The sequence below is a fragment of the Delftia sp. DS1230 genome, assembly GCF_040112715.1.
Lineage (GTDB): Bacteria > Pseudomonadota > Gammaproteobacteria > Burkholderiales > Burkholderiaceae_C > Comamonas > Comamonas tsuruhatensis.
Genome location: NZ_CP157763.1, coordinates 5011901 through 5066288 on the forward strand (window position 1 = coordinate 5011901; position 54388 = coordinate 5066288).

A 54388-nucleotide genomic window follows, 5' to 3' on the forward strand; every position below is an offset into this window, starting at 1 on the left:
TGATCTCGGTCAACGGCTCGGCCGCGCGCCGTGCTGCCGTGGGTGATCTGCTGATCATTGCGTCCTTTGCCCAGGTGCATGAGACCGACGTGGCCACGCACCAGCCGCAGCTGGTCTTCGTGGACGATGCCAACCGCCAGGTCGAACTGCGCCACCACGTTCCCACGCAGCAGCTGTGAGCTGCGCTGCGGTGTGACAATCGCGCGATGACTCAATCGCTTGCCGCCCGCAGCCTTGCGGCTGTGTGGCACCCCTGCACCCAGATGAAGCGGCACGAGGCCGCGCCCCCCATCGCCATCGCGCGCGCACAGGGGCCCTGGCTCCACGACACCGAAGGGCGCCGCTACCTGGATGGCGTCAGCTCCTGGTGGGTCAACCTCTTCGGCCACAGCCATCCGCACATCCAGGCCGCGCTCACCGACCAGCTCGCCAGGCTGGACCATGTGATGCTGGCCGGCTTCACGCACGCACCCGTGGTGGAGCTGTCCGAACGGCTGGCCACGCTCACCGGCCTGGGCCATGCCTTCTACGGCAGCGACGGCGCATCGGCCACCGAGATCGCCCTCAAGATGAGCGCCCATTACTGGCGCAACCTGGGCCGCCCCGCCAAGAGCCGCTTTGCCGGCCTGGCCGGCGGCTACCACGGCGAAACCGTGGGCGCGCTGGCCGTGACCGACATTCCCCTCTTCCGCGAAGCCTATGCGCCCCTGGTGCGCCTGGCCGACACCGTGCCCAGCCCCGATGCACGTGGCGCGCAAGGCGGCGAAAGCCCGGTCGATGTGGCACGGCGCGCCGCCGAAGGCCTGCGCCAGTGGCTGGAGCAGCACCACGAGACGACGGCCGCCCTCATCGTCGAGCCGCTGGTGCAGTGCGCGGCCGGCATGGCCATGCACGACCCCGAATACCTGCGCCTGGCGCGCGCCCTGTGCGACCGCTACGAGGTGCACCTGGTGGTGGACGAGATCGCCGTGGGCTTCGGCCGCACGGGCAGCATGTTCGCCCACCAGCAGGCCGGCATCCGGCCGGACTTCATCTGCCTGTCCAAGGGCCTGACGGGCGGTACGCTGGCCCTGTCGGCCGTGCTGACCACCGAGGCCGTCTACGCCGCCTTCTACGACGATTCCGTGGCGCGTGGCTTCCTGCACTCGCACTCGTACACCGGCAACCCGCTGGCCTGCCGTGCGGCCCTGGCCACGCTGGAGCTGTTCGAGCAGACCGATGCCATCAACGCCAACCTCGCGCTGGCGCAAAGGCTGGACGGCGCCTTCGCCCCTTTGAACCAGCACGCCCGCGTGCGCCACGCACGGCGCCAGGGAATGATCTGGGCCTGGGATGTGCAGACCTCGCTGCCCGATTTCTCGCGCCGCTACAGCGCAGCCGCGCTGGAGCGCGGGCTGCTGCTGCGCCCTATCAGCAACACCCTCTACGCCATGCCTCCCTATTTGCTGGACGAAGAAGCCGTGCAGCACCTGACCGCCAGCGCGCTGGCCGCCCTTGAAGACACCCTGGCCCAGGAGAACCATTCGTGAACGCCCACCGCACCATTGGCTGCTTTGTCACCGGCACCGACACGGGCGTGGGCAAGACCCTGGCCTCCTGCGGGCTGCTGCATGCGCTGGCCCGCCACCATGCCCGCGTGGTGGGCATGAAGGCCGTGGCCGCAGGCGCCGAGCCCGACGGCCAGGGCGGCTGGGCCAACGAGGACACGCTGGCGCTGCGCGCCGCCTCCACCCTGGCCGTGCCACCCGAACTCGACAACCCCGTGCTGCTGCCCGATCCCATGTCGCCGCACATCGCCGCGCAGCGCGCGGGCCGCTCCATAGAGATCGCACACATCGTGGACAGCTACCGGCGCCTGGCCGAACAGGCCGACGCCGTGGTGGTGGAAGGCGCGGGCGGCTTTCTCGTGCCGCTGTCCGACCAGCTCTCGGGCGCCGACCTGGCCTGCGCGCTGGACCTGCCCGTGGTCATGGTCGTGGGCCTGCGGCTGGGCTGCCTGAACCACGCCGCCCTCACGGCCGAGGCCATCCGCGCACGCGGCCTGCGCCTGGCCGGCTGGATTGCCAGCCGCGTGGACCCCGCCATGCTGGTGCCCGAGGAAAACATGGCCTGGCTGCGCCAGCACCTGGACCGGCAACTGCAGGCGCCGCTGCTGGCCGACATCCCCTTCCAGCAGCACCCCGACCCGCGCGCCACCACCTATACCCTGCCGGAGCAATGGCAATGAGCGGCTCCTGGCTGGACGACATCCCCGCGCGCATCGCCGAGCTCGACGCGGCCCACCTGCGCCGCCGCCGCCGCGCCACGGCGCCGCTGCAGGGCGCCGCCAGCGGCGCCCACATGGAGGTGGACGGCCACCCCATGCTGGCCTTTTGCAGCAACGACTACCTGGGCCTGGCCGGCCACCCCACCCTGGTGCGCGCCGCCTGCGCGGGCGCCCAGGCCTTTGGCGTGGGCTCGGGCGGCTCGCCCCTGGTCAGCGGCCACAGCACGGCCAACGCCGCGCTGGAGGAACAGCTGGCGCACTTCGTGCAGCTGCCGCGCGCGCTCTACTTCTATGCGGGCTACGCCACCAATGCCGGCATCGTGCCGGCCCTGGTGGGCGCGGGCGATGCCCTGTTCTCCGATGCGCTCAATCACGCCTGCCTGATCGACGGCGCACGCCTGTCGCGCGCCCAGGTCCACCGCTATGCCCATGCCGACCTGACCGATCTGGCCGCGCAACTGGCCGCCAGCACGGCCCGGCGCAAGCTGGTCATCAGCGATGCCGTGTTCAGCATGGACGGCAACGTGGCCGACATCCGCGGCCTGCTGGCGCTGTGCGAGCAGTACGACGCGCTGCTGCTGCTCGACGACGCGCATGGCTTCGGCGTGCTCGGCCCACAAGGCCGGGGCAGCCTGGCCGAGGCGGGACTGACGGGCGCAAACGCCTCGCCGCGCGTGCTCTACATGGCCACCCTGGGCAAGGCCGCTGGCGTGGCCGGTGCCTTTGTCGCGGGCAGCGACATGCTGGTCGAGTGGCTGCTGCAAAAGACGCGCAGCTACATCTTCGCCACGGCCGCGCCGCCCATGCTGGCCAGCGCGCTGCAGGCCAGCGTGGCCCTGATCGAGGCCGAGGACGAACGCCGCGAGGCCCTGGCCGAACGCATTGCCGAGCTGCGCGCCGGCCTCACGCCGCTGCTGGCGCGCACGGGCTGGCAGCTGCTGCCTTCGCGCACCGCCGTGCAGGCCCTGGTCATAGGCTCCAACGCCACGGCCCTGGCCGTGATGGAGGGCCTGCGCGAGCGCGGCCTGTGGGTGCCCGCCATCCGCCCACCCACCGTGCCCGAAGGCACGGCGCGGCTGCGCATCGCGCTGTCGGCCTCCCACACGCGCATCGACGTGCAGCTGCTGCTGACGGCGCTGGACGAGGTCTCGCGCCTGGCCCCACCCCTGCCCTGAATCCCTCTTCACCACCGGAACGGAGACATCCATGCCCCATCTCTACGTCGAATACACCGACAACCTCGCCGGCCTGCCCGGCCAGCAACTGCTGACCGAACTCAACGCCTTCGTCTGCGGCCACCCCAGCATCCTGGACGAGGCCGACGTCAAGGCCCGCCTGCTGCCGGTCAGCCAGTTCGAGATCGGCTCGGCACCGGCCAACCGCGGCTTCGTCCACGTGCAGCTGCGCCTGCTGGCGGGCCGTACCGACACGGCCAAGAAGGAACTGTCCGAAGGCATTGCCGCGGTGCTGCGCCGCCTCACGCCCCAGCCGGCCGGCATGATGGTCCAGCTCAGCGTGGAAATCGCCGACATGGACAAGCCCAGCTACTACAAGGGTCGCCTGTAAGGCAGGCGCCGGGCCTTGTCCGCCGTGAGCACCCGCGCACGCTGCGCGCAATGCCTGCGCCCTGAGCGCACCTGCCTGTGCCCCCTGGTGCAGCCGGTGCCGCATGCGGTGCAGCTGCTGGTGCTCCAGCATCCCGAGGAAGAACTGCAGGCCAAGGGCACGGGCCGGCTGCTGCACCTGTGCCTGCCCGCCAGCCGCCTGGCGGTGGGCGAGGCCTTCGAGCCAGCGCAGTTGCAGGCACTGCTGCACGCGCCCTGGCAGGCCGGCGACGCCCCGCGGCAGGCCGTACTGCTCTATCCGGAAACACCGCACGGCGACCAGTTGGGCCTGGCCAGGCAAGCGCCCTGGCCGCAGCCCGCGCCATGCCCCGAGGACCTGCGCCTGGTGGTGCTGGACGCCACCTGGCGCAAGAGCCGCAAGATGCTCTACCTCAACCCCGGCCTGCAGGCCCTGCCGCGCCTGGCACTGCAGGGCGACCTGCCCGCCTCGCGCTACGGCGCCCTGCGCAAGGCCCATGCGCCGGACCAGCTGTCCACGCTGGAGGCAGCGGCCTGCGCGCTGCAACGGCTGGCGCCTGCCGGCCCGTCGCTGCAGCCGCTGCGCGATGCGTTCGAGGGGCTGCTGTCCCTGCATGCCCTGCACAGGCCCGAATGAAAAAACGCCTCGGGGAGCGAGGCGTTTTTCATGGCGGCCGGCCGTGCTTCAGTTTTCCGGCGTGATCCTGGCGAACTTGACCAGTTCGGCGTACTTGCCCATGTCGGTACGGATGATCTGGGCCAGGTTTTCGTCGCCCGTGGGGGCAATGATGCCCGCCCCTTCCAGGCGCGCGCGCATCGCCGGATCGGCCAGGCCCGCCTTCAAGGCCTTCTGCAGGCTGGCCACCACCTCGGCAGGCAGGTCCTTGGGTCCCGCCAGCCCGAACCAGCCGCTCAGCGCATAGCCCTTGAGCGCTGCGTTCTCGCCCAGCGCGGGCACGTCCTTCATCATGGCGATGCGGTGCGCCGTGGTCACGCCCAGGGCCTTGATCTTGCCGCTCTGGATGAACGGAGCCGCCACCGAGGGAGAGACGATGGCGAAATCCAGGTTGCCGCCGGCCAGGTCGCTGGTCATCGCGGCCGATCCCTTGTAGGGCACATGGACGATGTCCACCCCGGCAATCTTCTTGATCAGCTCGCCCGAGAAATGCGGCGTGGACCCGATGCCCGGGCTGCCGTAGCTGTACTTGCCGGGATGGGCCTTGGCCAGGGCGATGAACTCGTCGATGGTCCTGGCCGGCATCTTGGTGCCGGCCACCCACAGGTTGGGCAGCACGCCGGTCAGCGCGATGCCGGTCAGGTCCGTGGCCGGGTCGTACTTCTGCGCGGCGTTGACGAACTTCGTGCCCGCCAATTCGTTGCTGGAGCCTGCGAGCAGGGTATAGCCGTCGGCCTTGGCACCGACCACGCGCTGCGCGGCCACCACGCCGGCGGCACCGGGCACGTTGTCGACCACGACGGTCGCATTGAGGTGCTTGGCCAGGATGTCACCCACCACGCGCCCCACCAGGTCGACCGAGCCGCCTGCCGCGTAGCCGACGACGACGCGAATGGGCTTGTTGGGATAGGTGGTCTGGGCGCACAGCGGGCCCGCCGCCAGGACAGCCGCGGCGCTGATCAGCGCGCGGCGGGAAATACGGAATTCATGCATGGATCGATCTCAGGGGAGACAGGCATCAGCCAACAATCAAAATGATATTGCTCAACAATATTCACCGATTGTCTGACATTGCCTTGTGGAATCCATCCCTGAAAACCATGAGTTCCGCCCGTGGCCCTAGCCTGCTATTCAGCGCAGAACCGCCGGCAGCCAGCCGCGCAGGCTGTTGACGAAGGCCCAGCCCTGCACGCGCGGCAGATCGTCCAGCCGCACCGGGTGCTCCACCACGCGGCCCTCGTCCAGCGCCACAGCGCGGCCCACGCCGGGCAGCAGGCCGCTGGACAGCGGCGGGGTCACCCAGCGGCCCGCCAGCAGCACGGCGATGTTGCCGCGCGTGCCCTCGGTGATCTCGCCGTCCTCGTTGTGGAGCACGGTGTCGAACACCGAGGCATCGGTGGGCTGCAGGCTGTCGTAGTGCGCGCGGCGCGAGGTCTTGAAACGCACCCAGTCGCCATGCGCCACCGCATTGGCGATGGGCCGGTCGGCCAGCGCCAGCCGAACAGGCGTGGCGGAAGGCGGCAGCGGCGCCGCCTGGGTCTGTATGCGCCCCGTGGCATCCAGCGCCAGGCGCACGCGCCAGTGGCCGCTGGCGTGCGCCTGGCGCAGCTGCTGCAATGCCTGCTCCAGCACGGCATCCGTGCAGGGCCGGCCGAAATGCCGCGCCGCGTCCTGCATGCGCGTCACATGGCGCTGCAGGTGGATGAAACCGCCATCCCGCAGGGCCAGGGTTTCCAGAATGTCGAAATCCAAGTCCGTATCCGCCATGGCTGCACGCCCTTTCACACCTTGTCCAGAAAAGCCCTCTTGTGGCGCCATTCCTGCCATTCGGCAGGCGCCTCGGCGCCCGAGGTGATGCCGCTGCCGATGCCGCAGCGCAGTTCCGCACCACGCGCCACCACCGTGCGTATGGGCACATTGAAGGTGGCGTGCACGCGCCCCGCTGCGATGCCGGGCCGCACCACGCCCACGGCGCCGCAGTACACGCCGCGCGGACCCGATTCCAGTTCGTGGATGAGCCGCATGGCCTGGCGCTTGGGCGCACCCGTGATGGAGCCGCAGGGAAACAGTGCCGCAAACACGTCCGCCAGGCCCGTGCCGGGCCGCGTGCGCGCCTGCACGTCGGACGTCATCTGCCACACGGTGGGCAGGGGTTCGGCATGGAACAGGCGCGGCACCTGGACGCTGAAAGGCTCGGCAATGCGCGAGACATCGTTGCGCAGCAGGTCCACGATCATCACGTTCTCGGCCCGCTCCTTGGGCGAGGAACGCATGGCCTGGACATTCGCCTCGTCCTGTGCAGGCGTGGCGCCACGGGGCGCCGTGCCCTTCATGGGGCGCGTGAGGATGCGCTCGCCATCCCAGTCGAAGAACAGCTCGGGCGAGACGGACAGCACCTGCTCGTCGCCGCTGTCCATGCAGGCCACGTAGCCGCCGGGCTGGGCGCGTCGCAGCGCGGCGAACAGCGATGGGATGTCGCCCAGCAGCCGGCCCATGAACTGGGCCGTGTAATTGATCTGATAGCAGTCACCGGCCGCAATCGCCTCGTGGATGCGCGCAATGGCGGCATCGAAATCGGCTCGCTCCAGGCCGGGCTGCCATTGCACCTGAGATTGCACCTGAGGGCCGATCTCGACCGCGTCCGCGTCTTCAGGCCAGGGCCGGGGGCCGTCGAAGACGGCAAACCAGGCCAGCGGCTCGCCTGGCGGCGTGGCATGCAAGGCGCCCGCGTAGGCCGCGTCAAACGCCGCCGCCGCCTCGTAGCGCACCCAGCCCAGGCACCACAGGCCGGCCTGGGCAGCCTGCTGCACGGCGTCAAGCACACCGCGCACCTGCTCGGGCGCATGGGCTGCCAGGCTGCGCAGCGGCGGTCCGAAGCCATGGCGCAGCCGGGCGGCCGAACCGTCATGGGGGTTGGGAAAATCGATCAGAAAATTCACAAAACGGCCGTCAACGCATGCTGTACTTGCATCAGCAGCTTCGCTATCGATAGCAGCCACTGACACGGGGCCGCCCAGTGTAGAGCGAGGGAAACAAAAAAGCGCCCCGAAGGGCGCCAAACCAAGCGTCCCGAAAGGACGCTTTCCACCAACAGGCCCGGCACCATGCCGGACCCATATCCATTCACATCACTTCTGGGTGACAGTGTGCTGGCCTTCCAGGCGGGCCACGGCCTCGCGGTAGGCAGGGCCGCTGCGCAGTTGCTGGTAGCGGGCCAGGCCGCGCTGGTATTCGGCCGAGTTGTAGCCGATTTCGCGGTCAGCCGAGGGCGAGGGCAGGTAGGTCATGCCTGCCTGGTGCCACATCTCGAGGTCGGCCAGCACTTCGGCGCGGCTCAGGCCTGCGGTGGCGGAGGACGAGGGGGAAACGGCTTCTTGGGCCATTGCAGTGCCGGCAAGGCCCAGGGTCAGGGCGGCCAGTGCAGCGGAGAGGGTACGCATGTCAGATCCTTTCAAAAGGCCGCTCGGCATTCATTTCCTCACGGCATGGACGTACTATGCGGCGCTGCAGCATTCTTCGTCTGTGCGTTTTCTCACGTGTTTTGGCATCCGGCCCGGGCGGCCCGCTGCCTTTTCACCCGTGCTCCCCTCGACAGAAGGCCGATTCACGCGTTCTAGAAACAGTGTTTTTCGCGGCTTGAAACAGCCGCGGCAGACAAGGCTCAGCGCGCTTCCTCGAGCAGCACGCGCAGGCCTTCGACATGGCAGATGCGCAGGTTGCGGCCTTCGCGCCGCAGCAGGCCCAGGCGCACCAGGCGCGACATCTCGCGCGCCACTTCCTCGCGGCTGGAGCCCAGCATCAGCGCCAGATCGGTCTGCCGGGGTGCGGGCGCCAGCAGGGCCTGCCCCTGATCGATGCCCGCGCGCTCGGCACGTTCCAGCAACTGGGTATGCAGGCGGCTGCGCACCGACAGCGTTCCCAGGTCCACCATGCGGCGCGCCAGCGCCACGGCCAGGTCGCTGAGCCGGCCGATGAAGGCGCGCAGGACCTGGGGCTCGTTCATGAGCAGGGCTTCCACATCCTCATGGGCCAGCGAGGCAATCAGGCTGGGGACGCCTGCCTCCACCACCAGGGGCATGGCCGTGCAGCCCGCCTGCTGCTGCGGCAGACCGCCGAAGAACACGCCCTGGGCAATCTCGCCCAGCGTGAGCCCGCGCCCGTTGGGGGCATAGCTGCTGACGCGCAAGCCGCCCTGCACGAGCATGTAGAGACGCTGATCGGTGTACGCGCCCTCCAGCGTCTGGTGCAGCGCCAGATGCTGCCAGCGGCATTGCGCGGCCAGTTCGGCCAGGCGCTCGTCGGACAGGCTTTGCAGCACATGGACCTGGCGCAGGCCCTGCCAGGCCACGGCGGGAAGAAGCGGAGATGTCTGTAAGGAACCGGACATGGTGCAACACCGTTGAAGCGCATCCGCAGGGCCTGTGCGGGCCCTGTCGTCCGTCGCGGGAAGTACAGCATAGCGGGATCGCATAGACTCGTCGCGCGCCGGGAATCGCACTGTCCGGCTCCCCGGATGGCCGCACCGCGCAGCACAGAAAAAAGGGAGGGCTTCATGGAATCGAGCATCGAATCGGCACGACCACCCGCGCGCCTGCAGGCCACCGTGGCGGCCTGGGCGCAATCCGTCGAACAGGCGATCGCCAGCCAGCAATGGCATGGCGCGTGGCGTGCACTCATAGACGCCGCCCTGCCGGCCGAAACCGCCGTGCAGCAGAGCCTGCTGACTGCGCTGGACGCCTGGGATGGCCTTGCGGCCGATTCCGGTGCAGAGCCCCGCCGCGCGCTGGTGCAGCAGGCCTTCGATGCCCTGCATGCCGCCCATGCCCCGGGCCAGGCGCTGCAGGCCGACTCCGCACATCCCCGCGCGCACCGCGCGTACCGTGTACAGGGTCGGCAACTGGTCAAGCGCTACCGGCGCGGCGGCTTTGCGCTGGGGCCGGTGGATGTGGCCGTGGAGCCCGGCACCATCCTGGGACTGGTGGGCGAGAACGGCAACGGCAAGACCACATTGCTGCGCCTGCTGGCCGCCGATCTGGCGCCCGACGCAGGGCATCTGGACTTGGGCGTTCCCGCCACCGATGCCTACCTGCTGCGCACCCAGCTCGCCTATATCCCCCAGCGCCCGGCCGTCTGGGGCGGGCGCCTGATGGACCATCTGCAATTCGCCGCGCGCAGCCATGGCGCCGTGGGCCAACGCAACATCTGCCTGGTACAGCTGGTCATCGCGCAGCTGGGGCTGCGCGCCTTCCGGGGCCACCAGTGGAAACAGCTGTCCTCGGGCTACAAGATGCGCTTCGAGCTGGCGCGCGCCCTGCTCTGCCGGCCGCGCGTGCTGCTGCTGGACGAGCCGCTGGCCAATCTGGACATCAACGCCCAGCAGACCCTGCTGACCGATCTGCAGTCGCTGGCGCGCTCGCCCTGGCAACCCATGGCCCTGGTGCTGAGTTCACAGCAGCTGTACGAGGTGGAAAAGGTAGCCGACCAGGTGCTGTTCCTGGAGCAAGGCCAGCCGCGCAGCGTCCAGCAGAGCTTTGCCGCCATGCAAGGCTGCGCCATCGAGTTCGAGACCGGCTGGGCCATGGCGCAACTGAAACCCTGGCTGGACCGGCTGCCATCCCATACGCACCAGCTCAGCGGCCAGACCCACATCGTGAGCTTTCACGTGCCCTTCACGGCAGCGCAGTTCCTGGCGCAGGCCGTGCAGGCAGAGATGCCCGTGCGCTATTTCCGCGACATCACCGCATCCACCCGCCGCCTGTTCGTGAGGGACTGAGCCATGCCACGTTTTTCCGATATGACGAACCGCTGGGACCAATGGGTGCTGATGCGCTGCCCCCTGCTGTGGCAGTTGCGGCTGCACTGGTATCTGCCGCTGGCGCTGCTGTGGTGCGTGCTGGTGCTGGGCATCTGGATGCAATGGATGGCCGAACCCGCGCGCTGGATGGGCTCCCTGCCCGGCGTTGCGTCCACGGCACAGCAAACGCCCGAGCAATTGGCACTGGACATCGGCTCCGTCGTGGCCTGGATCGTGGCGATCGGCCTGGCGCTGTGGTGGTTGCTGCGCGTGCGCATCCACAACCGCTGGCGCGAACACGCCCCCGTGGGCCGCTGGGGCCTGTGGTGGGAGTACCTGTGGGGAGCCTTGTTCCTATCGCTATTGTTCGCGCCTGCGATCGCCTTTTCGCCCATCTATGAAATACGGATTCAGCGCCAATGGTCGGACACGGATGTCAATGCACAGATCCAGACTGTCGAGCAAGTCGCCGCCCTGGAGGCGCTTGCCGCGCCACGCCAGGCGGCCATGCTCGTGGAATGGATACGTGTGCTGCGCGAGGAAGAGGTCGATCCGGCGAAGTACCCGAGCATCCAGGCCCTGGTCTGGTTGATGCGCGGAGACCAGGGCGCGATTGCCGCGACGCTGGAGCGCTACGGCCAGCCATTGCAGGCCAGAGGCTATGTGCGCCAGTCTGCCAGCTCCGCCCGGGACCAGGCGGAGCACCTGCTGGCCAGCTACCGCAGCGCGCTGCAATCCCCCCTGGCCCAGGAATGGCGCGCCTACCTGGCAGCGAACCCGCAACCAGAGACTGGCGAGAAGGTATCCAGAGCGCAGAACTCCAACTGCAAACCAGCCCTGGGTCGCAGCAGGCCTTTGGATCTGGAGCCGGATCCGCGCAAATGCTTCGGTACCTATCTGGCCCAGAGCAACCGTGAGTGGCTCATGCTGCTGGAGATGTTCGACAGCCGGTGGAGCCCGCTGCAGCATGTGCAATGGAAGCACGCGCGCTACGGCCTCGCCCTGCCGGCCTACCAGGAAAGCCATCTGCGGCGCGCTGACAGGTCCCGCGACGACGAATGGCCAAGGATGTCCCAGTTGCTTGCGGCCGCCAGCGCTGGCTTTTTCCTCGCCTTGGCCCTGGTGCTGGTGCGCCTGATGCCTGCCATGCAGCTGGTGGCCTGGGGCGCATGCCTGCTCCTGACCTTGCTTGGCAGCGTGCTGGCCGGGATGCTGGGAATCACCAACCTCTATGTGCTGGGGCTGTTTCCAGCCGCGCTGATATCGGTCGCCTGGCTGCGCATCCGTGTGCTCAAGCGCCCCTGGGCAGGCGCGGTGCTGCTGGCCCTGGGCATGTCGCTGGCCCTGATATGGCTCGCCGCCGCCTGGTCCAAGTGGTCCGCACTGCTGTTGCCCCAACCCGCCGGCAGCGCAGGCCTTTGGACGGATACCCAGCACTGGCTGGACCTGCTGATGGGCGCGCCTGCCGTGGCAGCCAGCACGGCCATGCTCGTGGCTCTGCTGTCTCCGCTGTGGCGCCGATGGCGTGGCCTGCCCGAAAGGTGACGGAAAGCAAAGGACAGCTCAGGGACAGGTGCCCCCCGCGCGCATCGCATAGACTCGCGGCAATTCCATCCCCCTCCGAGCGCCCCATGACCCAAGCACCCGTCACCGCCGGCACGCCCTACGGCACCATCCCTCCCGCCTCGCCGCTGCCCCAGCGCCGCCCCGTGAGCCTTCCGCGCCTGGCGCAGATGCGCGAGGCCGGCGAGAAGATCACCATGGTCACCGCCTACGACGCCACCTTCGCGGCCGTGGCCGATGCGGCCGGCGTGGAGTGCATTTTGGTGGGCGATTCGCTGGGCATGGTCTGCCAGGGCCTGCACAGCACCGTGGGCGTGTCGCTGCAGGACATGTGCTACCACACGGCCAGCGTGGCGCGCGGCCTGCACCGCGTGCAGGGCACGGCCTGGCTGATCGCCGACATGCCCTATGGCAGCTATGCAGAAAGCCGCGAGCAGGCCATGCGCAGCGCCTGCGAGCTGATGCAGGCCGGCGCCCATATGGTCAAGCTCGAAGGCGGCGGCTGGACCGCGCCCACCGTGCAATTCCTGGTCGAGCGCGGCGTGCCCGTCTGCGCCCACCTGGGCCTGACGCCGCAGACCGTGCATGCGCTGGGCGGCTACCGCGTCCAGGGCAAGAGCGACGAGGGAGCGGCCACGCTGCGCCGCCATGCGCTGGAACTGCAGGATGCAGGCGCCTCCATGCTGGTGCTGGAGATGGTGCCGGCACAGCTGTCGCGCGAACTCACGGCCGAGCTGCCGCACTGCCACACCATCGGCATCGGCGCGGGCAGCGGCACGGCCGGACAGGTCCTGGTGCTGCACGACATGCTGGGCGTGAACCTGGGCAAGATGGCCCGCTTCGTGCACAACTTCATGGCCGATGCGGGCAGCGTCAAGGGCGCCTTCGAGGCCTATGTGCATGCCGTGAAGAACGGCAGCTTCCCCGACGACAGCAAGCACGCCTGGTAGTCCGGCAGGCTGCACGGTCCGTTTTTCCGCTTCCCGCTTCCCGTTCCCCCGCTTTCCCGCTTCCCCGCTTCCCCGCTTCCCCATGCAAATCGTCCACTCCATCGCCGACCTGCGCGCCATCCTGGCCAGCAAGGGCCGCCCTGCCTTCGTGCCCACCATGGGCAACCTGCACGATGGCCACCTGTCCCTGGTGCGCGCCGCGCGCCAGCACGGCGACATCGTCGTGGCCAGCATCTTCGTGAACCGCCTGCAGTTCCTGCCGCACGAGGATTTCGACAGCTATCCGCGCACCTGGGCGCAGGACTGCGCCAAGCTGGAGAGCGAAGGCTGCGACCTGCTGTTCGCCCCGCGCGAAGCCGATCTCTACCCCGAGCCGCAGACCTTCAAGATCCAGCCCGACGCGCAGCTGGCCGACATCCTCGAAGGCCATTTCCGCCCCGGCTTCTTCACGGGCGTGTGCACCGTGGTGATGAAGCTGTTCTCGGCCGTGTTCTTCGCCAGCGGCGGCGGCACGGCCGTGTTCGGCAAGAAGGACTACCAGCAGCTGCTGGTGATCCGCCGCATGGTCGAGCAGTTCGCCCTGCCCGTGAACATCGTGGCCGGCGACACGGCGCGCGCCGACGACGGCCTGGCGCTGAGTTCGCGCAACGGCTACCTGAGCCCCGATGAACGCCAGCAGGCCATGGCGCTGTCGCAGGCACTCAAGCAACTGGCCGACGCCACGCGCGCAGGCCAGGCGCCGCTGGCCGAACTGGAGGCATGGGCCATGCAGTCCCTGGCCGCACAGGGCTGGGAGCCCGATTACCTGACCGTGCGCCTGCGCCGTGACCTGCAGCCGCCGGCCGAGGGCGCGCAACTGGCCGGTGCACCACTGGTGGCCCTGGGCGCCGCGCGCCTGGGCAAGACGCGCCTGATCGACAACCTGGAATTCTGATTCAGCGCAAAACCCTGGCGGCCATGGCAGTCCAAGCTGGATGCCATGGCCAGGAAATTCCCCATCCACCCCGCCCATCCCGAGCGCACCTGCTGGGGTTGCGACCGCTACTGCGCCCGCGACGAGCTGGCCTGCGGCAATGGATCGGACCGCACACAGCACCCGGTGGAAATCTTTGGCGACGACTGGATGGAGTGGGGCCTGCCGCCCGAGCCGGCGGCAGACAACGCAGCCAGCCTGAAGGACGCGGCGCGCTGAAGTCGCCCACCCCACTTCAAGCGACCGCGGCCACCTCGGCGGCGAGCGCGTCCACCAGCCACTGCACCTCGGCCACGGCCGGCCGGTGCAGCGGCAGCAGCGCATGGACCTGGAAGGGAATGGAAAACGCCAGCGGACGCACCACCAGCTGCGGCCCGGCGCAGACTTGCGCCGTCAGCGGATTGACGATGGCCACGCCCAGGCCATGCTGGACCATGGCGCAGACCGCCACGGCGCTGTGGGTTTCCAGGTGCAGCTGGCGCTGCACGCCGGCCTGCTCGAACACGGCATCGATCTGCTGGCGATAGGGGTCGTCTCGCGCCAGGCTGATGAAGCCCTCCCCCGCAAAGTCGCCCGCCTCCAGCACCGGGCGGGCCGCCAGCGCATGCCCTGCGGGCAGCACGGCCACCTCGTCCATGGCGGGCAAAGCCAGAGCACGCGTGCCGGGCGGCGCCTCGGCCAGTTCGGCCAGGCCCAGGTCGTAGCGCTGGGCGGCCATCCACTCCTGCAGCAGCGGCGCCTCCTGCGTGGCCACGCTGACGGCCACGGGGCCATGCTCCGCATGCAGCCGCGCCAGCGCTGCGGGCAGCAGCGCATGGCTGAGCGCGGGCAGGCACAGCACGTTGATGCGCGCCTGGTGCGGACGCCCCAGGGCCAGCGCATGTTCCACCACCCGGTCCAGCCCCTGCCAGCTGCGCTGCACCTCGGCCCACAGCGACAGGGCGCGTGCCGTGGGCCGCAGCCGGCCCTGGGCGCGCTCGAACAGCGCATAGCCCAGCAGGCTTTCCAGGCGCGCCAGTTCGCGGCTGACGGTGGGCTGGGAGCTGTACAGCATCTGCGCCGCCGCCGTGGCGCTGCCGCTGAGCATGAGCGCGCGAAACACCTCCAGGTGGCGGTGGGAGATGCGGGGTTCGGGGGACGTGTGCGGCAGCTCGGGGTCTTGCATGACCAAAGCATATCCAAATCAAATGGACACCATAAGAACAAGCATTGGACTGAATGACTCCCATCCGCCATGATGCGCGGCAGTTCCCCTGAAAGAGACACCATGTCCAATCCCTTCTCGCCCGCCCAGCTCTGGGCTCTGGCCGACCAGCACGGCACGCCGCTGTGGGTCTATGACGCCGCCACCATCCGCGCGCGCATCGCCCAGCTCAAGGCCTTCGACACCATCCGCTTTGCGCAGAAGGCCTGCTCCAACATCCACATCCTGCGGCTGATGCGCGAGCAGGGCGTGAAGGTGGATGCGGTCTCGCGCGGCGAAATCCTGCGCGCGCTGGCCGCCGGCTACGCGGCCGGCCATGGCGACGACCTGCACAGCGACATCGTGTTCACCGCCGACGTGATGGACGAGGCCACGCTGGCCTGCGTGGCCGAGCACAAGGTGCCCGTGAACGCCGGCTCCATCGACATGCTGCACCAGCTGGCCCAGGCCTCGCCCGGCCATCCCGTGTGGCTGCGCATCAACCCCGGCTTCGGCCACGGCCACAGCAACAAGACCAACACGGGCGGCGAGCACAGCAAGCACGGCATCTGGCACAGCGACCTGCTGGCGGCGCTGCAGGCCATCCGCGACGGCGGCCTGAAGCTGGCCGGCCTGCACATGCACATCGGCTCGGGCGTGGACTACGGCCATCTGCAGCAGGTCTGCGGCGCCATGGTCGAGCTGGTGCGCGCCACCCGCCAGGCCGGCCATGACCTGCAGGCCATCTCGGCCGGCGGCGGCCTGTCCATTCCCTACCGCGATGGCGACGCCACCATCGACACCGCCCACTACCACGGCCTGTGGGATGCGGCACGCAAGGACGCCGAGGCCATCGTGGGCCACGCGCTGGGCCTGGAGATCGAGCCGGGCCGCTTCCTGGTGGCCGAATCGGGCGTGCTGCTGGGCCAGGTGCGCGCCACCAAGAACGCGGGCAGCAACCATTTCGTGCTGGTCGATACGGGCTTCAACGAACTGATGCGCCCTTCCATGTACGGCAGCTGGCACGGCATGGAAGTGCTGCGCCGCGACGGCCAGGCCATGCCCCTGCGCGATGCCGTGGTCGCCGGCCCGCTGTGCGAATCGGGCGACGTGTTCACCCAGGGCGACGGCGGCGTGGTGCTGCCGCGCGCGCTGGCAGGCGCCTCGGTGGGCGACCTGCTGGTCATCCATGACACGGGCGCCTATGGCAGCTCCATGTCCAGCAACTACAACACGCGCCCGCTGGCCGCCGAGGTGCTGGTCGATGGCGACAGCACCCGCCTCATTCGCCGCCGCCAGACGGTGGAGGAACTGCTGGGTCTGGAGCTGGGCCTGTAACTGGGCCTGTAACTGGGCATGTAGCGCGCCAGGCGCCAGGATTTCTGACGCAAAAAAGCCCCGGGGCCTTCCAGCTCCGGGGCTTTTTCATCGCCGGGCCGCCCCAAGATGAAAAGCGGCCCCCTCGGGGGGCAGTGGACCTTGCGCAGCAAGGGGAGCGTGTGGGCCATTTTTCATGGACACCGAAGAATCACTCGCCGCGTGGATCGCGCGCCATCAGGTGCTGCACGGCCTCGGCGGCCTGCAGCCGGCCGTCCAGCAGCTCGACCACGGTTTCGGTGATCGGCATCTCCACATTCAACAGCCGCGCGCGCGCCAGCACGGTGCGTGCGCTGTACACGCCCTCGGCCACATGGCCCAGCGAGGCCACGGCCTGCTCCAGCGTGCGGCCCTGGGCCAGCAGCAGGCCCACCTTGCGATTGCGCGACAGGTCGCCCGTGGCCGTCAGCACCAGATCGCCCAGGCCGGACAGGCCCATGAAGGTCTCCACCCGTGCGCCCAGGGCCAGGCCCAGTCGCGTCATCTCGGCCAGGCCGCGCGTGATCAGCGCGGCGCGGGCGTTCAGGCCCAGCTGCAGGCCGTCGCACAGGCCGGTGGCAATGGCCAGCACGTTCTTCACGGCACCGCCCACTTCCACGCCCACGATGTCGGCGTTGGCGTAGACGCGCATGGCATCGCCATGGAAGGCCGCGACCAGAGCGTCATTGACCTCGGCATGCCGGCTGGCCGCCACCAGGGCCGTGGGCTGGTGGCGCGCCACCTCGGCCGCGAAGCTGGGGCCGCTGAGCACGCCGCACAGCAGATCGGGCGCCACCTCGGCGCAGACCTCGTGCGCCATCAGTCCATGGGCGGCGGCCGACGCGCCTGCGGGCACGGCCTCGAAGCCCTTGCACAGCCACACCACGGGCGCCCGCACATTGCGCAGGCGGCCCAGCCATTCGCGCAAGGCCGCCATGGGCGTGCCGATCACGATCAGGTCTGCCGCAGCCAGATGGCCGTCGATCTCGCCATGCACCACCTGCAGCGCGGCAGGCAGCGCCACGCCCGGCAGGTAGCGCGCGTTCTCGCCGCTGTCCCGCATGGCCTGCGCCTGGGCAGCGTCGCGCGCCCACAGCGTCACGACACGTCCGTCATCGCGCGAGGCCGCGCTCATTGCCAGCGCCGTGCCCCAGGCGCCTGCACCAATCACCACAATGTTCATATCTGCCCGACGTTGAAGAAGCGACGTTGATGAAAAAAAGAGGCCCTCGGGCCTCTTTTCTTGTACCACAGCGATGCGACGCGCCTGGGCGCAAGTCTCATCGGCCGGGATGGGACCGGCTTACTGCGGCAGCGAGTTGCCGTCCGCCTGGGCGGCTGCCTGCTGCTGCTCGTACATGGCCTGGAAGTTGATTTCGGCCAGGTGCACGGGCGGGAAGCCGGCGCGTGTGACCACGTCGGCCACGTTGCCGCGCAGGTAGGGATAGATGATCTGGGGGCAGGCAATGCCGATCACGCCACCCATCTGGTCTTCGGGCACGTTGCGGATCTCGAAGATGCCGGCCTGCTTGGCCTCGACCAGGAACACGGTCTTGTCCTGGATCTTGGTCTGCACGGTGGCCGTCACGGCCACTTCGTAGATGCCTTCGGCCACGGGAGTCGCCTCGACGCCGAGCTGGATGTCCACGCTGGGCTGCTCCTGCTCCAGCAGGATGGCGGGCGAATTGGGCTGCTCCAGCGACAGGTCCTTGAGGTAGACGCGCTGGATCTGGAAGACGGGAGTGTCCTGTTCGGCCATGGAATCAGTCTTTCTGGGCAAAAAACCCTGGCACGGCGGCCAGGGCATCAAAAAAATCACCAACAAAATGCCCGCTGCCAATAGGTTGCGCAGCGGGCACCTGGGCCTGCATTATGCAGTGCCCGTGTTTCAGCTTTGCAGCATGGGCACCAGGCCACCGTCGGCGTCCAGCGCCATCAGGTCGTCGCAGCCGCCCACATGGTGGTCGCCGATGAAGATCTGGGGCACCGTACGGCGGCCCGTGCTCTGCATCATCACGTCACGCGCGGCAGGGTCGGTATCGATGCGGATCTCTTCGATCTGCTCCACGCCCTTGGACTTGAGGATCTGCTTGGCCCGAATGCAATAGGGGCAGACAGCGGTGGTGTACATCTTCACGGCTTGCATATGCGACTTTCTTCGAGTGGGCGGCTTGCCGGCTGCAGGCGCCGGGGACGCGGCGCAGCGGCTTCCATCGTGATCAACTGGAGGCGCTTCAGGCCTTTTCAACCGGCATGCCGGCATCGCGCCAGGCCTTCAGGCCACCGGCCAGGGCCTGGGCCTTTTCGTAGCCCAGCTTCTTCGCAATGCCTTCGGCACGCGAGGCGCGGTTGCCCTTGGTGCAGATCAGCACCAGCGGCAGGGCCTTGTTCTTCACGGTGGCAGGCAGCTTTTCCTCGAACTGGCCCAGCGGCACATTCTTGGCGCCATTGGCATGGGCGGCCGCGTACTCCTCGGGCTCGGAGACATCGATGACCACGGCCTTTTGGCGGTTGATCAGTTGCACGGCCTGCGCCGCCGTCAGCGAGCCGCCGCCTGCGCCGCGCACCAGGGGCAGCAGCAGCATCACGCCGGAAGCCAGCGCGATCAGGATCAAATACCAGTTATCGATGATGAATTTCACGTCATTCCTTGGGTTGGCAAACCTGTCAATTCTAGAATGCTGGCTTTTGCCCCCGCGACAGCCCAGCTTTGTCGCATCGAGAGACTTAGAAAGCCGCCATGTACAAGCTCGTGCTGATCCGCCACGGTGAATCCACCTGGAACCTCGAAAACCGCTTCACCGGCTGGACCGATGTGGACCTGACCGCCACCGGCGTCGAACAGGCCAAGAACGCCGGCCGCCTGCTCAAGGCCGAGGGCTATGACTTCGACCTGGCCTACACCAGCGTGCTCAAGCGCGCCACGCGCACGCTGTGGCACACGCTGGACGAAATGGACCGCACCTGGCTGCCCGTGCAGCACAGCTGGCGCCTGAACGAGCGCCACTACGGCGGCCTGCAGGGCCTGAACAAGGCGGACATGGCCAAGCAATACGGCGACGCCCAGGTGCTGGTCTGGCGCCGCAGCTACGACACGCCCCCGCCGGCCCTGGAGCCCCAGGACCCGCGCAGCGAGCGCAGCGACGTGCGCTACGCCCAGCTGGACCCCAGCCAGGTGCCGCTGACCGAATGCCTGAAGGACACGGTCGCCCGCGTTCTGCCGTTCTGGAACGAGTCCATCGCGCCCGCCATCCTGTCCGGCAAGCGCGTCGTGGTTGCCGCGCATGGCAACTCCATCCGCGCGCTGATCAAGTACCTGGACGGCATCTCGGATGACGCCATCGTCGGCGTCAACGTGCCCAATGGCATTCCGCTGGTCTATGAGCTGGATGCCGATCTCAAGCCCATTCGCCACTACTACCTGGGCGATGCCGAGGCTGCCGCCAAGGCGGCTGCCGCCGTGGCCGCACAGGGCAAGGCTTGAGCCTGACCCGCCTGAGGTGAGCGCCTGCTACGGAAATTGCGCTTGCTGCGCCGTTTTTAGGGAACCAGGCGGGCGCTTGCCTTTCCAAGCGGGTGTATATTGACGCGGTTAAAGGGGTGATATGGGCCAGAAAATCAAAATTGCCGGCTGGGTTTCCGTAGGCGTAATCGCCGGAGCACTGACCACGGTTTCCTTGCAGACCGTGGCCCGCGGTGCCATGACCCCGCTGCCGCTGGAAGAGATCCAGCAGCTGTCCGCCGTCTTCGGCCTGATCAAGACCGACTATGTCGAGTCGGTCGACGACAAGAAGCTGATCACCGATGCCATCTCCGGCATGGTGTCCAGCCTCGATCCGCATTCGCAGTACTTCGACAAGAAGTCCTACAAGGAATTCCGCGAGGGCACCTCGGGCCGCTTCGTCGGCGTGGGCATCGAGATCACGCAGGAAGACGGCCTGATCAAGGTCGTCTCGCCCATCGAAGGCTCCCCCGCCTTCCGCGCGGGCCTGAAGACCGGCGACCTGATCACCAAGATCGACGACACGGCCGTCAAGGGCCTGTCGCTCAACGACGCCGTCAAGCGCATGCGCGGCGAGCCCAACACCAAGGTGCAGCTGACCATCCTGCGCAAGGATGAAAGCCGCAGCTTCCCCGTGACCATCACGCGCGAGGAAATCAAGACGCAATCCGTCAAGGGCAAGGTCATCGAGCCCGGCTACGGCTGGATCCGTCTGAGCCAGTTCCAGGAACGCACGGTGGACGACTTCGTGCGCAAGGTCGAAGAGCTGTACAAGCAGGAACCCAACATGAAGGGCCTGGTTCTGGACCTGCGCAACGACCCGGGCGGCCTGCTGGACGCGGCCGTCGCCATCTCGGCAGCCTTCCTGCCGCCCGATGTGACCGTGGTGTCCACCAACGGCCAGCTGGCAGAGAGCAAGGAAACCTACAAGGCCTCGCCCAGCTTCTATGCCCGCCGCGGCATGGGAGACCCGCTGCAGCGCCTGCCCGCCTCGCTCAAGAAGCTGCCGCTGGTGGTTCTGGTCAACGAAGGCTCGGCCTCGGCCAGCGAAATCGTGGCCGGCGCCCTGCAGGACCACAAGCGTGCGGTCATCATGGGCAGCCAGACCTTCGGCAAGGGCTCGGTGCAGACCGTTCGCCCGCTGGGTCCCGACACGGGCCTGAAGCTGACCACGGCCCGCTACTACACGCCCAGCGGCAAATCCATCCAGGCCAAGGGCATCGTTCCTGACGTGATGGTGGACGAGACCCCTGAAGGCGATCTGTTCGCTGCCCTGCGCATGCGCGAGGCCGACCTGGAAAAGCACCTGTCCAGCGGACAGGGCGCCGAAGTCAAGGACGAAGTGCGCGAGAAGGCCCGCGAGGAAGCCCGCAAGCGCCTGGAGGAAGAGGCCAAGAAGCCCCTGGCCGAGCGTCGCCTGCCCGAGTTCGGCACCGAAAAGGACTTCCAGCTGCAGCAGGCGCTCAACCGCCTCAAGGGCCAGCCCGTCATGGTCAGCAAGACCCTGACCGAGCGCGAGCCCGAAAAGAAGGAAAACTGAAGAGCGCGGACCGGGTCCGCGCTCCCACCAAGCCGGGCCCGCGCCCGGCTTTTTCACGTCTGGAGACGCGAATGAACGACGATCAACTGCTGCGCTACTCGCGCCACATCCTGCTGGACGAGATCGGCATCGAAGGCCAGGAGCGCATCCTGGCAGCGCATGTGCTCATCATCGGCGCAGGCGGCCTGGGCGCGCCTGCCTCGCTGTACCTGGGCTCGGCCGGCATCGGCCGCATCACCCTGGTGGACGACGATGCCGTGGACATGACCAACCTGCAGCGCCAGATTGCCCACACCACCGATCGCGTGGGCCAGCCCAAGGTGCAATCCATACGCACGGCCGTGCATGCCATCAACCCCGGCATCCGCATCGATTGCCGCCAGCAGCGCGCAGACGATGCCCTGCTCGACGACCTCGTGCCCCAAGCCACGGTGGTGCTGGACTGCACGGACAACTACCGCACGCGCCACATGATCAACGCGGCCTGCGTGCGGCACAAGGTGCCCCTGGTGGCGGGGGCGGCCATCCGCCTGGATGGCCAGCTCATGGTGATGGACCCACGCGACGAGAACTGCGCCTGCTATGCCTGCGTATTCCAGCCGGAGGCGCAGTTCGAGGAAGTGCAGTGCTCGACCATGGGCGTCTTCGCCCCCGTGGTCGGCGTCATGGGCACGCTGCAGGCGGCCGAAGCCCTCAAGCTGATCGCGGGTTTTGGCACGCCTGCAACAAACCGCCTGACCATGTTCGACAGCCGCAGCCTCGATTGGAGTAGCATGCAAACCACCCGTGTGCCGGACTGTCCCGTTTGCGGCAACAAGGCGTAGGAATCGGCTGACTTCCAGGCCGATCCCCCACTGGCACAATCGCCCGCTGTCGCGCAGGACAATGAAGGCCGGGTTCCGCCGGACTCCGATTGCCATCCGCGTCCCTATTGGATACAGCCGTGAAATTGCGCACCTATCTTGTTGAAGACAACCCTACGATCCGCGAGAACCTGATCGCCACGCTCGAGGAACTCGCCGATGTCGAGGCCGTGGGCATCGCCGAGACGGAAAGCGCGGGGACGGACTGGCTTCAGCAGAACCCCGACGCATGGGATCTGGCCATCGTCGACCTGTTCCTGCGCCAGGGCAGCGGCCTGGGTGTGCTCACCGCCTGCCGCGAGCGCCAGCCGCACCAGAAGATCGTGGTGCTCAGCAACTACGCCACCCCTGACATCCGCAGCCGCTGCGCCCAGCTCGGCGTGGATGCGGTCTTCGACAAGTCCAATGAGATCGATGCACTCATGGACTATTGCATGAATATCGACGCCGCATCGCTCAATCAACTCAAAACAGCCTGAACCCAAAACACGGCATTTTTACTCTCCATCAAAGAAAAAGGCTGCACGACTTGATAATCGTGCAGCCCGTATTTTCTATTGACTGGAAATCAGTCGATCAGCCGGTTTTTCAGCGCGTAATACGTGAGATCGCTGTTGGATGACAATCCCATTTTCTCCATAAGCCGCGTGCGATAGGTACTGACCGTCTTCACGCTCAGCGAGAGCGATTTCGCAATATCACCTGCCGTTTCGCCGCGCGCGAGTTTGAGGAAGACCTGGAACTCACGCTCGGACAGCTGTTCATGCGCTGGCGCGTCATCCTTGCGGTTGAGCTGCTGGGCCAGCAGGTCGGCCACGGCCGGCGTCAGGTAGCGGCGGCCCAGGGCCACGGTGCGGATCGCTTCGGCAATCTCCTGGGGATCGCATTCCTTGTTCAGGTAGCCGCTGGCGCCCTGCCGGATCAGGTTGATCGCGTAGTGCTCCTCGGGATATCCGCTCAGGATCAGGATGCCCATGTCCGGGGCCTTGGCCCGCAGCATGGCCAGCGCATCGATGCCGCTTTGCCCAGGCATGGACAGGTCCATCAGCAGCACGTCGATCTCGTGGGCTCGGACCAGGTCGATGGCCTCACGGCCATTGGCGGCCTCACCGACTACACGCAGGTCCACATGTTCCGAGAGAAACTGACGCAGACCCGAGCGCACAATTGCATGGTCGTCCACAATGCCGATTCTGATCATGAATACCTCTTTTTCGGGGGACCAGCAGGAACGCCGGTCGTGCAAACAATATATGGTAACGGCCGGGGCAGGAACTGCTCCGGCTGCCGATAACACGAATTATGCAGAATATCGGCGAAGATCTTGTAGGTGAGAGGATGCTTATGCGTTGGATAAATTTCCGAAGAATTGCGATCAGCCTGGCATTTGCCATCGTTGCGGCCGTGCTGCTTGTCAGCATTAACGAGGCCAGCTACAAGCGCTCGACCAAGGCGCTGGAGGCCATGACCCAGACCCAGGCGACCCGCTCGGAAATCAGCCAACTGCTGCGGTTGATGCTCGATGCCGAGACCGGCCTGCGCGGCTACCTGCTTACGGGGGAGGAGCGCTACCTGGAGCCCTACAGCAAGGCGATCACGGCCATCAACTACAACATGGACGAGTTGCGCCAGATCTTCATCTACGACCCCCAGGAACTGGCCATCTTCACGCCGCTGGCCCGCCAGGTCGAGCGCAAGATGAGCGAGATGGAGTTGAGCCTGCGCCTGTACCGCCAGGGCAACGAGGAAGCCTGGCGCTTCGTCATGTTCACGGACGTGGGCATGGAGAACATGGACGCCATCCGGGACTACACCGGCAAGCTGCTGTCAGGCATAGACGAGCGCTCGGCCAAGAACCTGCAGGATATCGAGCACACGCTGTCGCTGTCGCGCATAGGCATTGCCACGGTGACCGCGCTGGGCGTGCTGGGCTTTTTCATGTACCTGCGCCAGGCCCACGCGCTGCAGCAGGCCCATCAGCGCGAGCAGGAAATCCAGCGTGACGAGCGCAACCGCCTTGAAGCCCTGGTGCGCGAACGCACGGCCACGCTGACGGAGCTGGCCAACCACTTGCAGCAGGTGCGCGAGGATGAGCGCGGCCACCTGGCGCGCGAGCTGCACGATGAACTGGGCTCGCTGCTGACGGCGGCCAAGCTCGATGTGGCCCGGCTCAAATCCAAGATCGACCTCAGCGCCCCCGACGTGGGAGAGCGCGTCAGCCATCTGGTGGAGACGCTCAACAGCGGCATTGCCCTCAAGCGCCGCATCATCGAGGACCTGCGTCCTTCGTCACTGTCCAACCTGGGCCTGACCACGGCGCTGGAAATCCTGGCACGCGAATTCGGCGAACGCAGCGGCATCGAGGTCACAGCGAACCTGGAGCAGGTGGAGCTGCCGGAGTCGACCCAGCTCACGGTCTACCGCATCGTGCAGGAGTCGCTGACCAATATCGGCAAATACGCCAAGGCCAGCCACGTACTGGTCTCCGTGCACAACTACCCGACCTATGTGACAGTGCAGATCCAGGACGATGGCGAGGGCTTCGAGACCTCGGCCATGCGCCCCAACTCCCACGGGCTGGCCGGCATGCGCCATCGCGTGGAGGCGGCAGGCGGGCGGCTGACCGTCTCCTCCGAACTGGGCAAGGGCACGGCCATCTCCGCCGTCATTCCGCTGAGCCCGGCATCCGCCTGACCACGACGCATCGCCTGCACGCACAACCCCTGCCCGGCACCGCCCTGGCAGGGGTTTTTCTTGATGCGCACTGCGGGCCGGCGCTTTTCCTACACCCACCCCCTGCCTAACCCTGACGCCATGCCACGCCGGGGACCGTCAATCCGGCCTCGGGCGGCTCGGTACAGTCAATCGCATGGGAACAGCACTCGGCTCCTGACAGCCAGATGCCGTTTCTTGGCAACGAACAACCAAGGAGTTCTACATGCTGCACTACGCCATCGTGTTTTTCGTGATCGCTCTCGTCGCCGCCATCTTCGGCTTTGGCGGAATTGCGGCAGGTGCTGTAGGCATCGCCAAGATCCTGTTCTATATTTTCGTGATCATGGCTGTAGTCACCTTTGTGATGAGCCTGATCAAGAAGTAGCGGCGGCGCCGCCTTCAGCCACCTGCCAGCCCAAGCCCGCCTCCGGCGGGCAGCCAGCCCGGCAGCCCGACCGCCTTTCCCATTCATGCAAGTTTTGAGGAGATAGAACCAATGAGCCAAGCCGAGAAAGCCGTGAACAAAGCCGCCGATACCGCCAAGGACGTTGCCCAGGACGTAGCAGACACTGCCAAGGAAGCCGTCAACACCACGCGCCGCACTGCAGCAAATGCTCTGGACAAGGCCGAGGAAGGCGTGAAGTCCATCGAGCGTGAACTGAATCCCGTCATCGACGACCTCGCGGCACGTGCCCAGGAACTGGCCACGCGCGGAATCAACTTCTGCGCCGACAGCTCCGACCGCGCCCGCCGCCAGCTGCAATCTGCCACGGAAGCCACCACGCGCTACGTCATCGAGCAGCCTGGCCGCTCCATGCTGCTGGCAGCAGCCACGGGCGCAGCCCTGGCCACCGCGTTCTTCATGAGTTCCCGCTCGCGCAAGTGAGCTGCAGCCCAGCCCCCCGAGTTCCCTCGACTACCGTTTCCCTCAATTTCTTGTCCAAGAAAGAACTGACCATGCAAAAGTACACCCGTGCCATCGCTTTCGCTCTCGTCGCCGGCGCCACCGTGCTCGGCACCACCGCCTGCTCCGTGGCCCGCGACCAGCAGACCGTGGGTTCGTATGTGGATGACGCCGGCATCACCACTGCCGTGAAGGCCAAGATGGCAGAGGACAAGAGCGTCTCGGCCACCTCCATCAGCGTCGAGACCCTGAACGGCACGGTGCAACTGTCGGGCTTTGCCAAGTCGGAGTCGGAAAAGGCCCGCGCTGCCGAGATCGCACGCACCACCAAGAACGTGCGCGAAGTGCGCAACAGCATCGTGGTTCGCCCCTGATGCAGGCCCCCATGGGGCCATCGAAAGGCCGGTGTCATCCGGCCTTTTTTCATTGCAGGGCCACCCCGGTGAAAACCACCATTGGGGGAATCTGACCTTGCAGCGCCAGGGCGACATGGGAATCATTTTTCATGGCGCCAGGGCATACGGCGTAAAGTGACCGACATGCGAGTTTTCAACTGCGATGCCTGCGGCCACCCGGTTTTCTTCGACAGCGTTCAATGCGTGCACTGCGGCGCCACCCTGGCCTTCCTGCCAGAGCGACTGCATGTGGCCTGCCTGCGACCGGTTTCCGGCGCGCGGGACAGCGCGCTGTGGGAGAGCCTGTCCTCCCTGGGCGCAGGCAAGCCGCCAGGCCGCCTCTACAAGATGTGCAGCCACCGGGGACCTGTGGGCCAGTGCAACTTCGCCCTGCCCGCCGACGACCCCCACGCGCTGTGCGAATCCTGCCGCCAGACACGCTGGCTGCCCGATCTGTCAGACCCGGCCAATGCCTTGCGCTGGACCAAGATCGAGGCGGCCAAGCGCCAGCTGTTCTATACGCTGGCCCGCCTGGGCCTGGGCCCCAGGCCTGGAGAGGACGGGCCGCGCTTCGAACTGCTGGCCGACCTGCCCGGGCAGGCGCCGGTGATGACCGGCCATGCCAACGGCACCATCACGCTGAACGTGGTGGAGGCCGACGATGCCGAGCGTGCCCGGCGCCGCCAGGCGCTGCACGAGCCCTACCGGACGCTGGTGGGCCATCTGCGCCATGAATCCGGCCACTTCTTCTGGGACAGGCTGGTGGTGGGCGCGGGCCGTCTCGAGGAATTCCGCCGCCTGTTCGGCGACGAGCGCCAGGACTATGCCCAGGCCCTGCAGAACTACTACGCACGCAGCCCGCTGGATGGGCAGTGGCGCGACAACTTCGTCAGCGCCTATGCCACCTCCCACCCGTGGGAAGACTGGGCCGAAAGCTGGGCCCACTACCTTCACATGGTGGATCTGCTGGAGACTGCGGCCAGCTATGGCACCTGCATCACCTTGCCAGGAGGCGCAGGCACGGCGGCGGGCATGGGAACGCCGGCCGCGCTGTGCGTGCAGGACCCGTTCGCGGTCCCTGCCCGGCCGGACTTCGGCACCATGCTGGACCAGTGGGTGCCGCTGACACTGCTGACCAACAGCCTCAACCGCAGCCTGGGCCACGGGGATGCCTATCCGTTCGCTCTTTCAATGGGCGCGCGGCGCAAGCTGGAATTCGTGCATGCGGCCGTGAATGCAAGTGCCGCCACGCAGAGCGCCTGATATCGTGAACTCGTCATGGGGGCGGGCCAAGGCACCTGGCCGGCCTCCCTCTCTCAAGGAGCGCGATTGGCCTGCACCTTCTCAAGCAGTCGCGTGCGCACGTTGGGCGAGACGAACTTGTCGATCTCGCCATCCAGCGTGGCGATCTCGCGCACGAAGGTGCTGCTGATGAACTGGTAGCGGTCGCTGGGCGTGAGGAAGACGGTCTCCACCTCGGGCATCAGCGTGCGGTTCATGCCGGCAAGCTGAAACTCGTAGTCGAAGTCGGTGACCGCGCGCAGGCCGCGCACCATGGCCTTGCCGCCGCGCTCGACCACGAAGTCGCGCAGCAGGCCATGAAAGCTCTCGACCTGGACATGGGGATAGATGGACACGGCCTCGCGCACCATCTCCATGCGTTCCTCGAGATTGAACATGGTCTTCTTGTGGTGGCCGGCCGCCACGGCCACGATGACGTGGCTGAACAGCTGGGTCGCACGGCGCACCACGTCTTCGTGGCCCAGCGTGATCGGATCGAAGGTTCCGGGGTAGACGGCAATCACGTCGTGGCTCATGGCGTTCACTTTCCTTGGCTGCGCGTGCCCTGGTCCGGCACGGATGGCGCATTATGCATTGCACTGCAGCATGGCCCGTCGGCTGCGCGACAGCCGCATTCCTGCGCTGGAACACGGCTGCGGCGCCAGCCTACTCGTCCTGCGCGGCCTTGCGCAGCAGATGGGCGTGGACGGCACCCGCCTTGAGATGGCGGAACAGCTGCAGGCCGCCAGCCTCGGCCAGTTGCTCCTCGGTCCAGGCCTGGGGCGCCTCCAGATAGACATAGCCCTGGGCGGAGACGGCCAGCGCAGCGGCCTTCAGCGCAGGCTCGAACAGCTCGGCATGGTCGAACGGCGGATCGATCAGCACCAGGTCCAGCGTGCCCGGCGCCACCTGGCGCAGGCAGCCCAGGCCATCGCCGCGCAGCACGCGCACGGACTGGGCGTCCAGGCGCTCGCGCAGGCGCTGCAGCTGCAGCACCAGGGCGGCGTCCTGCTCGTTCATCAGCACGCTGGTCGCGCCGCGCGATGCGGCCTCGAAGCCCAGCGCACCCGTGCCCGCGAAGGCGTCCAGGCAGTGCCAGCCCGCCAGGTCCTGGCCCAGCCAGTTGAACAGGGTCTCGCGCACGCGGTCCGGCGTGGGGCGCAGGCCCGGGCGCTGCGCCACGGGCAGACGCGTGCGGCGCCACTGGCCGCCGATGATGCGGACCTCGCCCGCACCCGAGGGTGCCGGCTTGCCCGCCTTTGCCTTTGCGGCCGGTGCTGCGGCAGGCGCCTTGGGCGCCGCGGCCTCGGCCGTGGCCTTTTCCAGCCAGCGCTTTCCGGCAGGGGTATGCAGTTTGATGCTGTTGCGGCTCATTGCTTGCCTCCCACGACGACGGTCACCATGCGATCGGGCTGCAGCATGCGCTGCATGGCCTCGCGCACATCACGCACGGTCAGCGCCTGCACACGCTCGGTCCAGTGCTCCAGATAGTCCAGCGGCAGGCCGTTCCAGGCGATGTTGGCCACATTGCCCAGCAGCTTGCGGTTGCTGTCGATGCGCAGCGCAAAGCCGCCGATCAGATTGTCCTTGGCGGCCTTGAGCTCCTTCTCGGTCGGGCCGTCGGCGACAAAGCGGCGCAGCGTGTCCTGCGACACCTTCAAGGCCTCGGCCGCCTGGTCGGGGCGTGTCTGCAGGGCGATCGTGAAGGCACCCGCGTCCAGGCCTGGCGAGAAGTCGCTGTAGACGCTGTAGCTCAGGCCGCGCTTTTCGCGCACTTCCTCGGTCAGCCGCGAGGTGAAGCCTCCGCCGCCCAGGATGTGGTTGCCCACGAGCACGGCCATGAAGTCCGGGCTGTTGCGTGCAATGCCGGGCTGGGCGATCAGCACCTGCGCCTGGGCCGAGGCGAAGGGGATGTTCTCGTTGACCGGCGCCTTGAGCGCCTGCACCTTGGGCACGTCGGGCAGAGGCGCGCAGGCACTGGCGTCCTGGCCCTGGGCCGCCTGCAGCGGGGCCAGCAATTGCTGCACCAGCTGGTCGGCCTGCTCGCGGCTGACGGCGCCGACGATGCTGACCTTGGCACGGCAGGCGGCGATCAGCCGGCGGTGGAAGGACTGCATGTCCGACAGGTCGATGCGCGACAGGCTCTCGGCCGTGGCACGCGCACCGTAGGGGTGGTTGCCGAACACGCCCTGGCTCAGGGCCTTGCCGGCCACCGTTCCGGGGCGCGTGTCCGATTCCTTGATGGCCGCAGTCCAGCGCTCGCGCTCGCGCAGCCACACATCCTGCGGCCAGCTGGGGCTGGCGATCTGGCGCGCGGCCAGGGCCACGGCGCGCTGCAGCAGCGCGGGCTCGGTCAGGGAGCGCAGCCCATAGCTGAAGCTGTCGCGGCCCGCCTGGGCGCCAAAGCTGGCACCCAGATCGGCCCAGGCCTGGCCCAGGCCGTTTTCATCGAGAGCAGGCGCGCTGCCCTGGGCCGTGACGCCCTTGGACGCCATCAGCGCCACGGCGCTGGCCAGGCCGACCTGGTTGGCGGGATCGCGCCGGCTGCCGGCGTCGAAATCCATCTGCACATCGACCATGGGAATGCCCGGGCTGTCCACCAGCCAGACCTGCGCCCCGCTGGGCTGGGTCCAGTGCTGGATGGGCAGCAAGGCCCATGCGGACGTGGCGCCAAAGCCCAGGCCCACGCTTGCCAGCACGGAGCTGGCCACCATCTTTTTCATGTTCTTCATCTTCACTCCAGCGTGCTTCGGGGGCATCAATGCAGGGGTCCACCAATGCCGGCACCCGCGTCGGTGCGGCGGGGCTTGCCGCCTTCAGGCAGGGGCTGCGGCACCAGGGTGCCCACCGTGAGCTGGTCATCGCCAAAGTACTTGGACGCCACGCGCTTGACGTCATCGGGCGTGATGGTGCGAAGCTGGGCCAGCAACTGGTCTTCCGCATCCAGCGGCATGCCCTGTATCCAGTAATTGCCCAGGCTCTGGGCCTGGCCCATGACCGAGTCGCGCTCATAGACATTGGAGGCCATCCATTGCGTCTTCACGCGCTCCAGTTCGGCAGGCTCGACGCCGTCCCTGGCGACCTTGGCCACTTCGGCGCGCAGCGCGGCCTCGACCTCGGCCGCAGTCTTGCCGGTGGCGGGCACGCCCGTCAGCATGAACAGGCCGGGGCCGCGGCTCATGAGCGACATGGAGCTGCCCGCGCCGTCGGCCACGCGGCCTTCGCCCTGGACCAGGGCCCGCTCCAGGCGGGCGCCGTCATAGCCGTCGAGCACGGCCGAGAGCACCAGCAGCGCCAGCGCATCGCGGTCATCGGCCTGCAGATCGCTGACGCGCGTCAGCGAGGGCGCACGGAAGGCCAGGGCCACCAGGGCCTGCTCGGCCGGCTGCTTGACCTCGATGCGGCGGATGCCGATCTGCGCAGGCTCGGTGCGCGGCTTGCGCACCGGCACGGCGCGTGCGGGAATGCTGCCGTAGTACTTCTCTGCCCAGGCGCGGACCTTGGCAACGTCCACATCACCGGCAATGACGACGGTGGCATTGCCGGGCACATACCAGCGGCTGTGGAAATCGCGCACGTCGCCGGGCGTCAGGGCGTCCAGATCGCTCATCCAGCCGATCACGGGCCGGTGGTAGGGCGAGGCCATGAAGGTCGCCGCCATCAGTTGCTCCATGAGCACGGCGCGCGGCTGGTCCTCGGTGCGCATGCGGCGCTCTTCCTTGATGACCTCGATCTCCTTCTTGAACTCGCTGTCGGGCCAGTGGTTGTTGGCGAAGCGGTCGGATTCGAGCTTCATCACTTCCTCCAGCCGGCTGGACGGGATCTGCTGGTAGTAGCCCGTGTAGTCGCGGCTGGTGAAAGCGTTCTCCTGGCCGCCCAGGGCCGCCACCCGGCGCGAGAACTCGCCGGGCGCCACCTTGCGCGAGCCCTTGAACATCATGTGCTCGAGCGCATGGGCCACGCCCGAGGTGCCGTCCACCTCGTCGATGGCGCCCACGCGCACCCAGACCATGTGCACGGCCGTGGGCGCGCGCCGGTCGGGCTGCACGATGAGCTGCATGCCGTTCTTCAGGGTGAATTGCTGCGCTGCTGTGGCGGACCGCTGGCCGCCTGCGGCCTGGCTGGCCACCGTCTGCAGCAGTGACGAAGGGGAGGAAGAGGATGCATCCGGGGCTGCCAAAGCAGCCCCGGTGCCCATGCAGGCCATTAAGCCCAGGAGGGTGAGTGCATGTTTCATAGAATGCTGTGATTCTAAGAACCTGCCGATGTTCAGTTTTTTCAAGAAAAAGCCCACCCCCTCCTCCGCCGAGATTTCCCCGGCGGACAGCAGCGCCGCGCCTGAAGAGGCCGGCATTCCCGCAACCCCGCCGCAGGACCGCGCCCCAGACCTGCCCCCTGGCACGCCTGCCCCACAGGCCGCAGCCGACACCGGCAGCGCCTGGTGGCGCAAGCCCTTCGGCGGCGGCAAGGGCGATGCCGCCCCGCCTGCCGCACCCGCTGCACCCACTGCTGCTGCTTCCACGCTCGCGCCTGCCGACTTCATTGCCGCACCCGAGCCCACGGCCAAGCCCGAAGCCGAAGGCGCCAGCCGCCAGAACTGGATGCAGCGCCTCAAGGCCGGACTGCGCAAGACCGGCAGCAGCATCGCCACGGTCTTCACCGGCACGCAGATCAACGATGCGCTGTACGAAGAGCTGGAAGACGCCCTGCTGATGGCCGACACCGGCGTCAAGGCCACCGAGCACCTGCTCACCGACCTGCGCCGCCGCGTCAAGGAAGCCAAGGCCACCGACCCCGCCGCCGTCAAGGCGTTGCTGGCCGATGCACTGGCCGACCTGCTGCGCCCGCTGGAAAAGCCGCTGATCATCGGCGAGCACCAGCCTACCGTGGTCATGGTCGCTGGCGTCAACGGCGCAGGCAAGACCACCTCCATCGGCAAGCTGACCAAGCATCTGGCCGACGAAGGCCAGAGCGTGCTGCTGGCTGCCGCCGACACCTTCCGCGCCGCCGCGCGCGAGCAGCTCGGCGTCTGGGCCAACCGCAACACGGTGGAGATCGTCAGCCAGGAAGGCGGTGATCCTGCAGCCGTGAGCTTTGATGCCGTCACCGCCGGCCGCGCCCGCAAGAAGGATGTGGTGCTGGTGGACACGGCGGGCCGCCTGCCCACCCAGCTGCACCTGATGGAAGAGCTGCGCAAGATCCGCCGCGTGGTCACCAAGGCCGATGCCACGGCACCGCACGAGGTGCTGCTGGTCATCGACGGCAACACCGGCCAGAACGCGCTGGCCCAGGTGCGCGCCTTTGACGATGCACTGCAGCTCACGGGCCTGATCGTCACCAAGCTCGACGGCACGGCCAAGGGCGGCGTGCTGGCCGCCATTGCCCAGGAACGGCCGATCCCCGTGTACTTCATCGGCGTGGGCGAAAAGGTCGAAGACCTGGAGACCTTCAACGCCAGGGAATTCGCGCAGGCGCTGCTGTCCTGACAATCTGTTCAGAGTTTTCTCGACAGGCGCCACAGGAAGGCGGAATGGATGAATTGCGGGCTGGCGCTCAAGCCGCTCTCCGCTCATCCATTGGGGAGTGACCGCTCAACGAAGAGCTCTCCAGCCTCAACCTCTGACGCACTCAACCGCTTCGGGACTGATCAGGCCAGGCCCTACCGGGTTAGCTCATGTGACTTGCCGCAAAAGCCCAGTAACTTCGCCACAGGCGACAGCGTGGGCGCGGCAAAGACCAGAAAGGGCATGCCCTTCAATCACCGAAGCAGCCACTCATCGTCACGTGGCAATTGACGAATCTCTTCGGCCAGTCAAAGCAGCACTTCCGCCAGTGCTCGGTAGCACCGACAAGCCCGTCCTTGCTTCGGACGGTCAGAAATCCTAGCTCTTCCTCACTGACGCCGGCTGGCAGGCCTTGCGGTGCACCACCGCACTCATCTCTGGCCTCCGATGTGGAGAACGCATTTTTTCCCGTCGCTCCACCTTTGCGTGCGGGTGAGCGTACGGCCCATGCCTCGGCAAGCGCACCAACTCTGTTGAGTGCCTGTGCGAAAACTCGGCAACAGACTCTTCAGTGCGACCTGCCTTCGATATGCCAACTACGGCGTGTGCCGCGCATCATTTCAAGCATATTCTCCCGCTCTGCCACCCCCCACTTTTCGGGGCTCGTAAAAGCACATAAGTGTTTTAAACCAGCCGATTAGGCTACTTGCTGGCTGCAGATGGCAAGTTCAGGCCAATTTATGTGGCTTGCAAACCAATCAGAAACAAACCATCGATGGCGGAGATGGCTTGGTCACTGTCTTCCTGCTGCCTTCCCAACCAGATGCCTCTCAATTTTTCGCACCCTTCCATATCTTGACCCAAGATTGTATGTTGGTATACCATCACTCAATTCGCAAGAAAGTCCAACAGACATGAAACGGCAAGCCTCTAAAGCAGGTACAGACACAGACAGACCTGCATTGACAGACATGGGAATTCCGCGAGGCAGTATGGCCGTAGAGCGTGTGAATCCAACGCTCCGACAGCTGGCACTTGAGCAATTGAAGCGCGCCATTGTGGAAGGCCAACTTCCACCTGGATCACGTTTGGTAGAACGCAAGCTGTGCGATCTCCTTGATGTGAGCAGAACGATAGTTCGTGAAACCCTGGGGCAATTGGAGGCAGAAGGGTGGATCACAAAGGAGCCCTATAAAGGCCCGATAGTCGCCGTTATCGATGAAGACGGCATTCGCCAGATCTTTGAAATGCGTGCAGCCGTTGAAGGCTATGTGGCGGCACTGTGCGCAGAGCGAGCCACCATAGAGCAAATCGAGCGCCTGGATGTCACAGTGAAAGCGATGAATGAAGCGCAGATTTCGGGCGATGTCGAGGCTCAGATCGAGACCATCGAGGAGTTCTACGAAGTTCTCCTGGATGCAGCCCAAAATTCGCTGATGGCAAGCTATCTTTCTTCACAAAGGAGCCGCCTCGCACGCCTGCGGAGACTCTCACTTTCTCACAGCTCACGGGCTTCAGAAAGCACAGAAGAAAAACGCGGCATCCTCGCCGCCATCCGCAATCGCGACCCAAAGAAGGCCCAGGCCCTTGCCGAGCAGCATATCTGGAATTCTTCGAGAAGCCTGCTGGCGGCTATACGCAGGGGCCTATGAAATCGCTTTTTCAAAACTGGCACGCAAGATAAGCCACCATCTATAGCCATACTATTTTCAGATAGCATCAGGAAATAAAGACCCAGCATCACCTTTTCATAACAATCACGCTATGCGTGCTTGTTGAGAAAATCAGTTCTTTCTCTGAATTGCTTACTGGAATTGCGCATTCTGCAAATCGATTTCAATATCTCTGTATTTAAGAAAATCTTTATCTTAAGAGTATTTTTCGAGTTGCAAATTCTACGCATTGACCACATACTGCTTTCTCCGCAGCATGCGGATAAACGGCAGCAAGGATACCTGGATGATGCCGAGCTCTCCTCGCGCGGGCACCCCAGAAGAAACGCTCTACGCAGGCATCATGTTCTATCTCGAGTCTCTGTCTTCAACCGTTCAATAAATCTTCAAGAGAGCAAAATTTCTCTAATCAGCAAATGAGCATTGCTGTGCATTACCAAATAATCCACAACAATGTAAGAATTTACTCTACGCCCCATTTACCCATCCCTCCTCCATATTCATGCTTGAATCCATTCAAGGTTTTTCTTGGTTATGGGTTCCCATAACCCTGTTCGCCGCTCTCGCTCAAACGGTACGAAACACAGCGCAGCGCAGCCTGACACAGGAGCTGGGCGCGCTATCGGCCACGCTGGTGCGTTTTCTGTATGGCCTACCTTTTGCCATGTTGTGGCTGGCACTGCTGTATCTGGTACCAGCAAAGCCATACGCTGTACCTTCGATCACGCCGATTTACCTTGGCTGGATTGCATTGGGCGCTTTTTTCCAATTGGCTGGAACGGTCGCTTTGCTGCTGGCGATGAAGGAGCGCAACTTTGCCGTGGCTGTCACTCTGACAAAGACAGAGGTGCTGCAGCTAGCTCTGTTCGCATCGGTTTTTCTCCATGAACTTCCAACACCGCTGGCGTTGGCCGCAATGATCGTAGCCACAATCGGTATGCTGCTGCTGTCCCTGCCGCCACGCGAACAGTTGCTCTCACCGTCCGCGTGGCTCAACCGATCTGCACTTTATGGCCTGGCTTGCGGCTCCTGCTTTGCAGTTGCAACAGTAGGATTTCGAGGAGGGTCGCTGGCACTTGGCGCCGAAACGGCATGGTTATCTGGCGCCTGGGGCGTGCTGATCGCACAGTCGATGCAAACCGTCGGCATGGGACTTTGGATCCAGTTGCGCACAGCTCAAGGTCTGGCACCTATTTTTCGAGCTTGGCGCATCTCGCTGCTTGCCGGTTGCATGGGGGCAGCCGCTTCAATTGCTTGGTTCACGGCCTACGCCATGCAAGGAGCATCACCTGTGCGCACTTTGGGAATGATCGAGGTCGTTTTCAGCTACCTGGTTTCGCGCCGCGTGTTCAGCGAAAGCTTCAGTCGAGCAGAGAAGATAGGCATGGGCCTGATGCTGTTGGGCTTAGTGGTGACTTGCCTACAGGCCTGACATGCGGTGGCAGCAAGACCTGCTCGTGGAGCTGTCGTCCTGCGGCTTGGCATCGACTGCATCAGCTCCCCTGTTGATGCGCTTTGACCCATTCTCTGGAGTGGACCTACGGGAGCGCGCTGCGCTCCTTTTTTCATGGGCATGCGAGCGCAGCGAAGGCCCAGGCATGCAGGCAAGGGTTTTCCCTTGATTCGAATCAAGCCGCAGGTTTTATGCTTTGCATTGATTTATAAGAAGAACGTTGTTTTATACAAGAAACAATCGATAGCCCTCAGGCATTTCTTTTGCTTGTACCTGCCTTGCCTTGTTCCCCGGAGTTCCCCATGAAAGCCCCCACCTTGCTCGGCGCTGCCGCCTTGCTGGCCGCAGCCGCATGCCAGAGCGCCCTGGCCCAGGATGCCGCCGCGCAGCAGCAGCTGGCCGCCAAGCCTTTCACCATCGTCGCGCCCTTTCCGCCCGGCGGCCCCGTCGATGCGCTGGCGCGCCTGCTGTCCACGGGATTGGCCGAGCGCTACAAGCAGACTTCGGTGGTGGAGAACAAGCCCGGGGCCAACGGCAATATCGGCATCGACATGGTCAAGCGTGCCACGCCGGACGGCCATACGCTGCTGGTCGTGCCCCAGGGCAACCTGACCATCAATCCCACGCTGCTGGCCAGGCCCGGCTACAGCGTGGAGACGGACTTCGCGCCCGTGGCTTCGCTGGCCAAGGCGGCCAATGTGATCGCCGTGCACCCCGGCGTGCCCGCCAAAACGGTGCAGGAGCTGGTGGCCCTGTCCAAGACCAGGCCGGCCACTATCAGCTATGCCTCGCCCGGCGTGGGCTCCAGCCTGCATCTGGCCGGTGAACTGTTCAAGCAGCAGACCGGCGCCGACATCCTGCACGTGGCCTACAAGGGCACGGCGCCCGGCCTCAACGATGTGCTGGGCGGCACGGTGCCGATGATCGTGGGCAATGTGCCCGCGCTGCTGCCGCATGTGCAGTCGGGCAAGCTGCGTGCGCTGGCCGTGACCGACCCGGCCCGCAGCAAGTACCTGCCTGATGTGCCCACGCTGGCCCAGGCGGGCGTGCCGGGCATTGCCATCTCGTCCTGGTACGGCGTGATGGCGCCAAAGAAGACGCCGCCGGCCGTGCTCAAGCAGCTGGAGAAGGATATTCAGGAGATCTTCAGCACGCCGGCCGTGGTCAGGCAGCTGGACCTGCAGGGGATCGAGCCCTGGGTGGTCACGGGCAGCGCCTTCGGCGAGCTGATCCGCAAGGAGACAGCGACCTGGGTGCCCGTGATCAAGGCCGCCAACGTCACGCCGCAGTGATGCGGGGCGCGGCGGCCATGTCTGCAGTGTCCGCCACGTCCCGGGTCGAGACCTGGGAGCGCAGCCACTGCGCATAGTCGGCCATGCAGCGCTCGGTGCGCATGGTGATCTGCGGCACGCTGTAGCTGTGTCCGGCGCGCAGCAGCCGGGCCAGGCGCTCCAGCACGTCGGGCAGGGTCTTGCAGACCAGCCGCCACTCGGGCGTGGCATGCATCTCACCCTCCCACACGTAGTGCGAGGTGATGGGCTCCACCTGCACGCAGGCCGCGGCCTGCTGCTGCACCAGGCTGCGCGCCAGATGGGCGGCCTCCTCGGCGCTGGGGACGGTGGTGGCCACCACGCACAGGGTGGACCAGGGCGAGGCGGGATTCTTGGCGGAAGTCATGGAGGCGTAGTCTACGGTTGCGCGCTGCAGGCCGGTACTGGCCTTTGCGGCGTCAGGCCATCAGCCCCTTTTGCCGTGCCTGCAACCGCGCCAGGCCCAGCAGCGCATCGGTGAACGGGGTGTCCACGCCGCACAGCTGGCCCATTTCGCGCACCGCGCCCACCAGGGCATCGAGCTCCACGGGCTTGCCGGCTTCCACGTCCTGCAGCATGGAGGTCTTGAAGGCGCCCAGCTTGAGCGTGACCGCATGGCGGTCCTCGGGCGATTCGTTGATGGGCAGGCCGATGCGCGCGCCGATCTCCTTGGCCTCCAGCATCACGCGCGTGATCAGGCCGCGCACTAGGACGTCGCCCAGGATGCGGTCCGAGGTGGCGCCCGTCAGCGCGCTGACGGGGTTGACGGTCATGTTGCCCCAGAGCTTGTACCAGGCGTCGCGCTGGATGTTGTCGGAGACCTTGGCCTCGATGCCGCCACGCTGCAGCAGTTGGGCCAGTGCCGCCAGGCGCGGCGTGGGCGGCTGGCCGGGTCCGTCGGCCAGGGGCTCGCCCAGGATCAGGCTGTTGCCGAAGTGCCGGCGCACCACGCCGGGCGCATCGTTGGAGCAGCTGGCATGGACCACCGAACCCAGCACCTGGCCCAGCGGGATGGCTTGCGCAATGCGGCCTTCAGGGTCCACGGCTTTCAGCTGCTTGCCGCGCACGCTGGCATCGACACCGCCGTGCAGGAACCACCAGGGCACGCCGTTCATGGCCGTGAGCACCACGGTCTGCGGGCCGATCAGCGGGGCGATGCGCTCGGCCACATCGGGCATGCCCGGCGCCTTGACGGAGATGATGACCAGGTCCTGCACGCCCAGGGCGGCCGGGTCCTGTTCGGCACGCAGCGCGAAGTGCTCGCGCTGCTCGCCGTGCACCAGGGTCAGGCCCTGGGTGCGCAGGGCCTGCAGCGCGGCGCCGCGCGCCACGGCGCTGAGCTGGCAGCCGGCGCGGGCCAGGGCCGCGCCCATCCAGCCGCCGATGGCACCGGCGCCGAAGATGCAGGCCTTGTCGAATGAAATGCTTGTCTGTTCCATGGTCATGCGCGGGAAGCTCCGGGTTCAAAGATCGAGATAGCTGCTGTCGCGCCGGTTCACGCGGCGCACCAGGTGGTCGAACACATCGCGGGCACCGCCGTGGCTGTCGTTGAAGGTCAGCGAGTCCTCGTTGCAGCGCTGGGCCATGGCGTCGGAGACCATGCGCGGCGCGCCCATGGACAGGGTGGCCATCTGCACGTCGCAGGCGCGCTGCAGCGTCCACAGCACCACGAAGGCCTGGGGCAGGTCGCTGCCCCAGCTGAGCAGGCCGTGGTTGCGCAGGATCACGGCCTTGCGGTGGCCGATGCTGGCCAGCAGGCGCGGCCCTTCGTCGGCATGGATGGTGATGCCCTCGAAGTCATGGTAGGCCACCATGCCGTGCAGCTGGGCGCTGTAGAAGTTGCTTTGCGACAGGCCCTGCTCCAGGCAGGCCACGCCCATGCCCGAGGTGGTGTGCGTGTGCATCACGCAGTGCGCGCCCGGCAGTCCGTCGTGGATGGCCGCATGCACGACGAAGCCGGCCGGATTCACCGGATGCCGCGAGCCGTCCAGCACCTCGCCGCGCACATTGATGCGCACCAGGTTGCTGGCCGTGACCTCTTCGTAATGCAGGCCGAAGGGGTTGATCAGGAACTGCTTTTCACCGCCCGTCACGCTGTCGGGCAGGCGCACCGTGATGTGGTTGTAGATCAGCTCGTCCCAGCCCAGCATGGCAAAGACGCGGTAGCAGGCGGCCAGTTCGATGCGGGCGGCCCGCTCATCAGGGTGCATGGAGCAATTCATGGTGTGGCTCGTGGGATGGGTTCTGAGGTGGGTCTTGAGGTGGGTCTTGAGGTGGGTCTTGAGGTGGGTCTTGAGGTGGCTTGTGCAGTGGCTTGTGGGGAAATCAGGCATCCAGCCCCTGGTCCAGCCCTTGGTCCAGCGCTTGGGAGGCACGGCCCAGCTTGTCCAGGATGCGGTCCAGCATGGCGCGCTCATCGGCCGTCAGGGCATTGAGCAGGGCCGCCTGGTAGGGGCGTGCGCGGGACAGCACCTCGTCGAAGAGCGCCTGCCCTGCTTCGCTCAGCTGCAGCAGGTGGCGCCGCGCGTGCTGCGGATCGGCGCGGCGAAGCACCCAGCCCCGGTCGATCAGCGGCTGCAGCGCGCGGCTGATCTGGGCCTTGTCCATCAGGCTCAGGCGCGACAGCGCGCTGGCATGCAGCTCGCCGTGGCGCTGGATCTGGCCCATGAGCCGCCACTCGGTCAGCCCCACGGGCGATGCCGGCGCGATGTAGTGGCGCGTCACCTGGGTCTGCAGCGCATTGGACAGCGCGCCCAGGCGGAAGGTGATGAAGTCCTCCAGCGCCAGCGTCTGGCTGCAGACCTGCGTGTCCGGTGCAGGGCCGGTGGCGGCATCGGCGGCAGGGATGGTGGATGGGCGTGGGCGGGGCATTGGGCGGAGGAAACCGGGCGGCGATTGCGATTTCGATTGCGATGGCCGCATGATCCATCAATGTTGACATATCAACATTGGTGGCAACCCTGAGAGCCCTGGCGGCCTGCAGGCCGCCAGCGGGCGCAGGGTGAAACCCATGCGCCCGCGCCGCGCTCAGCGCTTGAGCAGTTCGTTGGAAGGCAGGGTCTCGTCCAGCAGCTTGCGGGCCGTCTCCACGCCCGCCACGGGCAGCAGCGCCGGGTCCAGCAGGCCCACCTGCACCAGCACGCTGGCCTGGTCCCAGTAGATGTGCTCGTGGTAGAGCTTGTCTCCCCGGAACTTGACCACGGCCAGCAGCGGGATCTCCACGCGTCGCCCCGTGGGCCGCACGCCGGGCAGCATCCACGGGATCTCGGTGGTGTGCGTGAAGCAGAACAGCATCTCGTCCACCACCTGCGAGGCCCCCACCGTGCGTGAAATCGGCGTCAGCGACGTGTCGGGCGGATTGCTGTTGACGAAGTGGTTCGTATAGAACGCGTGCAGGTTGCTGAAGCCCACGCCGCCGGTCATGGTCGGGATGTGGTTCACATAGGGCTCGGCCACCATGGTGGCCATGGTGTCGTCCACGTTGCGCGTGGCGAACTCGTACTCGCAGTGCTTGTCCCACAGCGCGGCCAGGTCGAAATGCGGGCCGATGGCGGACTTGAGCGTGGCAATGCTGCGTTCGTGCGCCATCAGGGCCGAGGCGCGGTGGAAATGGTCGCCGCCCTTGCGCGCAAAGGCATGGTCCACGCCCGGATAGACATGCACGGCCACGCCGGGACGCCCGCCCAGCGCCTGGACGATGCGCTGGCGCGCCTCGGGCGGGCAGAAGGCGTCGAGCTCGGCCACATGCAGGGTGAGCGGGCAGCGGATGCGCTCGGCCTCGTCCAGCGCCGCCTCGATGCCCACGCCGTAGTAGCCGACCACCGCATCGGCATCGGTGCGGCAGGCGGCCAGGTAGGCCAGCTTGCCGCCAAGGCAAAAGCCCAGCACGCCGGCCTTGCCGTCCGTGACCTCGGGGCGCTGGCGCAAGGCGTTCAGGCAGGCCTGGATGTCCTGCACGCCCAGGGCCTCGTCGAATCCCTTGTAGAAGCCGAAGGCACGCTCCCAGTCCGCCGGCGTGTAGCCCAGCTCCACATCGGGCTGCTGGCGCCAGAACAGGTCGGGCACCAGCACCACGTAGCCTTCTTCGGCGTAGTAGTCGGCCACCTCGCGCATGGTGGCGTTGACGCCGAAGATCTCCTGCGCCAGCACCAGGCCGGGGCCGCTGCCCGAGGCCGGCACGGCCAGGTAGGCGTTGAAGCTGCCGCTGCCGTCCAGCGCGTTGATGCGCACATGGCGGCTTGCCGGGGGTTCTTTCTGCTGCATGGGGTTGTCTCCGTTTCAAAGGGTGGGGAAAGCTGCGGTGCCGCTTTTTTCATGACCCGTCATACGCACTCGGGGTGCCGCACCGTCACCTGATAGTAGCCCGCGTGAAAGGCCAGGGGCTCGCCGTCGAAGCGTTCGCAGCGCTCGACCTGGCCGATGAAGATGAGGTGGTCGCCGCCATCGTATTGCCGGATGTTGCGGCAGACGAAGCGGGCCAGCACGCCATCGATCAGGGGCACGCCGGCCGGGCCTTCCGCGCAGTCCAGGCCGACGAACTTGTCTTGCTGCGGCGTGGAAAAGCGCCGCGACAGAAGGTGCTGGCCCGCAGCCAGCACGTGGATGGCGAAATGGCTGGCGCCCTGGAAATCGCAGACGCTGGGCGCCTGGCGCGCCAGGCTCCACAGCACCAGCGGCGGGTCCAGCGAGACCGAGGAGAACGAGTTGGCCGTCATGCCCACGCGCCGCCCGTCCGGCGCGCGCGTGGTGATGACGGTCACGCCCGTGGTGAACTGGCCGAAGGCCTTGCGCAGCTCGCGCGGATCGAAGGAGCAGGCCGGGGCGGCGGCCGGGGTGTCGCATGTGCTCATGGCGGCCTCTGCGGCTAGGCGGGGACGGCTGCCATGGCGGCGATGGCCGCGCAGCTGTCGATGTAGTGGTCCGCCTCGCCCGCGTCCGCGAACCAGGGGAAGAAGGTGCGCGGGTCGTCGAAGCCGTTGGCAAAGGCGCTGGCCAGCGGTGCCAGCGTGCCCGCGCTGGCCAGCAGCTTGAGCACATGGGGTGGCGGTGGTGCCAGCAGCATGTTGGTCCACTGCGTGACCCATTGCGCATAGCCGAACCAGTAGCGGTCGAAGGTCTGCTGCATCCAGGCGGCGTCGAATGCGCCATTTCCGTCACCATTGCCGTCACGATTTCCGTCGCCATTGCCGCGCGCCAGGATGCTGCGCAGATAGGTGTCGGCGCACTTGGCCGCGTTGTTGGAGCCCTGGCCCGTGATGGGGTCGTTGAGCACCACCACGTCGCCCATGCCCAGCACCTTGCGCCCTGACGGCAGCGTGGCCACGGGCTTGCGCACCGTGGGGGCGAAGCGGCCCGCGAGGATGCCGTTGTCATCGGTCAGCGCAATGTCGCGGCAGCGCTCGGCCTCCCAGGGCACGAAGGTGTCGAGGATCCAGCGGCTGCGCTCCAGGTGCTGCTCCGGTGTCTTCACATCGCCCCAGCAGTCCATGGGGCCGCCGGGCACGCCCTCGAACACCATGATCTCGCAGGGGCCCGTGGTCGTCAGCGCCGGGAACACGAAGTACTCGCCCACACCCGGCAGCAGGTTGAAGGACACGGCGGAGAACGGCTCGCGCGGCTTCATGCCCGTCACATAGGTCAGCGCCAGCGCGCGCTGGGGCTGGTCGAAGCGCGAGCGATGGGCATCGCGCTCGAACAGCCTCGATATCTCGCCCTTGCCGCTGGCGACCAGGGTCAGGTCATGGCTGCGCGTGCATTCCTCCAGCTCGGCGATGCCCGCGTCCTTGAGCACCAGCTCGCCGCCCTGGCGGCGGAAGTCGTCCATCCATGCGGGGATCTTCAGGCGCTGGTCCACGGACTGCGCGCCCGCGTTCAGACGCGCCGCCCAGTCGATGGCCTTGTCGGCCTCTTTCCCGCCGTGCTGCGCCGGATGCGGCACGCACAGGCCGATGCCCTCGACCACCGGGCATTCACGCGACCAGTGGTCCAGGCCCAGGCCGCGCTCTATCTGCAGCGCGCTGTCGAACATGCACTGGCTGGACATGACCCGGCCCTGGGCGATGTCCTGCGCCGTGCGGTTGCTCAGTATCGTGACCTGATGGCCGGCGGCCAGCAGGCCCAGGCCCAGTTGCAGGCCCGACTGGCCGGCTCCGACGATGGCGATTTTCTTCATGGCTGTCTCCTTGCGGCTCCGTGTCCGTACTGCGTACTAGTCCATCAATTGGGGAATGGCGGCCACGGCGCGCTCGGGCCCCATGGCGCCGTAGCCGCCGTCCACCGCATAGTCGGCCCCCGTCACGAAGCTGGCATGGTCCGAGCACAGGAACAGCACCACCTGCGCCACCTCGTGCGGATCGCCCACGCGGCCCAGCAGGTGAAAGGGCGCGGCCACGCGGTCGGTCTTGGCGCGGTCGCCGCCACTGAGCCGGTCCATCACCGCCGACCAGGTCCAGCCCGGGCAGACGCTGTTGACGCGGATGCCATCGGCCGCCAGGTCCATGGCCATGCTGCGCGTGAGCTGCTTCATGGCCGCCTTGCTGGCCGGGTAGAGCCAGCGCCCGGTCTGCGCCGCTTCCGAAGAGATGCTGGTGAAATTCACCACGGCCCCGCCACCGGCGGCCACCATGTGCGGGTGCACGGCCTGCAGCATGGCCACGGCGCTGGCCACGTTCACGTTGAACGAGGCCAGCCAGTCGGCACGCGGCGACTGCAGGCCTTCGTCTACATACGAGCAGGCCAGGTTGACCAGGATGTGCACGCCGCCGTGCCGGCTGCACGCCTGCTGCACGCAGGCGGCGACCTGCGCGTCGTCGGTGATGTCGGTGCGCACGAAAAGCGCGCCCTCGCCCAGCGCATCAGCCAGCACCTGGCCGTTGTCGGCATCAATGTCGGCAATGACCACCTTCACGCCGGCCGCGTGCAGCGCACGCACCACGCCGGCGCCTATCAGGGTGGAGCCGCCGGTGACGATGGCGCTTTTGCCTTCGAGTCCCTTGAACATGACGCTTGTTCTCCCGTGTGGATGCCAGGCCGGGCTGGCCTGTGCAGCACACGTTACGGGGGGCCGGGCCGCGCAGGCATCCGGCAAGCGCAGGCACTGTCCCTGGCGCGCAGAAATTGGCTCCCGGGGAATGGTCCGAATTGTGGGAGCGGGTGGTTTTTGCTACGTTCTGCGCAGCCTATGGAACACGCCATGCACACACCGCTGCCGCTGCAGCGCTACCGGCTTTTCGAGAGCCACGACATGGACGAGGCCCGCGAAAGCGTGGCGCGCGTCTTCTGTCCGCATGGCCTGGGCATGCTGCGCCCGCGCGCCGAGCTGGATGCCTGCCACCACAGCGCGCCGCTTTCCCGCAACGTCAGCCTGAACTATGTGCAATACGGCCCCGGCGTGCACATCGAGCCCGGCTACCTGCGGGACTTCTTCCTGCTGCAGATTCCCCTGCGCGGCAGTGCCGAGATCCGCTGCGGCGCGCAGCAGGTGGATGCCACGCCGCGCCTGGCCTCCCTGCCCTCGCCGACCGAGCCGCTGTCCATGCGCTGGGCCGACGACAGCCCGCACCTGATCGTGCGCATGGCCCGCCCGGCCCTGGTGGCGCGGCTGGAGGCGCTGCTGCAGGCGCCCGCAGGCCGGCCCCTGGTGTTCGATCTGGGCGTGCCGCTGGACCAGCCGGCGCTGGCACCGCTGGTGCATTTCATCGACTGCCTGCGGCACACGCTGGATGCGGGCAACGCCCTGCAGGCCACGCAGGCGCTGGCCCGGCATGCGGAGGAATACCTGCTGACCAGCCTGCTGATGTCGGCCACGCACAGCCACAGCCGCGCACTGGCCGGGGACAGCCGGCGCAGTCTGCTGCCGCGCGGCGTGCGCAAGGCCCAGGAGTACATGCAGGCCCATGCCGACCAGCCCCTGTCGCTGGCCGATGTCTGCCGCGAGGCCGGCTGCAGCGCGCGCACGCTGCAGGCCGCCTTCCGCCAGCACGCGGGCATGGGGCCCATGGATTTCCTGCGCCAGCTGCGGCTGGACCGCGTGCGCGCCGAACTCCAGGCAGCCAAGGGCCCGGGCGCCGCAGCCGGCTCAGGCGTGCGCGATGTGGCGCAGAAATACGGCTTCCTGCACCTGGGCCACTTCGCGGCCCAGTACCGCAGCCGCTTCGGCGAGCTCCCGTCCGAGACGGCGAGCCGCCGCGTGCAGGCCTGAGGGCCTGCCTTTGCCGGTTCAGCCCCGGCCCACGAAGGGCATCTTGGTGGCCATCACCGTGTGGAACAGCACGTTGGCCTCCAGCGGCAGGCTGGCCATGTAGAGCACGGACTGGCCCACCACATCCGCGTCGATCAGCGGCTCCACCGCGATCTCGCCATTGGCCTGGGGCACGCCCTTGGCCATGCGCGATGCCAGCTCGGTCATGGCATTGCCGATGTCGATCTGGCCCACGGCGATGTCGTAGGCACGGCCGTCGAGCGCAGCGGTCTTGGTCAGGCCCATGACGGCATGCTTGGTGGCCGTGTAGGCACTGGAATTGGGGCGCGGCGCATGCGCGGAGATGGAGCCGTTGTTGATGATGCGGCCGCCGCGCGGCGACTGGTCGCGCATGGTGCGAAACGCCTGCTGCAGGCAATAGAACATGCCGTTGAGGTTGACATCGACCACCTCGCGCCACTGCTCGGGCGTCCAGTCCAGGAAGGAGCCGGGCGGATTGCCCCGGCCCGCGTTGTTGAACAGCAGGTCCACGCGCCCGAAGCGTTGCACCGTGCGCGCGAACAGCTGCTCCACGGCAGCCGGGTCGCTGACATCGGTGGCAATGCCCAGCATGCGCTCGCCTGCGCCGTACTTTGCCTGGGCCTCGGTGCAGGTCTCATCCAGCGGCGCCTGGCGGCGGCCCGCCACCACCACCTGGTAGCCCGCGCCCGCCAGGGCCAGCGCCACGGCCTTGCCCACGCCGGTTCCTCCGCCCGTGACCACGGCCGTCTTTGCGTTCTTCATCTCCATTGCTTGTCCATCCTGTAGTGCATGTGTTGCAGCCGCCGCCCGCGCACCGGTGGCGGGCGGCGCCGCTGCATTGTCGGCGACGCGCCGGGCCTGCGGACTGTGCCGCAGGCGACACCATCGCCGCACTGCGAACGAAGCTCAGGCAAAGCGCCAGGCAATGGAGCCCAGCGGCCCGTAGTCCACATGGAAGCTGTCACCGGCCTGGGCCGTGACGGGCCGCGTGAACGAGCCGGCCAGCACCACCTGGCCTGCGTCCAGCTGCTCATCCCATTGCGCGAGCCGGTTGGCCAGCCAGGCCACGCCCGTGGCCGGATGGTTGAGCACGGCGGCCGCCACGCCGGACTCCTCAATCACGCCGTTGCGCTGCAGCAGCGCCGACACCCAGCGCAGGTCCACCGCGTCGGGGCGCACGGGCCGCCCGCCCATGACGATGCCGGCATTGGCCGCGTTGTCGGCGATGGTGTCGCGCACCGTGCGCATGGCCTGGGTATCGCGGTCCTTTTGCTCGATGCGGGCGTCGATGATTTCCACGGCGGGCACCACCCAGTCGGTGGCGGCCAGCACATCGCACAGGGTGACGCCCGGCCCCTTGAGCGTGCGGCCCAGCACGAAGGCCAGCTCCACCTCCACGCGCGGAGCGATGAAGCGCGCAAAGGGAATGTCGCCGCCGGGCTCGAAGAACATGTCGTCCAGCAGGGTGCCGTAGTCGGGCTCGGTGATCTGCACGGCCTGCTGCATGGCACGCGAGGTCAGGCCGATCTTGTGGCCCCTGACCGTGCGGCCCTCGGCGCGCTTGAGCCGCATCCAGGCGCGCGAGATGGCGTAGCCGTCCTGCACCGTCATGTCCGGATGGCGGCGGGAAAAGTGCCGGACCTGCACCCGGCTTTTTTCGCTGGCGTGCAGCTCGGCCGCCAGGCTGTCTATGGTGTGTTGCGCAAGCATGGGCGGCCCTTCAGCGCGCGGCGGGGCCATCGTCGGCCCAGGCCAGGTAGCCGTCGGACACGCCCTGGCGCTGCATGGCATCCCACTGCGCCACCGAAGGCGTGGGCATCTGGAAGGCATCGCCCACGCGGCCATACCAGCCGGGGTTCTGCAGCCGCGCGATCAGCTCCATGGGCGCGGGGTCGAAGTACATGAGCTCGCCATCGACCACGGCCGCATCCATGACATGGGCGGCCAGCACGTCGGCCAGCACCAGGCTGCGCACGCCGTCGATATCGATGATCTGGCGCACGCGGCACTCGAAGGACGCAGGGCTGTCCACGATGCGCGGCGCCTTCACCCGCCGTGCATCGCCCAGGACCAAGCCGGCCTGGGCCGACTCGTCCACCTGCGCGCCGAACTCTATGGCCGTCACCGCCATGCGGCGCGCCAGCGGCTCGGACACCAGGTTCACCACGAACTCGCCCGTGGCCGCGATGTTGCGCGCCGTGTCCTTGAGCACCCCCTGGCGCGAGCCGATGCACACGCACAGCAGCGGCGGATCGCCCGACATGGCGTTGAAGAAGGAAAACGGCGCGACGTTGACCGTGCCGTCCCCGTCCACCGAGCTGATCCAGGCGATGGGACGGGGCAGAACCAGGGAGTGCAGGATGTTGCTGCGCTGCTCGCTGTTGAGCGATTGCATTTCAAAGTACATGGGATTCCGGAGGGGAAGGGAAAAAGGGAGGGCGTCGCGTCACTCGTTGCCGGCGCGCGCCGCGTCCTGCTCGGCCTGGGCGATGCCCGGGGCGCGCGCATTGGACTGGTGCAGTTCCACCAGGTTGCCGGCCGGGTCGCGCAGGAACAGCTGCTTGAGGCTGGGCGATGCCACGTTGTCCAGCGTGAAGTAATCGACGCCGCGCGCCTGCAGCTCCTGCTCGGCGCCGAGGATGTCGTCCACGGCCAGCGCGATGTGGTTGGACACGGGGTCCTTGCCCGGGCCCTGCGCATAGCGCGACGGCCCCTCGCTGCCGAGGATGTGCAACTGGCTGCCGTTGGGCAGGTTGATCCAGGAGCCGTAGATGCCGGGGATCTTCCAGCGCGCGGCGTCCTGGGGCAGGTTCAGCACTTCGCGGTAGAAGTCGAGCATGGCATCGGCCTGGGCGTGGTTGACGCCGAATCCGACATGGTGGAGTTCAAGAACTTTGATGGGCATGGGATGTCCTTGCAGATTTGTGTGCCGCCAAATAATACGCTTAACGTACTATACACAAAGCGTAATATATGAAAGCCGTAAAATCAACCGCCCTTTCTTCTCCCTGCTTCAACCCGCCTTCAACCCGGTTTCACACGCCTTCACCCGCTTCCATCCACTCCCATGAGTCCGCGCAAGACCGCTGCCGCACCGGCCCCCGATTCCACCCCCCTCGCCAACGCCCCCGAAGCGCTGCGCCCGCACCTGGCCCTGATGGCCGAGACCGCGCAGCCCGGCACCGACACGCCGGCCGCCGGCCTGGGCCTGCTGCTGCTGTGGCTGGCCGACGATGTGGAGCAGCGCGCCAACGCATCGCTGCAGGCGTTCGGCCTGTCCGAGAGCAAGCTCGACGTGCTCATGATCTTCGGCCTGGCCGAGCGCGGGCTGCTGGGCGACACGGTGGTCACGCCCTCCTATATCGCCAGCTACGTCGGCGTGACGCGCTCGTCGGTGACGGGCCTGCTGGACTGGCTGGAAAAGCGCTCGCTGCTGGCGCGCAGCCTCAGCCAGGAAGACCGCCGCAGCTTCGACCTGGCGCTCACCGACCAGGGCCGCGAGGTACTGGCCCGCGCGCTGCCGGCCTTCTGGCGCATGTGCGAGTCGCTGGTCGACTACCTGGACGAGGGCGAGCGTGCCAGCCTGCAGTCCATCCTTTTCAAGGCCTGGACGAGGATGAAGGCGCAACAGGGCGCTTGAGCCTGGGAGCGCGGCAGGCTGCCCTGGCTGCCGCAAGCCTGCGCAGCCGGCACGGTGCCATATTTCGCGCGGGCATAAGCTCAATCTTGCCTGTGCAAAATTTCCTTTGCGATCAATGCCTTGCGCCGCGCATGGCTCGCTATAAGGAAATGTGAATTCCGTCGTGGTGCGCGCCGGGGCCGGGTGTTGCAATGCCTTCAGAGGCCATGCCGGCAGGCGCCATGTGGGCGCCGGCGCCGGGCCTGGCCGAGCTGGAGGAACCACGCCTTGCCCACGCGCAGAAACACATTGCTCTGGTCGCTCGCCGCCACGCTGGCGCTGCCCGGCCTTGCGGCGGCCGCCGCGCTGAAGATAGGCGTCACGCCCGGCTCGCTGGCCGACTCCGTGGAGGTCGCCGCCAAGGAGGCGCGCGCCCAGGGGCTGGACGTGCAGGTCATCGAGTTCACCGACTGGACCACGCCCAACACGGCGCTGGCGGCCGGCGACATCGACCTCAACTACTTCCAGCACCAGGCCTTCCTGGACAACGCCATCCGCGAGCGCGGCTATGCCTTCACCAGCGTGGCCACGGGCCTGCTGCCCAACATCGGCCTGTACTCGCTCAAGACCCAGCGCTTTGCCGACCTGAAGGAGGATGCGCGCGTGGGCGTGGCCAATGACCCCGTCAACCAGGGGCGCGGCCTGCTGCTGCTGGAGAAGGCCGGCCTGATCCAGCTGCGCGAAGGCAAGGGCCCGCGCGCGGGGCTGGACGACATCGTGTCCAACCCGCGCAGGCTGCGCTTTGTCGAGATCGAAGGGCCGCAGCTGGTGCGCGCGCTGGACGATGTGGACCTGGCCCAGGGCTACCCGGCCCACTTCGTCAACGCCGGGCGGCCGCAGGTGGCCGGCAATGCGCTGCTGTATTCGGGCATTGACGACCTGTACTACGCCATCCGCTTCGTCTCGCGCCAGGACAACGCCCGGGACCCGCGCATTGCGCAGTTCGTGCGCATCTACCAGACCTCGGGCGCCGTGCAGGCGCAGATCCACAAGTCATTCGCTGCCAACGACAGGCTGTACAGCCTGCCGTGGCGCAAGCCGTAACGCGGCCCCTTCCTGCCTTTTCGAAACCTTTTTTTCCGGAGAACCCGATGAAGCTTTCCCGTGCCCTGATCGCCCCGCTGGCCGCCCTGGCCCTGTTCTCCGCCCACGCTGCCGACAAGCTGCGCATCGGCGTGGTGCCCGGCGCCTACGCCGACTCGGTGGCCGTGGCCGCCAGGGAGGCCAAGGCCCAGGGCATCGATGTGCAGGTGGTGGAGTTCACCGACTGGACCACGCCCAACGTGGCCGTGGACTCGGGCGACCTGGACATCAACTACTTCCAGCACCAGCCCTTCCTGGACAACGCCATCCAGAAGAACGGCTACAAGCTGGCCAGCGCGGGCACGGGCATCCTGGCCAACGTGGGCCTGTACTCGCTCAAGCACAAGGCCATCGCCCAGGTGCCGCAGGGCGGCAAGGTGGGCATTGCCAACGACCCCGTGAACCAGGGGCGCGGCCTGCTCTTGCTGCAGAAGGTGGGGCTGATCAAGCTCAAGCCCGGCGTGGGCTACCTGGGCAGCCTGGACGACATCGTCGAGAACCCCAAGAAGCTCAGCTTCGTCGAGGTCGAGGGGCCGCAGCTGGTGCGCATCACGGGCGACGTGGACATCGCCCAGGGCTACCCGCACTTCATCGTGGCGGCCAAGGCCTTCGATCCGTCCAGCGGGCTTGCATATTCGGGCATCGAGGATGCGCGCTTTTCCATCCAGTTCGTGGTCAAGGCCAACCGCACGCAGGACCCCGTGGTGCAGAAGTTCATCCGCATCTACCAGAACTCCGATGCGGTGAAGGCCGAGGCCCAGCGCGCCTTCTCCAACGACAAGCGCCTGTACAACCTGGCCTGGGTCAAGCCCTGAGCGGCGCGGGGAGGACTTCAGCCATGTCAACCAGCATTGCAGCCAGGCAGCCCCTGGCGGACAGGCCGGCCCACGAGGCGGACAGGCCGGCCCATGAGGCGGGCAGGCGCTCATCGGCAGCGGCCGGCACCGCGCGGGAATCCATCCGTGGACCCGGCGCCGTGGCCTTCAGCCGCGTGGCCAAGACCTACCAGTCTTCGGCCGGGCCCGTACAGGCGCTGGACGCGATCAGCCTGGAGATCGCGCCGGGCAGCATCTTCGGCATCATCGGGCGCAGCGGCGCGGGCAAGTCCAGCCTGCTGCGCACCATCAACCGGCTGGAGCAGCCCAGCAGCGGCCAGGTGCGGGTCGACGGCGTGGACATCGGCACGCTGGACGAATCGCAGCTGGTGCAGCTGCGCCGGCGCATCGGCATGATCTTCCAGCACTTCAACCTGCTGTCGGCCAAGACGGTGCATGACAACGTGGCCCTGCCCCTGCAGGTGGCGGGCCTTCCGCGCGCACGCATCAATGCGCGGGTCAATGAGCTGCTGGCCCTGGTGGGCCTGCAGGAGAAGGCAGACACCTATCCGAGCCGGCTGTCGGGCGGGCAAAAGCAGCGCGTGGGCATTGCCCGCGCCCTGGCCACCGACCCCGAGATCCTGCTGTGCGACGAGGCCACCTCGGCCCTGGACCCCGAGACCACGCAGTCCATCCTGGAGCTGCTGCGCACCATCAACCGCAAGCTGGGCATCACCATCGTCCTGATCACGCACGAGATGAGCGTGATCCGCGAGATCGCCGACCGCGTGCTGGTGCTGGAGCAGGGCCGCATCGCAGAGCTGGGCGAGGTCTGGAAGGTCTTCGGCAACCCGCAGCACCCGGCCACGCGCGCCCTGCTGGCACCGCTGCAGCACGGCCTGCCCGACGACCTGCGCCAGCGCCTGCTGCCCGACGCGCCCGCAGGCCGCCACGAACGCATCCTGCAGCTGACCTACCGCGGCGAGGACGGGCTGGAGCCCGACTTCCCGCGCATCGCCCAGGCCCTGGGCGGCCGGGTGCGCCTGCTGCATGGCGGCGTGGACCGCATCCAGGGCCATGCCCAGGGGCAGCTGCTGATCGCGCTGGGCGGCGGCACGGCCGCGCATGACTGGCACACATTGACGCAGGGCCCGGCGGCCATTGCGCATGACATCAAGGATCTCGGATATGTCGCTGAATCTGTCCATTCCCATTGAGCGCTACGGCAACGCGCTGGCCGACACGCTGATGATGGTCGGCGTCTCGGGCGGCATCGCGCTGGCGGCGGGCATTCCGCTGGCGGTGCTGCTCATCGTCACCGCGCCCGGCGGCTTCCTGGCCTCGCCGCGCACGCACCGTGCGCTGGGCAGCGTGATCAACGGCTTCCGTGCCACGCCCTTCATCGTGCTGCTGGTGGCGCTGATCCCGTTCACGCGGCTGGTGACGGGCACCACCATCGGCGTGTGGGCGGCCATCGTGCCGCTGGCCATCAGCGCCACGCCGTTCTTCGCGCGCATCGTCGAGGTCAGCCTGCGCGAGGTCGATCCCGGCCTCATCGAAGCCGCCCAGGCCATGGGCTGCCGCAAGTGGGACATCGTGCGCCACGTCTACCTGCCCGAGGCCCTGCCCGGCATCGTGGGCGGCTTCACCATCACCCTGGTGGCGCTGATCAGTTCCTCGGCCATGGCCGGCGCCGTGGGCGCGGGCGGCCTGGGCGACCTGGCCATCCGCTACGGCTACCAGCGCTTCGACACCCAGGTGATGCTGCTGGTGATTGCCGTGCTGATCGCGCTGGTCACCGTGGTCCAGGTGCTGGGCGACCGCTACGTGCGCCGGCTGCGCAGCCGCTGACGCTGAAAACAGGCACCAAGCCTTTCCCTCCGGGGCCGCCGCCTGGCGGCCCTCTCCCCACCGACTCAGCAACGAGGCACGGAATGACCACACCGGATGCCCTGGGCGCAGCCTTGCCCGGCAACACACACCACACCCCGGGCGGGGCGCTGCGGCGCCTGCCCCTGCCGCCCTCCACTCCGCACCGCATCGCCAGCGAGGCCGAGGCCCTGCAGGCCGCCCAGGCCCTGGCCGATGAATGGCGCGCGGACGCAGCCGCCCGCGACCATGAGCGGCGCCTGCCCTGGCAGGAAATCGAGCGCCACACGGCCAGCGGGCTGGGCGCCATCACCGTGCCCCGCGCCTACGGCGGCCTGGGCGCCTCGTACGAGACGCTGGCCCAGGTCTTCGTCACGCTGTGCGCGGCCGACCCTTCGCTGGGCCAGATTCCGCAGAACCATTTCGCCGTGCTGCAGAACCTGCGGGACATGGGCAGCGAGCCCCAGAAGCGCCGCTGGTTCGCCGACGTGCTGGCCGGCCACCGCCTGGGCAATGCCGGGCCGGAACGCAAGGGGCGCGCGGCCCATGTGCTGGAGGCCACGGCGCGCCTGTCACGCGATGCCGCAGGCGGCCTGCGCGTCAGCGGCACGCGCTTTTACTCCACGGGCTCGGCCTTCGCGCACTGGGTGCCCTTCCGTGCCCAGGACGAGGAGGGCCGCATCGTGCAGGTCTGGGTGCGGCGCGATGCGCCGGGCGTGACCGTGTTCGACGACTGGGACTCCTTCGGCCAGCGCACCACGGCCAGCGGCAGCGTGCAGCTGGACCAGGTGCAGGTACATCCCGAGGACGTGGTGCCTGCCTGGCAGTTCGAGGCCACGCCCTCGCTGTCCGGCCCGGTGTCGCAGCTGATCCAGGCCTCCATCGACGCGGGCATTGCCCAGGGCGCGCTGCGCGACGCGGTGGACTTCGTGCGCGACAAGAGCCGGCCCTGGATGGACTCCGGCGTGGCGCGCGCCAGCGACGATCCCCACCTCATCCACGAGGTCGGCCAGCTGCAGATCGAGGTGGATGCGGCCTATGCCGTGCTGCTGGAGGCCGCGCGCACGCTGGATGCGCTGGCTGCAGCGGCGGGTGGCGCGGTGGACGAGCAGGCCAGCGCCCAGGCCTCGGTGGCCGTGGCCGAGGCAAAGATCCTCACCACCGAGGCCGCGCTGCAGGCAGGCGAGCACCTGTTCGCGCTGGCCGGCTCCTCGGCCAGCCGCGCCGCCCACCACCT

Annotated in this window: 59 protein-coding genes (2 of these 59 cut by a window edge); 32 read left to right on the forward strand and 27 right to left on the reverse strand. The window is 67.2% G+C overall.

Annotated features, from left to right (window positions below; genetic code table 11):
• The 6 genes in view from panD to AAN986_RS22615 are tightly spaced (at most 31 nt apart) and all read left to right on the forward strand, a layout consistent with a single transcriptional unit that may run on beyond the window.
• Window positions 1–179 carry the 3' portion of an aspartate 1-decarboxylase gene (panD, locus tag AAN986_RS22590; RefSeq protein ID WP_012203760.1) on the forward strand. It extends 202 nt beyond the left edge of the window, so 179 of the gene's 381 nt are visible here — the last part of the coding sequence; its start codon lies off the left edge, out of view; it ends in the stop codon at window positions 177–179.
• 27 nt (window positions 180–206) lie between these two features.
• Entirely contained in the window at window positions 207–1529 is a 1323-nt protein-coding gene (gene bioA / locus AAN986_RS22595) for an adenosylmethionine--8-amino-7-oxononanoate transaminase (protein WP_047217957.1), read from the forward strand.
• Entirely contained in the window at window positions 1526–2227 is a 702-nt protein-coding gene (gene bioD, locus AAN986_RS22600) for a dethiobiotin synthase (RefSeq protein ID WP_046984872.1), read from the forward strand. The genes bioA and bioD overlap by 4 nt, the downstream gene beginning before the upstream one ends.
• Window positions 2224–3441: an 8-amino-7-oxononanoate synthase gene (gene bioF, locus AAN986_RS22605; protein WP_013803911.1), complete on the forward strand. Its 1218-nt coding sequence runs from the start codon at window positions 2224–2226 to the stop codon at window positions 3439–3441. The genes bioD and bioF overlap by 4 nt, the downstream gene beginning before the upstream one ends.
• A 31-nt stretch (window positions 3442–3472) precedes the next feature.
• A complete protein-coding gene (locus AAN986_RS22610) occupies window positions 3473–3832 on the forward strand; it encodes a 5-carboxymethyl-2-hydroxymuconate Delta-isomerase (protein WP_012203756.1) in 360 nt (119 codons plus the stop codon).
• A gap of 15 nt (window positions 3833–3847) precedes the next feature.
• The gene (locus AAN986_RS22615; protein ID WP_047217958.1) at window positions 3848–4486 is read left to right on the forward strand and encodes a tRNA-uridine aminocarboxypropyltransferase; all 639 of its coding nucleotides are present in this window, start codon (window positions 3848–3850) and stop codon (window positions 4484–4486) included.
• Window positions 4487–4534: 48 nt separating this feature from the next.
• On the opposite strand, the gene AAN986_RS22620 is transcribed toward AAN986_RS22615, so the two are convergent.
• From AAN986_RS22620 to AAN986_RS22640, 5 genes are all read right to left on the reverse strand, one after another.
• On the reverse strand, window positions 4535–5518 hold the full coding sequence (locus tag AAN986_RS22620) for a tripartite tricarboxylate transporter substrate binding protein (RefSeq protein ID WP_047217959.1): 984 nt from the start codon (window positions 5516–5518) through the stop codon (window positions 4535–4537).
• A 138-nt stretch (window positions 5519–5656) separates the two neighbouring features.
• Complete coding sequence (locus AAN986_RS22625) at window positions 5657–6277, reverse strand: aminotransferase class IV (RefSeq protein ID WP_241150345.1); 621 nt, start codon at window positions 6275–6277, stop codon at window positions 5657–5659.
• Window positions 6278–6306: 29 nt separating this feature from the next.
• Window positions 6307–7464, reverse strand: a complete 1158-nt coding sequence (pabB, locus tag AAN986_RS22630) for an aminodeoxychorismate synthase component I (RefSeq protein WP_047217961.1) — start codon at window positions 7462–7464, stop codon at window positions 6307–6309.
• Window positions 7465–7653: 189 nt separating this feature from the next.
• Window positions 7654–7965: a DUF4148 domain-containing protein gene (locus AAN986_RS22635; RefSeq protein WP_016449055.1), complete on the reverse strand. Its 312-nt coding sequence runs from the start codon at window positions 7963–7965 to the stop codon at window positions 7654–7656.
• Between the two features lie 221 nt (window positions 7966–8186).
• Window positions 8187–8912, reverse strand: a complete 726-nt coding sequence (locus AAN986_RS22640; RefSeq protein WP_046239504.1) for a Crp/Fnr family transcriptional regulator — start codon at window positions 8910–8912, stop codon at window positions 8187–8189.
• A gap of 165 nt (window positions 8913–9077) precedes the next feature.
• On the opposite strand from AAN986_RS22640, the gene AAN986_RS22645 reads away from it, so the two are divergent.
• The 5 genes from AAN986_RS22645 (at window position 9078) to AAN986_RS22665 (ending at window position 14024) form a co-directional block, all read left to right on the forward strand.
• Window positions 9078–10298: an ABC transporter ATP-binding protein gene (locus AAN986_RS22645; protein WP_047217991.1), complete on the forward strand. Its 1221-nt coding sequence runs from the start codon at window positions 9078–9080 to the stop codon at window positions 10296–10298.
• 3 nt (window positions 10299–10301) lie between these two features.
• Window positions 10302–11864: a hypothetical protein gene (locus AAN986_RS22650; protein WP_047217962.1), complete on the forward strand. Its 1563-nt coding sequence runs from the start codon at window positions 10302–10304 to the stop codon at window positions 11862–11864.
• An 86-nt stretch (window positions 11865–11950) separates the two neighbouring features.
• Window positions 11951–12832: a 3-methyl-2-oxobutanoate hydroxymethyltransferase gene (gene panB, locus AAN986_RS22655; protein WP_012203749.1), complete on the forward strand. Its 882-nt coding sequence runs from the start codon at window positions 11951–11953 to the stop codon at window positions 12830–12832.
• A gap of 82 nt (window positions 12833–12914) precedes the next feature.
• Complete coding sequence (gene panC, locus AAN986_RS22660; RefSeq protein ID WP_016449059.1) at window positions 12915–13766, forward strand: pantoate--beta-alanine ligase; 852 nt, start codon at window positions 12915–12917, stop codon at window positions 13764–13766.
• 45 nt (window positions 13767–13811) lie between these two features.
• A complete protein-coding gene (locus AAN986_RS22665) occupies window positions 13812–14024 on the forward strand; it encodes a DUF3079 domain-containing protein (protein WP_016454156.1) in 213 nt (70 codons plus the stop codon).
• Between the two features lie 16 nt (window positions 14025–14040).
• On the opposite strand, the gene AAN986_RS22670 is transcribed toward AAN986_RS22665, so the two are convergent.
• Complete coding sequence (locus AAN986_RS22670) at window positions 14041–14970, reverse strand: LysR family transcriptional regulator (RefSeq protein ID WP_047217992.1); 930 nt, start codon at window positions 14968–14970, stop codon at window positions 14041–14043.
• Window positions 14971–15072: 102 nt separating this feature from the next.
• Between AAN986_RS22670 and lysA the strand changes: the two genes are divergently transcribed.
• Window positions 15073–16326: a diaminopimelate decarboxylase gene (gene lysA, locus AAN986_RS22675; protein ID WP_016454154.1), complete on the forward strand. Its 1254-nt coding sequence runs from the start codon at window positions 15073–15075 to the stop codon at window positions 16324–16326.
• A gap of 190 nt (window positions 16327–16516) precedes the next feature.
• On the opposite strand, the gene AAN986_RS22680 is transcribed toward lysA, so the two are convergent.
• From AAN986_RS22680 to AAN986_RS22695, 4 genes are all read right to left on the reverse strand, one after another.
• Window positions 16517–17527: an NAD(P)H-dependent glycerol-3-phosphate dehydrogenase gene (locus AAN986_RS22680; RefSeq protein WP_016454153.1), complete on the reverse strand. Its 1011-nt coding sequence runs from the start codon at window positions 17525–17527 to the stop codon at window positions 16517–16519.
• A gap of 120 nt (window positions 17528–17647) precedes the next feature.
• On the reverse strand, window positions 17648–18103 hold the full coding sequence (secB, locus tag AAN986_RS22685; RefSeq protein ID WP_013803924.1) for a protein-export chaperone SecB: 456 nt from the start codon (window positions 18101–18103) through the stop codon (window positions 17648–17650).
• A gap of 129 nt (window positions 18104–18232) precedes the next feature.
• The gene (gene grxC, locus AAN986_RS22690; RefSeq protein WP_016449064.1) at window positions 18233–18490 is read right to left on the reverse strand and encodes a glutaredoxin 3; all 258 of its coding nucleotides are present in this window, start codon (window positions 18488–18490) and stop codon (window positions 18233–18235) included.
• Between the two features lie 88 nt (window positions 18491–18578).
• A complete protein-coding gene (locus tag AAN986_RS22695) occupies window positions 18579–18986 on the reverse strand; it encodes a rhodanese-like domain-containing protein (protein WP_016449065.1) in 408 nt (135 codons plus the stop codon).
• 98 nt (window positions 18987–19084) lie between these two features.
• Between AAN986_RS22695 and gpmA the strand changes: the two genes are divergently transcribed.
• From gpmA to AAN986_RS22715, 4 genes are all read left to right on the forward strand, one after another.
• The gene (gene gpmA, locus AAN986_RS22700) at window positions 19085–19828 is read left to right on the forward strand and encodes a 2,3-diphosphoglycerate-dependent phosphoglycerate mutase (RefSeq protein ID WP_034390756.1); all 744 of its coding nucleotides are present in this window, start codon (window positions 19085–19087) and stop codon (window positions 19826–19828) included.
• Between the two features lie 121 nt (window positions 19829–19949).
• Entirely contained in the window at window positions 19950–21386 is a 1437-nt protein-coding gene (locus AAN986_RS22705) for a S41 family peptidase (protein WP_016449067.1), read from the forward strand.
• A 71-nt stretch (window positions 21387–21457) separates the two neighbouring features.
• Window positions 21458–22210 carry a HesA/MoeB/ThiF family protein gene (locus tag AAN986_RS22710; RefSeq protein ID WP_047217963.1) on the forward strand — a complete coding sequence of 251 codons (753 nt, stop codon included), beginning with the start codon at window positions 21458–21460 and terminating at the stop codon, window positions 22208–22210.
• A 119-nt stretch (window positions 22211–22329) separates the two neighbouring features.
• Window positions 22330–22728, forward strand: a complete 399-nt coding sequence (locus AAN986_RS22715) for a response regulator (protein ID WP_013803928.1) — start codon at window positions 22330–22332, stop codon at window positions 22726–22728.
• Between the two features lie 89 nt (window positions 22729–22817).
• On the opposite strand, the gene AAN986_RS22720 is transcribed toward AAN986_RS22715, so the two are convergent.
• Window positions 22818–23450: a response regulator transcription factor gene (locus AAN986_RS22720; RefSeq protein ID WP_012203736.1), complete on the reverse strand. Its 633-nt coding sequence runs from the start codon at window positions 23448–23450 to the stop codon at window positions 22818–22820.
• 143 nt (window positions 23451–23593) lie between these two features.
• Here AAN986_RS22720 and AAN986_RS22725 point away from each other — a divergent pair, with 143 nt between their 5' ends.
• From AAN986_RS22725 to AAN986_RS22745, 5 genes are all read left to right on the forward strand, one after another.
• Window positions 23594–24943 (forward strand): CHASE3 domain-containing protein, encoded by a 1350-nt coding sequence (locus AAN986_RS22725; RefSeq protein ID WP_016449069.1) that lies wholly within the window; start codon window positions 23594–23596, stop codon window positions 24941–24943.
• A 244-nt stretch (window positions 24944–25187) separates the two neighbouring features.
• Window positions 25188–25349 (forward strand): DUF1328 domain-containing protein, encoded by a 162-nt coding sequence (locus tag AAN986_RS22730; protein WP_013803930.1) that lies wholly within the window; start codon window positions 25188–25190, stop codon window positions 25347–25349.
• 111 nt (window positions 25350–25460) lie between these two features.
• Window positions 25461–25850 (forward strand): hypothetical protein, encoded by a 390-nt coding sequence (locus AAN986_RS22735; protein WP_016449070.1) that lies wholly within the window; start codon window positions 25461–25463, stop codon window positions 25848–25850.
• Between the two features lie 71 nt (window positions 25851–25921).
• The gene (locus AAN986_RS22740; RefSeq protein ID WP_012203732.1) at window positions 25922–26242 is read left to right on the forward strand and encodes a BON domain-containing protein; all 321 of its coding nucleotides are present in this window, start codon (window positions 25922–25924) and stop codon (window positions 26240–26242) included.
• A gap of 165 nt (window positions 26243–26407) precedes the next feature.
• The gene (locus AAN986_RS22745; protein WP_047217964.1) at window positions 26408–27526 is read left to right on the forward strand and encodes a putative zinc-binding peptidase; all 1119 of its coding nucleotides are present in this window, start codon (window positions 26408–26410) and stop codon (window positions 27524–27526) included.
• A 53-nt stretch (window positions 27527–27579) separates the two neighbouring features.
• Here the strand turns inward: AAN986_RS22745 and coaD are convergent, their stop codons facing one another.
• The 4 genes from coaD to AAN986_RS22765 form a co-directional block, all read right to left on the reverse strand.
• Complete coding sequence (gene coaD, locus AAN986_RS22750; RefSeq protein WP_016449072.1) at window positions 27580–28080, reverse strand: pantetheine-phosphate adenylyltransferase; 501 nt, start codon at window positions 28078–28080, stop codon at window positions 27580–27582.
• A 130-nt stretch (window positions 28081–28210) separates the two neighbouring features.
• Window positions 28211–28918, reverse strand: a complete 708-nt coding sequence (rsmD, locus tag AAN986_RS22755) for a 16S rRNA (guanine(966)-N(2))-methyltransferase RsmD (RefSeq protein ID WP_047217965.1) — start codon at window positions 28916–28918, stop codon at window positions 28211–28213.
• The gene (locus tag AAN986_RS22760; protein WP_016454147.1) at window positions 28915–30276 is read right to left on the reverse strand and encodes a pitrilysin family protein; all 1362 of its coding nucleotides are present in this window, start codon (window positions 30274–30276) and stop codon (window positions 28915–28917) included. Before AAN986_RS22760 ends, rsmD begins: the two co-directional genes overlap by 4 nt.
• Before the next feature lie 26 nt (window positions 30277–30302).
• The gene (locus AAN986_RS22765; protein WP_047217966.1) at window positions 30303–31781 is read right to left on the reverse strand and encodes a pitrilysin family protein; all 1479 of its coding nucleotides are present in this window, start codon (window positions 31779–31781) and stop codon (window positions 30303–30305) included.
• A 28-nt stretch (window positions 31782–31809) separates the two neighbouring features.
• Here AAN986_RS22765 and ftsY point away from each other — a divergent pair, with 28 nt between their 5' ends.
• The 4 genes from ftsY to AAN986_RS22785 all read left to right on the forward strand — a co-directional run bounded on the left by ftsY (window position 31810) and on the right by AAN986_RS22785 (window position 37466).
• Window positions 31810–33030 carry a signal recognition particle-docking protein FtsY gene (gene ftsY / locus AAN986_RS22770; RefSeq protein WP_047217967.1) on the forward strand — a complete coding sequence of 407 codons (1221 nt, stop codon included), beginning with the start codon at window positions 31810–31812 and terminating at the stop codon, window positions 33028–33030.
• 932 nt (window positions 33031–33962) lie between these two features.
• A complete protein-coding gene (locus tag AAN986_RS22775) occupies window positions 33963–34700 on the forward strand; it encodes a GntR family transcriptional regulator (protein WP_241150346.1) in 738 nt (245 codons plus the stop codon).
• Window positions 34701–35223: 523 nt separating this feature from the next.
• Complete coding sequence (locus AAN986_RS22780) at window positions 35224–36153, forward strand: DMT family transporter (RefSeq protein ID WP_016454141.1); 930 nt, start codon at window positions 35224–35226, stop codon at window positions 36151–36153.
• A 323-nt stretch (window positions 36154–36476) separates the two neighbouring features.
• Window positions 36477–37466 carry a tripartite tricarboxylate transporter substrate binding protein gene (locus AAN986_RS22785; protein WP_047217968.1) on the forward strand — a complete coding sequence of 330 codons (990 nt, stop codon included), beginning with the start codon at window positions 36477–36479 and terminating at the stop codon, window positions 37464–37466.
• Here the strand turns inward: AAN986_RS22785 and cutA are convergent.
• The 8 genes from cutA to AAN986_RS22825 all read right to left on the reverse strand — a co-directional run bounded on the left by cutA (window position 37453) and on the right by AAN986_RS22825 (window position 44484).
• Window positions 37453–37851 (reverse strand): divalent-cation tolerance protein CutA, encoded by a 399-nt coding sequence (gene cutA / locus AAN986_RS22790; RefSeq protein WP_013803939.1) that lies wholly within the window; start codon window positions 37849–37851, stop codon window positions 37453–37455. The two genes, AAN986_RS22785 and cutA, sit on opposite strands and share 14 nt — an antisense overlap.
• Window positions 37852–37903: 52 nt before the next feature.
• The gene (locus tag AAN986_RS22795) at window positions 37904–38929 is read right to left on the reverse strand and encodes a 2-dehydropantoate 2-reductase (RefSeq protein WP_047217969.1); all 1026 of its coding nucleotides are present in this window, start codon (window positions 38927–38929) and stop codon (window positions 37904–37906) included.
• A gap of 18 nt (window positions 38930–38947) precedes the next feature.
• Window positions 38948–39817: a class II aldolase/adducin family protein gene (locus tag AAN986_RS22800; RefSeq protein ID WP_277422846.1), complete on the reverse strand. Its 870-nt coding sequence runs from the start codon at window positions 39815–39817 to the stop codon at window positions 38948–38950.
• Entirely contained in the window at window positions 39810–40355 is a 546-nt protein-coding gene (locus AAN986_RS22805; protein WP_047217970.1) for a MarR family winged helix-turn-helix transcriptional regulator, read from the reverse strand. Before AAN986_RS22805 ends, AAN986_RS22800 begins: the two co-directional genes overlap by 8 nt.
• Before the next feature lie 156 nt (window positions 40356–40511).
• The gene (locus AAN986_RS22810; protein ID WP_016449084.1) at window positions 40512–41747 is read right to left on the reverse strand and encodes a dienelactone hydrolase family protein; all 1236 of its coding nucleotides are present in this window, start codon (window positions 41745–41747) and stop codon (window positions 40512–40514) included.
• 59 nt (window positions 41748–41806) lie between these two features.
• Entirely contained in the window at window positions 41807–42334 is a 528-nt protein-coding gene (locus AAN986_RS22815) for a flavin reductase family protein (protein ID WP_047217971.1), read from the reverse strand.
• 14 nt (window positions 42335–42348) lie between these two features.
• Window positions 42349–43656: a styrene monooxygenase/indole monooxygenase family protein gene (locus AAN986_RS22820; protein WP_047217972.1), complete on the reverse strand. Its 1308-nt coding sequence runs from the start codon at window positions 43654–43656 to the stop codon at window positions 42349–42351.
• Window positions 43657–43692: 36 nt separating this feature from the next.
• Window positions 43693–44484 (reverse strand): SDR family oxidoreductase, encoded by a 792-nt coding sequence (locus tag AAN986_RS22825; protein WP_012203717.1) that lies wholly within the window; start codon window positions 44482–44484, stop codon window positions 43693–43695.
• 192 nt (window positions 44485–44676) lie between these two features.
• On the opposite strand from AAN986_RS22825, the gene AAN986_RS22830 reads away from it, so the two are divergent.
• A complete protein-coding gene (locus AAN986_RS22830) occupies window positions 44677–45684 on the forward strand; it encodes an AraC family transcriptional regulator (protein ID WP_016449087.1) in 1008 nt (335 codons plus the stop codon).
• A gap of 18 nt (window positions 45685–45702) precedes the next feature.
• Here AAN986_RS22830 and AAN986_RS22835 read toward each other — a convergent pair whose 3' ends face one another.
• The 4 genes from AAN986_RS22835 to AAN986_RS22850 form a co-directional block, all read right to left on the reverse strand.
• Window positions 45703–46473 (reverse strand): SDR family oxidoreductase, encoded by a 771-nt coding sequence (locus tag AAN986_RS22835; protein ID WP_046238849.1) that lies wholly within the window; start codon window positions 46471–46473, stop codon window positions 45703–45705.
• A 138-nt stretch (window positions 46474–46611) separates the two neighbouring features.
• Window positions 46612–47415 (reverse strand): 2-oxo-hept-4-ene-1,7-dioate hydratase, encoded by an 804-nt coding sequence (gene hpaH, locus AAN986_RS22840; RefSeq protein WP_026062081.1) that lies wholly within the window; start codon window positions 47413–47415, stop codon window positions 46612–46614.
• 10 nt (window positions 47416–47425) lie between these two features.
• Window positions 47426–48112, reverse strand: a complete 687-nt coding sequence (locus AAN986_RS22845) for a flavin reductase family protein (RefSeq protein WP_046986902.1) — start codon at window positions 48110–48112, stop codon at window positions 47426–47428.
• Window positions 48113–48151: 39 nt separating this feature from the next.
• Window positions 48152–48610 carry a VOC family protein gene (locus AAN986_RS22850; protein ID WP_012203712.1) on the reverse strand — a complete coding sequence of 153 codons (459 nt, stop codon included), beginning with the start codon at window positions 48608–48610 and terminating at the stop codon, window positions 48152–48154.
• Window positions 48611–48772: 162 nt separating this feature from the next.
• On the opposite strand from AAN986_RS22850, the gene AAN986_RS22855 reads away from it, so the two are divergent.
• The 6 genes from AAN986_RS22855 to AAN986_RS22880 form a co-directional block, all read left to right on the forward strand.
• Complete coding sequence (locus AAN986_RS22855) at window positions 48773–49345, forward strand: MarR family transcriptional regulator (protein ID WP_016454129.1); 573 nt, start codon at window positions 48773–48775, stop codon at window positions 49343–49345.
• A gap of 267 nt (window positions 49346–49612) precedes the next feature.
• Window positions 49613–50428: a MetQ/NlpA family ABC transporter substrate-binding protein gene (locus AAN986_RS22860; protein ID WP_047217973.1), complete on the forward strand. Its 816-nt coding sequence runs from the start codon at window positions 49613–49615 to the stop codon at window positions 50426–50428.
• Between the two features lie 47 nt (window positions 50429–50475).
• Entirely contained in the window at window positions 50476–51282 is an 807-nt protein-coding gene (locus tag AAN986_RS22865; RefSeq protein ID WP_016449092.1) for a MetQ/NlpA family ABC transporter substrate-binding protein, read from the forward strand.
• 23 nt (window positions 51283–51305) lie between these two features.
• Window positions 51306–52499, forward strand: a complete 1194-nt coding sequence (locus AAN986_RS22870; protein WP_349335490.1) for an ATP-binding cassette domain-containing protein — start codon at window positions 51306–51308, stop codon at window positions 52497–52499.
• The gene (locus AAN986_RS22875; protein ID WP_012203707.1) at window positions 52471–53133 is read left to right on the forward strand and encodes a methionine ABC transporter permease; all 663 of its coding nucleotides are present in this window, start codon (window positions 52471–52473) and stop codon (window positions 53131–53133) included. The genes AAN986_RS22870 and AAN986_RS22875 overlap by 29 nt, the downstream gene beginning before the upstream one ends.
• 83 nt (window positions 53134–53216) lie before the next feature.
• Window positions 53217–54388: the 5' portion of an SfnB family sulfur acquisition oxidoreductase gene (locus tag AAN986_RS22880; RefSeq protein WP_047217975.1), read on the forward strand. The gene runs 121 nt beyond the window's last position; the window shows 1172 of its 1293 coding nt (coding positions 1–1172); the start codon lies at window positions 53217–53219; its stop codon lies beyond the right edge, outside the window.

What these genes read in the sequence shown, in the direction of transcription:
- AAN986_RS22620 (WP_047217959.1), bottom strand. Translation starts at nt 5,518, where the DNA reads ATGCATGAATTCCGTATTTCCCGCCGCGCGCTGATCAGCGCCGCGGCT.
- hpaH (WP_026062081.1), bottom strand. Translation starts at nt 47,415, where the DNA reads ATGCTTGCGCAACACACCATAGACAGCCTGGCGGCCGAGCTGCACGCC.
- panC (WP_016449059.1), top strand. Translation starts at nt 12,915, where the DNA reads ATGCAAATCGTCCACTCCATCGCCGACCTGCGCGCCATCCTGGCCAGC.
- AAN986_RS22765 (WP_047217966.1), bottom strand. Translation starts at nt 31,781, where the DNA reads ATGAAACATGCACTCACCCTCCTGGGCTTAATGGCCTGCATGGGCACC.
- AAN986_RS22740 (WP_012203732.1), top strand. Translation starts at nt 25,922, where the DNA reads ATGCAAAAGTACACCCGTGCCATCGCTTTCGCTCTCGTCGCCGGCGCC.
- AAN986_RS22670 (WP_047217992.1), bottom strand. Translation starts at nt 14,970, where the DNA reads ATGCAAGACCCCGAGCTGCCGCACACGTCCCCCGAACCCCGCATCTCC.
- bioA (WP_047217957.1), top strand. Translation starts at nt 207, where the DNA reads ATGACTCAATCGCTTGCCGCCCGCAGCCTTGCGGCTGTGTGGCACCCC.
- AAN986_RS22645 (WP_047217991.1), top strand. Translation starts at nt 9,078, where the DNA reads ATGGAATCGAGCATCGAATCGGCACGACCACCCGCGCGCCTGCAGGCC.
- AAN986_RS22610 (WP_012203756.1), top strand. Translation starts at nt 3,473, where the DNA reads ATGCCCCATCTCTACGTCGAATACACCGACAACCTCGCCGGCCTGCCC.
- coaD (WP_016449072.1), bottom strand. Translation starts at nt 28,080, where the DNA reads ATGAGCCACGACGTGATTGCCGTCTACCCCGGAACCTTCGATCCGATC.
- secB (WP_013803924.1), bottom strand. Translation starts at nt 18,103, where the DNA reads ATGGCCGAACAGGACACTCCCGTCTTCCAGATCCAGCGCGTCTACCTC.
- AAN986_RS22855 (WP_016454129.1), top strand. Translation starts at nt 48,773, where the DNA reads ATGAGTCCGCGCAAGACCGCTGCCGCACCGGCCCCCGATTCCACCCCC.
- AAN986_RS22795 (WP_047217969.1), bottom strand. Translation starts at nt 38,929, where the DNA reads ATGACCATGGAACAGACAAGCATTTCATTCGACAAGGCCTGCATCTTC.
- AAN986_RS22865 (WP_016449092.1), top strand. Translation starts at nt 50,476, where the DNA reads ATGAAGCTTTCCCGTGCCCTGATCGCCCCGCTGGCCGCCCTGGCCCTG.
- cutA (WP_013803939.1), bottom strand. Translation starts at nt 37,851, where the DNA reads ATGACTTCCGCCAAGAATCCCGCCTCGCCCTGGTCCACCCTGTGCGTG.
- AAN986_RS22760 (WP_016454147.1), bottom strand. Translation starts at nt 30,276, where the DNA reads ATGAAGAACATGAAAAAGATGGTGGCCAGCTCCGTGCTGGCAAGCGTG.
- AAN986_RS22835 (WP_046238849.1), bottom strand. Translation starts at nt 46,473, where the DNA reads ATGGAGATGAAGAACGCAAAGACGGCCGTGGTCACGGGCGGAGGAACC.
- AAN986_RS22710 (WP_047217963.1), top strand. Translation starts at nt 21,458, where the DNA reads ATGAACGACGATCAACTGCTGCGCTACTCGCGCCACATCCTGCTGGAC.
- AAN986_RS22735 (WP_016449070.1), top strand. Translation starts at nt 25,461, where the DNA reads ATGAGCCAAGCCGAGAAAGCCGTGAACAAAGCCGCCGATACCGCCAAG.
- AAN986_RS22870 (WP_349335490.1), top strand. Translation starts at nt 51,306, where the DNA reads ATGTCAACCAGCATTGCAGCCAGGCAGCCCCTGGCGGACAGGCCGGCC.
- AAN986_RS22825 (WP_012203717.1), bottom strand. Translation starts at nt 44,484, where the DNA reads ATGTTCAAGGGACTCGAAGGCAAAAGCGCCATCGTCACCGGCGGCTCC.
- ftsY (WP_047217967.1), top strand. Translation starts at nt 31,810, where the DNA reads ATGTTCAGTTTTTTCAAGAAAAAGCCCACCCCCTCCTCCGCCGAGATT.
- AAN986_RS22725 (WP_016449069.1), top strand. Translation starts at nt 23,594, where the DNA reads ATGCGTTGGATAAATTTCCGAAGAATTGCGATCAGCCTGGCATTTGCC.
- AAN986_RS22780 (WP_016454141.1), top strand. Translation starts at nt 35,224, where the DNA reads ATGCTTGAATCCATTCAAGGTTTTTCTTGGTTATGGGTTCCCATAACC.
- AAN986_RS22745 (WP_047217964.1), top strand. Translation starts at nt 26,408, where the DNA reads ATGCGAGTTTTCAACTGCGATGCCTGCGGCCACCCGGTTTTCTTCGAC.
- grxC (WP_016449064.1), bottom strand. Translation starts at nt 18,490, where the DNA reads ATGCAAGCCGTGAAGATGTACACCACCGCTGTCTGCCCCTATTGCATT.
- AAN986_RS22850 (WP_012203712.1), bottom strand. Translation starts at nt 48,610, where the DNA reads ATGCCCATCAAAGTTCTTGAACTCCACCATGTCGGATTCGGCGTCAAC.
- AAN986_RS22830 (WP_016449087.1), top strand. Translation starts at nt 44,677, where the DNA reads ATGCACACACCGCTGCCGCTGCAGCGCTACCGGCTTTTCGAGAGCCAC.
- AAN986_RS22805 (WP_047217970.1), bottom strand. Translation starts at nt 40,355, where the DNA reads ATGCCCCGCCCACGCCCATCCACCATCCCTGCCGCCGATGCCGCCACC.
- AAN986_RS22820 (WP_047217972.1), bottom strand. Translation starts at nt 43,656, where the DNA reads ATGAAGAAAATCGCCATCGTCGGAGCCGGCCAGTCGGGCCTGCAACTG.
- AAN986_RS22665 (WP_016454156.1), top strand. Translation starts at nt 13,812, where the DNA reads ATGGCCAGGAAATTCCCCATCCACCCCGCCCATCCCGAGCGCACCTGC.
- AAN986_RS22810 (WP_016449084.1), bottom strand. Translation starts at nt 41,747, where the DNA reads ATGCAGCAGAAAGAACCCCCGGCAAGCCGCCATGTGCGCATCAACGCG.
- gpmA (WP_034390756.1), top strand. Translation starts at nt 19,085, where the DNA reads ATGTACAAGCTCGTGCTGATCCGCCACGGTGAATCCACCTGGAACCTC.
- AAN986_RS22705 (WP_016449067.1), top strand. Translation starts at nt 19,950, where the DNA reads ATGGGCCAGAAAATCAAAATTGCCGGCTGGGTTTCCGTAGGCGTAATC.
- rsmD (WP_047217965.1), bottom strand. Translation starts at nt 28,918, where the DNA reads ATGAGCCGCAACAGCATCAAACTGCATACCCCTGCCGGAAAGCGCTGG.
- AAN986_RS22875 (WP_012203707.1), top strand. Translation starts at nt 52,471, where the DNA reads ATGTCGCTGAATCTGTCCATTCCCATTGAGCGCTACGGCAACGCGCTG.
- AAN986_RS22650 (WP_047217962.1), top strand. Translation starts at nt 10,302, where the DNA reads ATGCCACGTTTTTCCGATATGACGAACCGCTGGGACCAATGGGTGCTG.
- AAN986_RS22640 (WP_046239504.1), bottom strand. Translation starts at nt 8,912, where the DNA reads ATGTCCGGTTCCTTACAGACATCTCCGCTTCTTCCCGCCGTGGCCTGG.
- AAN986_RS22785 (WP_047217968.1), top strand. Translation starts at nt 36,477, where the DNA reads ATGAAAGCCCCCACCTTGCTCGGCGCTGCCGCCTTGCTGGCCGCAGCC.
- AAN986_RS22720 (WP_012203736.1), bottom strand. Translation starts at nt 23,450, where the DNA reads ATGATCAGAATCGGCATTGTGGACGACCATGCAATTGTGCGCTCGGGT.
- AAN986_RS22680 (WP_016454153.1), bottom strand. Translation starts at nt 17,527, where the DNA reads ATGAACATTGTGGTGATTGGTGCAGGCGCCTGGGGCACGGCGCTGGCA.
- panB (WP_012203749.1), top strand. Translation starts at nt 11,951, where the DNA reads ATGACCCAAGCACCCGTCACCGCCGGCACGCCCTACGGCACCATCCCT.
- AAN986_RS22815 (WP_047217971.1), bottom strand. Translation starts at nt 42,334, where the DNA reads ATGAGCACATGCGACACCCCGGCCGCCGCCCCGGCCTGCTCCTTCGAT.
- AAN986_RS22635 (WP_016449055.1), bottom strand. Translation starts at nt 7,965, where the DNA reads ATGCGTACCCTCTCCGCTGCACTGGCCGCCCTGACCCTGGGCCTTGCC.
- AAN986_RS22775 (WP_241150346.1), top strand. Translation starts at nt 33,963, where the DNA reads ATGAAACGGCAAGCCTCTAAAGCAGGTACAGACACAGACAGACCTGCA.
- AAN986_RS22845 (WP_046986902.1), bottom strand. Translation starts at nt 48,112, where the DNA reads ATGTACTTTGAAATGCAATCGCTCAACAGCGAGCAGCGCAGCAACATC.
- lysA (WP_016454154.1), top strand. Translation starts at nt 15,073, where the DNA reads ATGTCCAATCCCTTCTCGCCCGCCCAGCTCTGGGCTCTGGCCGACCAG.
- bioF (WP_013803911.1), top strand. Translation starts at nt 2,224, where the DNA reads ATGAGCGGCTCCTGGCTGGACGACATCCCCGCGCGCATCGCCGAGCTC.
- AAN986_RS22730 (WP_013803930.1), top strand. Translation starts at nt 25,188, where the DNA reads ATGCTGCACTACGCCATCGTGTTTTTCGTGATCGCTCTCGTCGCCGCC.
- AAN986_RS22800 (WP_277422846.1), bottom strand. Translation starts at nt 39,817, where the DNA reads ATGCCTGATTTCCCCACAAGCCACTGCACAAGCCACCTCAAGACCCAC.